At 73.9% G+C, this 56,051-nt stretch carries 52 protein-coding genes (2 of these 52 only partly in view); 25 read left to right on the top strand and 27 right to left on the bottom strand.

Features of this window, described 5'->3' with window-relative positions; translation table 11 throughout:
• A protein-coding gene (gene ftsR / locus BF93_RS02050; protein WP_038370241.1) for a transcriptional regulator FtsR crosses the window boundary here: on the top strand, window positions 1–567 show its 3' portion. 126 nt of this gene lie to the left of the window's left edge; 567 of the gene's 693 nt are visible here — the last part of the coding sequence; the start codon falls outside the window, past its left edge; its stop codon occupies window positions 565–567.
• Between the two features lie 125 nt (window positions 568–692).
• Window positions 693–1,277: a MerR family transcriptional regulator gene (locus BF93_RS02045; protein WP_038370240.1), complete on the top strand. Its 585-nt coding sequence runs from the start codon at window positions 693–695 to the stop codon at window positions 1,275–1,277.
• A 175-nt stretch (window positions 1,278–1,452) separates the two neighbouring features.
• Here the strand turns inward: BF93_RS02045 and BF93_RS02040 are convergent, their stop codons facing one another.
• Window positions 1,453–2,256 carry a ParA family protein gene (locus BF93_RS02040; RefSeq protein ID WP_038370239.1) on the bottom strand — a complete coding sequence of 268 codons (804 nt, stop codon included), beginning with the start codon at window positions 2,254–2,256 and terminating at the stop codon, window positions 1,453–1,455.
• Window positions 2,257–2,414: 158 nt separating this feature from the next.
• Between BF93_RS02040 and BF93_RS02035 the strand changes: the two genes are divergently transcribed.
• Window positions 2,415–3,455: a methyltransferase domain-containing protein gene (locus BF93_RS02035; RefSeq protein ID WP_038370238.1), complete on the top strand. Its 1,041-nt coding sequence runs from the start codon at window positions 2,415–2,417 to the stop codon at window positions 3,453–3,455.
• Window positions 3,456–3,507: 52 nt separating this feature from the next.
• Here the strand turns inward: BF93_RS02035 and BF93_RS02030 are convergent, their stop codons facing one another.
• From BF93_RS02030 to BF93_RS02010, 5 genes are all read right to left on the bottom strand, one after another.
• Complete coding sequence (locus BF93_RS02030) at window positions 3,508–4,176, bottom strand: TIGR03085 family metal-binding protein (RefSeq protein ID WP_051486406.1); 669 nt, start codon at window positions 4,174–4,176, stop codon at window positions 3,508–3,510.
• A gap of 50 nt (window positions 4,177–4,226) precedes the next feature.
• Window positions 4,227–5,228, bottom strand: a complete 1,002-nt coding sequence (locus tag BF93_RS02025) for a sugar phosphate isomerase/epimerase family protein (RefSeq protein ID WP_038370236.1) — start codon at window positions 5,226–5,228, stop codon at window positions 4,227–4,229.
• A 76-nt stretch (window positions 5,229–5,304) separates the two neighbouring features.
• A complete protein-coding gene (locus tag BF93_RS02020) occupies window positions 5,305–6,450 on the bottom strand; it encodes a Gfo/Idh/MocA family protein (protein ID WP_038370235.1) in 1,146 nt (381 codons plus the stop codon).
• Window positions 6,451–6,598: 148 nt separating this feature from the next.
• Window positions 6,599–7,723 carry a Gfo/Idh/MocA family protein gene (locus tag BF93_RS02015; protein WP_038370234.1) on the bottom strand — a complete coding sequence of 375 codons (1,125 nt, stop codon included), beginning with the start codon at window positions 7,721–7,723 and terminating at the stop codon, window positions 6,599–6,601.
• Window positions 7,724–7,730: 7 nt separating this feature from the next.
• A complete protein-coding gene (locus BF93_RS02010; protein ID WP_038370233.1) occupies window positions 7,731–8,477 on the bottom strand; it encodes a sugar phosphate isomerase/epimerase family protein in 747 nt (248 codons plus the stop codon).
• Window positions 8,478–8,603: 126 nt separating this feature from the next.
• Here BF93_RS02010 and BF93_RS02005 point away from each other — a divergent pair, with 126 nt between their 5' ends.
• On the top strand, window positions 8,604–9,431 hold the full coding sequence (locus BF93_RS02005; protein ID WP_051486405.1) for a transglutaminase-like domain-containing protein: 828 nt from the start codon (window positions 8,604–8,606) through the stop codon (window positions 9,429–9,431).
• Window positions 9,432–9,466: 35 nt separating this feature from the next.
• On the opposite strand, the gene BF93_RS02000 is transcribed toward BF93_RS02005, so the two are convergent.
• On the bottom strand, window positions 9,467–10,399 hold the full coding sequence (locus BF93_RS02000; RefSeq protein WP_051486404.1) for a PAC2 family protein: 933 nt from the start codon (window positions 10,397–10,399) through the stop codon (window positions 9,467–9,469).
• A gap of 169 nt (window positions 10,400–10,568) precedes the next feature.
• On the opposite strand from BF93_RS02000, the gene BF93_RS01995 reads away from it, so the two are divergent.
• A complete protein-coding gene (locus BF93_RS01995; protein WP_084148179.1) occupies window positions 10,569–10,916 on the top strand; it encodes a 4a-hydroxytetrahydrobiopterin dehydratase in 348 nt (115 codons plus the stop codon).
• Between the two features lie 49 nt (window positions 10,917–10,965).
• Here BF93_RS01995 and BF93_RS01990 read toward each other — a convergent pair whose 3' ends face one another.
• Window positions 10,966–11,760 carry a sulfite exporter TauE/SafE family protein gene (locus BF93_RS01990; RefSeq protein WP_038370232.1) on the bottom strand — a complete coding sequence of 265 codons (795 nt, stop codon included), beginning with the start codon at window positions 11,758–11,760 and terminating at the stop codon, window positions 10,966–10,968.
• Between the two features lie 75 nt (window positions 11,761–11,835).
• Here BF93_RS01990 and BF93_RS01985 point away from each other — a divergent pair, with 75 nt between their 5' ends.
• The 3 genes from BF93_RS01985 to BF93_RS01975 are packed head-to-tail and all read left to right on the top strand — an operon-like array spanning window position 11,836 to window position 14,569.
• Window positions 11,836–12,936, top strand: a complete 1,101-nt coding sequence (locus BF93_RS01985) for a winged helix DNA-binding domain-containing protein (RefSeq protein WP_038370231.1) — start codon at window positions 11,836–11,838, stop codon at window positions 12,934–12,936.
• Window positions 12,937–12,950: 14 nt separating this feature from the next.
• Entirely contained in the window at window positions 12,951–13,922 is a 972-nt protein-coding gene (locus BF93_RS01980; RefSeq protein ID WP_038370230.1) for a GNAT family N-acetyltransferase, read from the top strand.
• Between the two features lie 59 nt (window positions 13,923–13,981).
• On the top strand, window positions 13,982–14,569 hold the full coding sequence (locus BF93_RS01975) for a CG0192-related protein (protein WP_038370229.1): 588 nt from the start codon (window positions 13,982–13,984) through the stop codon (window positions 14,567–14,569).
• A gap of 205 nt (window positions 14,570–14,774) precedes the next feature.
• Here the strand turns inward: BF93_RS01975 and BF93_RS01970 are convergent, their stop codons facing one another.
• From BF93_RS01970 to BF93_RS01935, 8 genes are all read right to left on the bottom strand, one after another.
• Complete coding sequence (locus BF93_RS01970; RefSeq protein ID WP_038370228.1) at window positions 14,775–15,599, bottom strand: TrmH family RNA methyltransferase; 825 nt, start codon at window positions 15,597–15,599, stop codon at window positions 14,775–14,777.
• Between the two features lie 20 nt (window positions 15,600–15,619).
• Complete coding sequence (locus BF93_RS01965) at window positions 15,620–16,129, bottom strand: putative immunity protein (protein ID WP_038370227.1); 510 nt, start codon at window positions 16,127–16,129, stop codon at window positions 15,620–15,622.
• A gap of 1 nt (window position 16,130) precedes the next feature.
• On the bottom strand, window positions 16,131–16,544 hold the full coding sequence (locus BF93_RS01960) for a VOC family protein (RefSeq protein ID WP_038370226.1): 414 nt from the start codon (window positions 16,542–16,544) through the stop codon (window positions 16,131–16,133).
• Between the two features lie 16 nt (window positions 16,545–16,560).
• The gene (locus tag BF93_RS01955; protein WP_038370225.1) at window positions 16,561–17,391 is read right to left on the bottom strand and encodes a GH25 family lysozyme; all 831 of its coding nucleotides are present in this window, start codon (window positions 17,389–17,391) and stop codon (window positions 16,561–16,563) included.
• Between the two features lie 107 nt (window positions 17,392–17,498).
• Complete coding sequence (locus BF93_RS01950) at window positions 17,499–18,878, bottom strand: multidrug effflux MFS transporter (protein WP_051486402.1); 1,380 nt, start codon at window positions 18,876–18,878, stop codon at window positions 17,499–17,501.
• A gap of 87 nt (window positions 18,879–18,965) precedes the next feature.
• Window positions 18,966–19,994: a CPBP family intramembrane glutamic endopeptidase gene (locus BF93_RS01945; protein WP_269518558.1), complete on the bottom strand. Its 1,029-nt coding sequence runs from the start codon at window positions 19,992–19,994 to the stop codon at window positions 18,966–18,968.
• 92 nt (window positions 19,995–20,086) lie between these two features.
• Complete coding sequence (locus BF93_RS01940; protein WP_038370224.1) at window positions 20,087–20,866, bottom strand: queuosine precursor transporter; 780 nt, start codon at window positions 20,864–20,866, stop codon at window positions 20,087–20,089.
• A 19-nt stretch (window positions 20,867–20,885) separates the two neighbouring features.
• Entirely contained in the window at window positions 20,886–21,542 is a 657-nt protein-coding gene (locus BF93_RS01935) for a TetR/AcrR family transcriptional regulator (RefSeq protein WP_038370223.1), read from the bottom strand.
• A 357-nt stretch (window positions 21,543–21,899) separates the two neighbouring features.
• On the opposite strand from BF93_RS01935, the gene BF93_RS01930 reads away from it, so the two are divergent.
• From BF93_RS01930 to BF93_RS01920, 3 genes are all read left to right on the top strand, one after another.
• A complete protein-coding gene (locus tag BF93_RS01930; RefSeq protein WP_232226152.1) occupies window positions 21,900–24,527 on the top strand; it encodes an MMPL family transporter in 2,628 nt (875 codons plus the stop codon).
• Window positions 24,524–27,301 (top strand): YhgE/Pip domain-containing protein, encoded by a 2,778-nt coding sequence (locus BF93_RS01925; RefSeq protein WP_038370222.1) that lies wholly within the window; start codon window positions 24,524–24,526, stop codon window positions 27,299–27,301. Before BF93_RS01930 ends, BF93_RS01925 begins: the two co-directional genes overlap by 4 nt.
• A 415-nt stretch (window positions 27,302–27,716) precedes the next feature.
• Complete coding sequence (locus tag BF93_RS01920; RefSeq protein WP_038370221.1) at window positions 27,717–28,547, top strand: C40 family peptidase; 831 nt, start codon at window positions 27,717–27,719, stop codon at window positions 28,545–28,547.
• A 133-nt stretch (window positions 28,548–28,680) separates the two neighbouring features.
• Here the strand turns inward: BF93_RS01920 and BF93_RS18780 are convergent, their stop codons facing one another.
• The 4 genes from BF93_RS18780 to BF93_RS19720 form a co-directional block, all read right to left on the bottom strand.
• Entirely contained in the window at window positions 28,681–30,690 is a 2,010-nt protein-coding gene (locus BF93_RS18780) for an HNH endonuclease signature motif containing protein (protein WP_051486401.1), read from the bottom strand.
• Between the two features lie 377 nt (window positions 30,691–31,067).
• Entirely contained in the window at window positions 31,068–34,496 is a 3,429-nt protein-coding gene (locus BF93_RS01910) for an error-prone DNA polymerase (protein ID WP_038370220.1), read from the bottom strand.
• A gap of 36 nt (window positions 34,497–34,532) precedes the next feature.
• Entirely contained in the window at window positions 34,533–36,251 is a 1,719-nt protein-coding gene (locus BF93_RS01905) for a DNA polymerase Y family protein (protein ID WP_051486400.1), read from the bottom strand.
• A complete protein-coding gene (locus BF93_RS19720; protein WP_038370219.1) occupies window positions 36,251–37,195 on the bottom strand; it encodes a hypothetical protein in 945 nt (314 codons plus the stop codon). The genes BF93_RS01905 and BF93_RS19720 overlap by 1 nt, the downstream gene beginning before the upstream one ends.
• 341 nt (window positions 37,196–37,536) lie before the next feature.
• Between BF93_RS19720 and BF93_RS01895 the strand changes: the two genes are divergently transcribed.
• Window positions 37,537–38,568, top strand: coding sequence for an NAD(P)-dependent alcohol dehydrogenase (locus BF93_RS01895; protein ID WP_038370218.1), 1,032 nt, complete (start codon window positions 37,537–37,539; stop codon window positions 38,566–38,568).
• Between the two features lie 66 nt (window positions 38,569–38,634).
• Complete coding sequence (locus tag BF93_RS18775; protein ID WP_051486399.1) at window positions 38,635–39,717, top strand: GNAT family N-acetyltransferase; 1,083 nt, start codon at window positions 38,635–38,637, stop codon at window positions 39,715–39,717.
• Window positions 39,718–39,742: 25 nt separating this feature from the next.
• Here BF93_RS18775 and BF93_RS19715 read toward each other — a convergent pair whose 3' ends face one another.
• Window positions 39,743–40,084, bottom strand: coding sequence for a hypothetical protein (locus BF93_RS19715; protein ID WP_051486398.1), 342 nt, complete (start codon window positions 40,082–40,084; stop codon window positions 39,743–39,745).
• A 235-nt stretch (window positions 40,085–40,319) separates the two neighbouring features.
• Here BF93_RS19715 and BF93_RS19710 point away from each other — a divergent pair, with 235 nt between their 5' ends.
• The 6 genes from BF93_RS19710 (at window position 40,320) to BF93_RS01860 (ending at window position 43,814) form a co-directional block, all read left to right on the top strand.
• Entirely contained in the window at window positions 40,320–40,496 is a 177-nt protein-coding gene (locus BF93_RS19710) for a hypothetical protein (RefSeq protein ID WP_198025321.1), read from the top strand.
• A 221-nt stretch (window positions 40,497–40,717) separates the two neighbouring features.
• Complete coding sequence (locus tag BF93_RS19705) at window positions 40,718–41,320, top strand: GNAT family N-acetyltransferase (protein ID WP_051486397.1); 603 nt, start codon at window positions 40,718–40,720, stop codon at window positions 41,318–41,320.
• Between the two features lie 4 nt (window positions 41,321–41,324).
• Entirely contained in the window at window positions 41,325–42,275 is a 951-nt protein-coding gene (locus tag BF93_RS01875) for an AraC family transcriptional regulator (RefSeq protein ID WP_051486396.1), read from the top strand.
• Window positions 42,272–42,808: a 2'-5' RNA ligase family protein gene (locus tag BF93_RS01870; protein ID WP_051486395.1), complete on the top strand. Its 537-nt coding sequence runs from the start codon at window positions 42,272–42,274 to the stop codon at window positions 42,806–42,808. Before BF93_RS01875 ends, BF93_RS01870 begins: the two co-directional genes overlap by 4 nt.
• A complete protein-coding gene (locus tag BF93_RS19700; RefSeq protein ID WP_232226151.1) occupies window positions 42,805–43,281 on the top strand; it encodes a hypothetical protein in 477 nt (158 codons plus the stop codon). Before BF93_RS01870 ends, BF93_RS19700 begins: the two co-directional genes overlap by 4 nt.
• Entirely contained in the window at window positions 43,278–43,814 is a 537-nt protein-coding gene (locus tag BF93_RS01860; protein ID WP_198025320.1) for a histidine phosphatase family protein, read from the top strand. Before BF93_RS19700 ends, BF93_RS01860 begins: the two co-directional genes overlap by 4 nt.
• Before the next feature lie 109 nt (window positions 43,815–43,923).
• Here BF93_RS01860 and iscB read toward each other — a convergent pair whose 3' ends face one another.
• A complete protein-coding gene (gene iscB, locus BF93_RS01855) occupies window positions 43,924–45,270 on the bottom strand; it encodes an RNA-guided endonuclease IscB (protein WP_038370216.1) in 1,347 nt (448 codons plus the stop codon).
• A gap of 551 nt (window positions 45,271–45,821) precedes the next feature.
• On the opposite strand from iscB, the gene BF93_RS01850 reads away from it, so the two are divergent.
• Window positions 45,822–46,565: a class I SAM-dependent methyltransferase gene (locus tag BF93_RS01850; protein ID WP_038370215.1), complete on the top strand. Its 744-nt coding sequence runs from the start codon at window positions 45,822–45,824 to the stop codon at window positions 46,563–46,565.
• An 8-nt stretch (window positions 46,566–46,573) separates the two neighbouring features.
• Window positions 46,574–47,218, top strand: a complete 645-nt coding sequence (locus BF93_RS18760) for an HAD family hydrolase (RefSeq protein ID WP_051486394.1) — start codon at window positions 46,574–46,576, stop codon at window positions 47,216–47,218.
• Between the two features lie 12 nt (window positions 47,219–47,230).
• Here BF93_RS18760 and BF93_RS01840 read toward each other — a convergent pair whose 3' ends face one another.
• Entirely contained in the window at window positions 47,231–48,622 is a 1,392-nt protein-coding gene (locus BF93_RS01840) for a NupC/NupG family nucleoside CNT transporter (RefSeq protein WP_038370214.1), read from the bottom strand.
• A gap of 102 nt (window positions 48,623–48,724) precedes the next feature.
• On the bottom strand, window positions 48,725–49,606 hold the full coding sequence (locus BF93_RS01835; RefSeq protein WP_038370213.1) for a LysR family transcriptional regulator: 882 nt from the start codon (window positions 49,604–49,606) through the stop codon (window positions 48,725–48,727).
• A 78-nt stretch (window positions 49,607–49,684) separates the two neighbouring features.
• Here BF93_RS01835 and BF93_RS01830 point away from each other — a divergent pair, with 78 nt between their 5' ends.
• Together BF93_RS01830 and BF93_RS01825 are read left to right on the top strand one after the other, a co-directional pair.
• Complete coding sequence (locus BF93_RS01830; RefSeq protein WP_084148171.1) at window positions 49,685–50,662, top strand: DMT family transporter; 978 nt, start codon at window positions 49,685–49,687, stop codon at window positions 50,660–50,662.
• A gap of 32 nt (window positions 50,663–50,694) precedes the next feature.
• The gene (locus BF93_RS01825) at window positions 50,695–51,132 is read left to right on the top strand and encodes a VOC family protein (protein ID WP_038370212.1); all 438 of its coding nucleotides are present in this window, start codon (window positions 50,695–50,697) and stop codon (window positions 51,130–51,132) included.
• Window positions 51,133–51,150: 18 nt separating this feature from the next.
• On the opposite strand, the gene BF93_RS01820 is transcribed toward BF93_RS01825, so the two are convergent.
• Window positions 51,151–52,827, bottom strand: coding sequence for an MFS transporter (locus BF93_RS01820; RefSeq protein WP_084148170.1), 1,677 nt, complete (start codon window positions 52,825–52,827; stop codon window positions 51,151–51,153).
• Between the two features lie 201 nt (window positions 52,828–53,028).
• Between BF93_RS01820 and BF93_RS01815 the strand changes: the two genes are divergently transcribed.
• Complete coding sequence (locus BF93_RS01815; protein ID WP_038370211.1) at window positions 53,029–53,517, top strand: SRPBCC family protein; 489 nt, start codon at window positions 53,029–53,031, stop codon at window positions 53,515–53,517.
• A 69-nt stretch (window positions 53,518–53,586) separates the two neighbouring features.
• On the opposite strand, the gene BF93_RS01810 is transcribed toward BF93_RS01815, so the two are convergent.
• Window positions 53,587–54,405, bottom strand: coding sequence for a TrmH family RNA methyltransferase (locus BF93_RS01810; protein WP_038370210.1), 819 nt, complete (start codon window positions 54,403–54,405; stop codon window positions 53,587–53,589).
• A 7-nt stretch (window positions 54,406–54,412) separates the two neighbouring features.
• On the bottom strand, window positions 54,413–55,207 hold the full coding sequence (locus tag BF93_RS01805; protein ID WP_038370209.1) for an ABC transporter ATP-binding protein: 795 nt from the start codon (window positions 55,205–55,207) through the stop codon (window positions 54,413–54,415).
• 96 nt (window positions 55,208–55,303) lie between these two features.
• Between BF93_RS01805 and BF93_RS01800 the strand changes: the two genes are divergently transcribed.
• Window positions 55,304–56,051 carry the 5' portion of a ribonuclease catalytic domain-containing protein gene (locus BF93_RS01800; RefSeq protein ID WP_051486393.1) on the top strand. Its footprint extends 725 nt past the window's final position, so 748 of the gene's 1,473 nt are visible here — the first part of the coding sequence; its start codon is at window positions 55,304–55,306; its stop codon lies beyond the right edge, outside the window.

Genomic DNA, 56,051 nt, shown 5'->3' with positions numbered 1-56,051 from the left:
GAGGGGCTGATCAGCCCCGAGCGCACCCCGAGCGGCTACCGGAAGTACTCCCGCGCGGACATCGACACCCTCGTGTTCGTCCTGCGGGCGCAGCGGGACCGGTTCTGGCCCCTCAAGGTCATCAAGGAGCATCTGCTCGAGCACGGCGCGGAGGGCTCCGAGGTCACCTCCATCGCCACGCGGCCCGGCCCCTCGGCCCAGCTGCGCCCGGTGCGCCTGGATCGTCGCGGTCTGGCGCACGAGGCGCAGGTCGACGACGCCTTCCTCGAGGAGCTCGAGCAGTTCGGCATGCTCGAGGACGGCCTGCTGTTCTACGGTCCGGCCGAGCTCGAGATCGTCCGGGCCGCGCGGACCCTGGCCGATGTGGGCCTGCACCCCCGCCATCTGGTCATGCTGCGCACCTCGGCCGAGCGCGAGGCGCACATGATCGACTCGGTGGCACGTCCGCGCACCCGCCACGGCGACGCCGCCTCGCGCGGAGGCGCCGAGGACCTCGCCCGGGACCTCGGCGAATCGATGAACGCCCTGCACAACGCGCTGCTGCGGACGGCGCTGCGACGATCCTGACCGCGCGACCGATACCTGTTCGTGATGTGACCTCGGCGCGCCACGGGACCGGCGGGGCCGTTCGGGGTTAGGCTGTCCATGCGCTCTCATCCTTCCCCCCGGAGAGCCGACACCTGGAGGCCATCGTGACCCACGAATCCCGAGAGGACCGCACCGCGCAGTCCACCGTGCCCGCCGAACCGGCGCAGGGCGTGCTCTTCGACGACGTCGTCGACACCCCCGGCGAGTTCGGCTACCGCGGCCCGGCCGCATGCAAGGCCGCCGGGATCACCTACCGCCAGCTGGACTACTGGGCGCGCACCGGTCTGGTCGAGCCCAGCGTCCGCGGCGCCTCCGGCTCCGGCAGCCAGCGGCTGTACGGCTTCCGCGACGTGCTCGTGCTGAAGGTCGTCAAGCGCCTGCTCGACACCGGCGTCTCCCTCCAGCAGATCCGCGTGGCCGTCGGCGCGCTGCGCGACCGCGGCATCGACGATCTCGCCGAGATCACCCTCATGAGCGACGGCGCCTCCGTCTACGAGTGCACCAGCGCCCAGGACATGTTCGACCTCATCCAGGGCGGCCAGGGCGTCTTCGGCATCGCCGTCGGGCGCGTGTGGCGCGAGGTCGAGACGGAGCTGTCGGTGCTGCCCAGCGTCGACCCGGCCGACGAGCAGGCCCTGTCCCTGCACGACGAGCTGGCGGCGCGGCGCCGCTCCCGCCAGGCGGGCTGACCCGCCGCCCCGGCATCGACGGGGCCCCGAGACCGGACGAGGCGAGCACCTGGGGAAGGGTGCTCGCCTCGTTCTTCGTCATGCGCGGTGCATCGGGCCCGCGCCGATCAGGCCGGAAGCAGGCCCGGCCCGAAGCAGACCGGCAGGCCCGGCCCGATGCGGACGGGCAGCCGGATCAGGACTGCTCGGGAACCATCTCGCGCGAGTCCAGGACCACCTTCAGCAGGGCGTCGAAGTCCTCGGTGAGCCGCTTGCCGCTGGCCCCCTCGTAGCGGTGCAGCGGCACCGCGCCGCCCTGCGCCTGCTGCAGACCCACGCGCTCCTCGATGACCGGCTCCAGAACCTTGTCGCCGAACAGCTCCCGCAGCTCGGCGAGGCGGTACTGGTGCTCGACCGAGCGCGGCCGGTAGCGGTTGACGACCAGGCCCAGCGGCTGCAGCGTCGGGGCGAGCTTCTCCTCGCGCATCTCGTAGGCGAGCTTCAGGGCGCGATCGGCCGCGGTCACGGCGAAGAAGCCGGGCTCGGCGACCACGAGGGAGCGGTCAGATGCCGCGAGGGCCATCTGCGTGAGCCCGTTCAACGAGGGCGGGCAGTCGATGATGACGAGGTCCCACTGGTGGGTGCGCTTGTCCAGCGCCTCCCGCAGCCGGCGGATGTCCTTGGGGCCCGGGGCCGGGGTATCGACCAGCACCGAGCGGTGACCGCCCGGGATGATGTCGAGATGGGAGGCGGCGCCCTGCGACCACGGGGTCGGGATGATCGCCCGGTCCACCGTCTCGGTGCGGGGCGAGGAGAGGACATCGGCGATGTCCGTCGTCGTCGCCGGCTCGCCCAGCAGCCCGAGCGTGGTGTCGCCCTGCGGGTCGAGGTCGATCACCAGAGTGTTGACACCCTGGTGGAGGGCGGCCGAGGCGAGCCCAAGAGTCACGGACGTCTTGCCGACGCCGCCCTTCAGGGAACAGACACTCACAGTGAACACGCTCGTCAGTCTACCGATACGCGAGCCCGGATCTGTGCCGCGCCGGGGAGCGGCGCGCCACACCGGTATCCTGGGGCGTCGGACGCCGCCCTGCGGCGCCTCGCCGCGTCCCGCAGCCGCCGGCGACCACCGCCAGCCCGCCCCGGACCGGAGGACCTGTGCCCCCTGACGACCTCGTGCTCGAGACCCTCGACGGATGCGGTCCCTTCGCCTCGCGGGAGGCCGCGGAGCTGGGGGAGGTGCGCACGGTCTCGCCCACCGAGCTGCGCGTGCGCACGGACGACCTCGCCGGCGCACGGCGCCTGCGGCGCACGGTCGCCGCCTATGCCACGCTCGGGGTCCCGGCCCGGAGGCCGCGCGAGCTGCTGGAGACCTCGGTGATGCAGCGCGTGGACGCCCTGGTCGGCGAGATCCGCCGGGCGAGGCCGAAGGTCGCCTTCACCGGGCTGCGGCTGGCCGCCGCCGGCGCCGACAGCGCCGACATGCGCCGCATCGCCGCGCGGATCGCCGAGGGCGCCGGCGTTCCGGTGGACGAGGAGGGGGATCTCCTGGTGCGGGTGCGTCGCGGCACCGCGGCCGATGCGCCCGGGGCCGGCCCGGGCGCGGGCTGGGAGATCCTCGTGCGCATCACCCCGAGGCCCCTGTCGACCCGGGCATGGCGCACCGTGGACTATCCCGGCGCGGTGAACGCGACCATCGCCGCCAGCGTGATGGACCTGCTCGAGGTCGGTCCGCAGGACGCCCTGCTGGACATGACCTGCGGCTCCGGCACGCTGCTCATCGAGCAGCTGCACTCCGCGATCCCCGCCCGTGCGGTGGGCGTGGACCTGTCCGCCGCCGCGATCGAGGCGGCCCGTGCCCATCAGCGGGCGGCACGTCGCCGAGGCCGCATCGACTGGCTCCAGGGCGACGTGCGCGAGCTCCCCCTCGAGGGCGGGTTCACGCGGATCGTCACGAACCCGCCGTGGGGCACCCTCCACGGCGAGCACGCGTCCAACGAGGCGCTGCTCGAGGATCTGCTGGCCCGGGCCCACGCGCTCGGCGTCCCGGGCGCCCGCATGGGCGTGCTCACCCACGAGATCACCCGGATGCACGCGGTGCTGGAGCGGACCGCGCAGTGGCGGCCGCTGCAGGAGCACCGCTTCTTCCAGAAGGGGCATCACCCCCGGCTCTTCCTCCTCGAGCGCCGCGAGGGCTGAGGCCGCGGGACGGCCTCGGGCGGCCGACCGCGCACCGGCCCGTGCGAGGGCCTCAGAATCCGCGGTCGGCCTCGCGCAGGGCCAGCAGCGCATCTGCCTCGCCCTCGAGGCGCACCCGGGCGACGCGGTCGCGGCCGAACGCCCACAGCAGCAGCTCGGTCGGTGCACCGTGCACGCGCACCGAGCCGTGGGACTGCCCGCCCCGGGCGGGGACCCGCAGGCCGCCGGACGGCCCCACCAGCACCACGTCCACGCCCGCTCGGATCAGCAGGCGCGACATCAGGCCCAGATACTTCCAGACCGTGCGCTCATCGGCCTCCGGCAGGGCGCGGGGCTCCCAGCCGGGCCGGGCGCGGCGCAGGTCCTCGTGATGGACGAGGTACTCGACGGTGTTCAAGGCGCGATCGGCCGCGTGCAGCGGAGAGAACCGGCGGTGCCCGGCCCGGAAGATCGCCACCTGCTGCGCCCAGGTCAGCTCGCCGAAGGATGCCAGCGCCTCCTGACCGCGGCGGCGCAGCGGCGCGAGGGGCGATCGGGCCGCGGCGGCGGCGAGGACCCCGTGCTCGCGCACCAGCAGGTGCTCGAGGAGCTCCGCCGCGCTCCAGCCGTCGAGGATCGTCGGGGCATCGGGCCCGAAGCCGACGAGGTCATCGGCCAGGGCCTCGCGCTCGCGCCGGACGAAGGGAGCAGGGGCGTCGATGCCGGGGGCGGGGGAGTCCATGGGGACATCCTAGGGAGCGCCCCCGGCACGCCGCTGGGAGGATCCCGGGGTCAGTCGCCCGCGGAGAACGCCGCGTCGAAGGACGTCTCCGAGGCCGGGTAGTCGAAGCGGCGGAGCAGCTCGATGGCCTCCGCCGCGCCGTGGAGGCGGTCCATCCCCGCGTCCTCCCATTCGATGGAGATCGGACCCTCGTAGCCGATGGAGCGCAGGGCCCGGAAGGCGGCGTCCCAGGGGACGTCGCCCCGGCCGAAGGAGACGAAGTCCCAGCCGCGGCGCGGATCGCCCCACGGCAGGTGGGAGCCGAGCCGGGTGTTGCGGCCCGTGGTGCGGACCCGGATGTCCTTGCAGTCCACGTGGTAGATCCGGTCGGCGAAGTCGGTGATGAAGGAGACCGGATCGATCTCCTGCCACATGAAGTGCGACGGGTCCCAGTTCAGGCCGAAGGCCTCGCGGTGGCCGATGGCCTCGAGGGTGCGCTGGGTGGTCCAGTAGTCGTAGGCGATCTCGGAGGGGTGGACCTCGTGGGCGAAGCGCACCCCGCACTCGTCGAAGACGTCCAGGATGGGGTTCCAGCGGTCGGCGAAGTCCTGGTAGCCCTCGTCGATGACCTCCTGCGGCACCGGCGGGAACATCGCCACGTACTTCCAGATCTTCGAGCCGGTGAAGCCGATGACGGTCTCCACCCCGAGCTTCCGGGCCAGGCGGGCGGTGTTCTTCATGTCCTCGGCGGCGCGCTGCCGCACGCCCTCGGGGTCGCCGTCGCCCCACACCGCGGACCCGACGATGGCCTGGTGGCGGAAGTCGATGGGGTCGTCGCAGATGGCCTGGCCCTTGAGGTGGTTGGAGATGGCCCAGCACTTCAGGCCGTGCTTCTCCAGGATGCCGAGGCGCTCGGCGATGTACTCCTCGTCGTCCCAGCGGGCGGCGTCCAGGTGCTCGCCGGACACGGCGATCTCGAGGCCGTCGTAGCCCCAGCCGGCGGCGAGCTCGGCCACCTCCTCGAGCGTGAGATCGGCCCATTGTCCGGTGAACAGGGTGTGCGGGTGAGGCATCGTGCTCTCCTTGTCAGCTGCAGGGGATCGGTCGATGGTCGGAAGGTCTGCGGAGGGTCGGGGCGCGGACGACGGGTCAGAGCGCGACGGTGCGGCCGTCCTGGGCGTCCGAGGCGATCACGGCGTCCAGCACGCGCTGCAGGGCCAGCCCGTCCTCGAAGGCGGGGGAGAAGGCTCCGGGGTGCCCGGCGGCGACCGCCTGCAGGAGGTCGCGCGCCTGGTGGGTGAAGGTGTGCTCCCATCCCAGCACGTGGCCCTGCGGCCACCAGCCGGCGAGATAGGGGTGCTCGGGCTCGGTGACGAGGATCCGGGTGTAGCCCTGCTCGGCGATCGGAGCGGTCGCGTCGAGGAACCACAGCTCGTTGGGGCTCTCGAGGTCGAAGCGCAGCGCCCCGCGGTTCCCGAACAGCTCGATGCGCAGCTGGTTCTTGCAGCCGGTGGCCACGCGGCTGGCCTCCACCGAGGCGAAGGCGCCGCCCTCGAGCTCGAGGGTCGCCCAGGCGGCGTCGTCGACGGTGACCGGTTCGGGGCCGTCCTCGCCGGGACGCTCGGGCACGAGGGTCGCCAGGCGTCCGCGCACGGCAAGGGTCCGCGCACCGGTGAGGTACTGCACCTGGTCGATGGCGTGGGAGGCGATGTCGCCCAGCGCCCCGGATCCGGCGGTCTCGCGACGCAGGCGCCAGGTCATCGGCGCCTCCTCGTCGACCAGCCAGTCCTGGAGGTAGGAGGCGCGCACCTGCCGGATCGTGCCCAGGCGACCGGCGGCGACGAGGTCGCGGGCATGGGCCAGGGCCGGGACGCGCCGGTAGTTGAAGCCCAGCGCTGCGACCTGGCCGCGCTCGGCGGCGGCGCGGGCGGCGGCGACCATGGCCTCGGCCTCGGCCGGATCGTTCGCCAGGGGCTTCTCGCACAGCACGTGCTTGCCGGCCTCGAGAGCCGCGATCGCGATCTCGGCATGGAGGAAGCCGGGGGTGCAGATGTCGACGATGTCGATGTCGTCCCGGGCGATGACGTCTCGCCAGTCGGTGGCGGACTCCTCCCAGCCCAGGCGCTGCGCCGCGGCGCCGACCCGCTCCTGGTCCCGGCCGACGATGACGCGGCGGATGACCGGTGGGGTCTCGAAGGCGGCGTTGACGGTGCGCCAGGCCTGGGAATGGGCGCGGCCCATGAACTCGTAGCCGATCAGGGCGACGGCGAGGGGGCGGTCGGCGGGATGGGGCACGGGATCCTCCGGAGCAGGACGAGGTCAGGACACGGGACGGATGGGGACGAGGGGACGGGGGCGGAGCAGGGGAGCGGACGGATCTGGGGCGCGTGCTGCCGGGTGCCCGGCCCCGCGGGATGCAGGGCCGGGCACCCGGCGGGCGGTGTCAGAGCGTCGCGACCGCGGGGTCGAAGTCCGCCGGCAGCGGCTCGGGGACGGTCGCGGTCGAGGCGACCTCGACGACGGCGCCGGACTCGACGGCCTCGCCCACGGAGACCATGACGTCCAGCACGTGCGCGGCGAGCTCGCCGGTGAGGCGATGGGGGACGCCCGCGCGGATCGCCCGGCCCATCTCGAGCAGACCGAGACCGCGGCCGAAGACGGGGCCGGTGGCCTCCTGCTCGCTCCAGGCGGGCTCCTCGGTGTTCTCCCGCAGCGCGACCTTGCTGGGGCCGTCGAACACGTTGGGGTCGGGCAGGGCGATGGTGCCCCGGGATCCCTGCACCTCGAGCACGTGCGGGTAGTTGGTGCCCGCGTCGAAGGAGAGCAGCACGCTCGCGTTGGACCCGTTCTCGAACTGCAGCAGGGCGGAGACCTGCGTGGGGACCTCGACCTCGAAGACGGTGCCGGCCTTGGGGCCGGAGCCGATGGTCCGCTCGGGCACGGACTGGGAGCCGACCGCGGAGACCCGGGCGACCGGACCGTGCGCGAGCACCAGGCTGGTGAAGTAGTACGGGCCGATGTCGAACAGCGGTCCGGCGCCGACCTGGAACAGGAACTCGGGGCTGGGGTGCCAGGACTCCGGGCCCGGGGTGCGGAACAGCGCCAGGCCCGAGCGGACCTCGCCGATCTCGCCGGAGGCCACGGCGCGCAGACCGCTCTGGATGCCGGCGCCGAGCACGGTGTCGGGCGCTCCGCCCACGCGCAGCCCCTTCTCCTCGGCGTAGCGCAGCAGCTCCTGCGCGCTCTCGCGATCCGTGGTCAGCGGCTTCTCGCTCCACACGTGCTTGCCGGCGTCGAGGATGGCCTTGGAGACCTCGAAGTGCGCGACCGGGATCGTCAGGTTGACGACGATCTCGATCTCCGGGTGCTCGAGGACGACCTCGACCCCGCCGTGCGCGGGCACCCCGAACTCCTCGGCGCGCGCGGCCGCGGCCTCGGGGACGATGTCCCCGATCGCGAGGACGCGCACGTCCGGGAAGGAGGAGAGGTGCTCGAGGTACTGGGTGCTGATGACCCCCGCGCCGATGATGCCGACGCCGAGGGGGCCGGTGGTGGTGGACTGGTTCATGTGCTTCTTATTCTCCGTTCGACTGAAGTCGTCCTAATGCTTCCCGGGACTGCCGGATTCCCTCCAGCACGTCTCCGGCGTAGTCATCGAACTCGATGACTCCGATCTCGAGCCACGGTGCGGCCTCGAGGATCGCGGGCACGTCCATCTCACCCTGTCCGATCGGCTTCTGCTGCGATGTCTCGCGATTCAGAGGGCCGTCCTTGAGGTGCGCGAGCTGGACCTGCTGGCCGAGGCGGCGCAGCAGCTGCGCCGGGTCCTGGCCGCCGACGGCGGCCCAGAAGGTGTCGACCTCGAGCACCACGCGCGGGTCGAGGTCCTCGGAGAGGACCTCCAGCCCCGTGCGGCCCTCGAAGTCCGTCTCGAGCTCGAACTCATGGTTGTGGTAGCCCAGGCGCACGCCCTCCTCGGCCGCGGTGCCGGCGAGGCCGTTGAGCAGATCGGCCGTGCGCCGGATGTCGTCGACCGACGTCCAGTGCGACCGGTCGCGGTGCGGCTCGATGACGGTGCGCACCCCGAGGTTCGCGGCCACGCCGAACAGCCGGGCGGGATCCGCCTCGGCGAGCACGCCGGCGTGCGTGGACGGGGCGGAGAGCCCGAGCTCGGGCAGGGCGGTGCGCAGGGTGTCGGCCCAATCGAGGATTCCGAAGGGCTCGACGCTCTCGAAGCCCATGTCGCGCAGGGACGAGAGGGTCGCGATCGGGTCGGCGGCCAGGGCCTCCCGGACGCTGTACAGCTGGACCGATATGAGCATCAGGGCTCCTTGGGGACGACGTTGTCGCGGTGCACGCGCGGAGGCACCAGCCTATGCCAGAACCCGTGGCGGTGGTCACCTCGACCAGGCTGCGCGTCCCGGGGCCGCATGCCCCAGACTGGTCGCATGACAGCACCCTGTTCTTCGGCAGCGCCGCTGCGCCGTTCGGTCTCCGCCCGCCTGCGTGCGCGGGTCGCCCAGGGCACCGATGTGGCGCTGCTCGTGGCCGCCGCGGCGCCGGGCTCCGCCCCGGAGACCCTCGAGGTCCTCGCCGGCGGCGTCCCCTGGGAGGTGGAGACGGGCAGCGATCCCTTCGGCAGCCGGGTGCACGTCCTGCGGGACCTCCCCGAGGGCACCGTCGAGATCGTGTACGCCGCGCAGGGCGTCGGCCCGGCCGCCGAGCCGGAGGTCTCGCCGATGGACGCGGTGACCTATCTGCGGCCCTCCCGCTACTGCGAGGTGGACGAGTTCGGGCGCATCGCCGAGGACATCGTCGACGGGCGCACCGGGGGCGAGGCCGCGCACGGCATCATCGACTGGGTCGCCTCGCACCTGGAGTACGTGCTCGGGGCGAGCACGGTGCAGGATTCGGCGCGCTCGACCTTCGTCTCGCGCCGCGGGGTGTGCCGGGACTATGCGCATCTGGCGACGACGCTGCTGCGCGCGGCAGGGATCCCCGCCCGCTGCGTGTCGGTCTACGCCCCGGGGCTGCACCCGATGGACTTCCATCTGGTGGTCGAGGCCCTCGTCGAGGGCCGCTGGCTGGTGCTGGACGCCACCCGGCTCGCGCCGCGCCGGTCGATGCTGCGCATCGCCACCGGCATGGACGCGGCCGACACGGCGTTCATGACGACGCTGACCGGGGACGTCCGCCTGGAGACGATGCAGGTCGTCGCGACGGTCGACCCGGTGCTCCCCGCGGAGGTCTGGGCCGAGGACGTCGCCCTGCGCTGATCCCGGGAGCGACCGGCGCGGGGACGGACCGCGTCTCAGGCGGGCGGCTCCATGTCCGGGCCGTCCTCCTGGCCCGTGTCCTTGTCGTCCTCGTCGCCGAGCCCCGCGAGGTACTGCTCGACCTCGGCGGCGATGTCCTCCGCGGTGGGCACCTCGACGCCGCCGCCCCCGGTGATCATGCGGTCGTACTGCTGCTCGAAGCCGGTGACGATCTGTCCCAGCTGCGGGGAGGCGGCGACCTGCGCGGCGACCGAGTCGCGGATGGGCCCGGCCTGAGCCTCGAGCGCGTCCACCGGGAGCTCCGGCCCCTGCTCCTCCTGCACCGCGCGCAGCAGCGAGATCGCGGCATCGGGGTAGGTGATGTCATGCAGGTACTGCGGCACGTGCGCGACCAGCCCGACGACGTCGTGGCCGGACTCGGCCAGACGCAGGGTGAGCAGCGCCGTGAAGGGAGCCCGGAGGCGGAAGACGCCCGGCATCGGCCGGCGCACCGAGATCACGTCGGGATCTCCGGCGAAGCGCGTGACCGGCAGCTCCCGGGTATGGGGGACGGGCGCGGGAAAGCTCTGCAGCATGAGCGTGCGCTCGATGCCCAGCTGCTCGACCACGATCTTCAGCGCGGCGGTCACGCGCTCCCACTGGAAGGACGGCTCCGGACCGGTGAGCAGGAAGAACGGCTCCCCGTCGGGTCCGGTCACCTCGTGCAGGAGGATCTGGGGGCGCTGGTAGTCCTGGAAGTGGTCCAGCTCGAGGGTGACCTCGGGGCGCCGGCCGGCGTAGTCGTAGATCTGGTCCATGTCCAGCCGACCGACCACGCGGCTGGGCAGCGAGTTGAGCAGATGGTCGTCGATGGTGGCCTGGGCGGCCGCCGCATCGCTGAAGGATCCCAGCGTCACCAGGAGGACGCGCGCCGACAGCGAGCGCGAGTCCACGTGGCGTTCGTAGCTGAAGAGCGTCGTCGGGTCCATGACTCCTCCTGGTGCCGGGGCCGCGCGCGGAGCGGGCGGCGACATGCTGATATCCCGAGGAACGCCCCGTGTCGCAGCGCTATTCCTGCGCACGGCGCGATGGGGGAGGCGCGCATCACATCGTCGCCGGGGGTGGGCAGGAGAGCCCGGCTGTGCCAGGGTCGGGGCCATGAGCACACACGGAAGCACACCGACAGGCCCGTCGCCCCGGGAGGCGATCTCCGGGGAGGCGCTGCGCGCCGCCCTCGCCGAGGCGGGGGCAGAGCAGTGGCGTGCGCAGGAGGACGGGCTGCGCGCCCGCTTCGCGACCGGCGACTTCGCCACCGGGCTGGACCTGGTCGCGCGGATCGGCCGGCTCGCGGAGGAGGCCGATCACCACCCCGACGTCCTGCTGACCTATCCCGCGGTCGAGGTCACGCTGATCAGCCATGACGTCGCCGCCGTGACGGGCCGCGACGTGATGCTGGCGGGCCGGATCGGCGACGCGGCCCGTGAGATGGGCGTCGCCCTCGACTGACGGCGCGCACAGCGGGACGAGCATGTACAGCGGGAATCCGCTGTGTCGATCAGATCAGCAGCTGCAGCGTGTCCCAGGCCAGACGCAGCGACAGCCCGCCGGTGACCACCAGGAACACCACCCGCACGAAGGCGGAGCCGAAGCGCAGCGCGAGGCGTGCGCCGAGGTAGCCGCCGGCGATGTTCGCGAGCGCCATCACGGCGCCCAGCAGCCACCACACATGTCCCTGCACGCCGAACACGAGCAGGGCCCCGAGGTTGGTGGTGAGGTTCGCGAGCTTCGCATGGACGCTGGCCTCGAGGAACCCGTACCCCAGCAGCGCGACCATGAGGATGATGAAGAAGCTGCCGGTCCCCGGGCCCAGCACCCCGTCGTAGACGCCCACGCCCAGACCGATCCCAGCGGTGCGCAGCACATGCGGCGCGCCGTGGTGGCGCGGTGAGTGCTCCAGGCCCATCACCGGACGGCGCAGCGTGTGGACGCCCACCGCCAGCAGCGCGACCAGCACGATGGGGGACATCCACGGCCTGGGGATGAAGCTCGCGATCATGGCGCCCGCAGCGCTGCCGAGCGCCGCGCAGACCACGAGGGGCACCACGGTGGCCAGCACCGGACGCACCCGCCTCATGTAGGTGAGGGAGGAGATCGCCGTCCCGGCGGCGCTGGCGACCTTGTTCGTCCCCAGCACCGTGCCGGTGCTCGTGCCCGCCGGCAGTCCGGTCAGCAGAGCGGGCAGCTGCACCAGGCCGCCTCCGCCCACGACCGCATCGACCCAGCCCGCCACGAAGGCGGCGCCGAGCAGGAACAGGAGGATCCAGGGGGAGAGGTCGTCGAGGACGGGCACGGATCCAGAGCCTACGGTCCGCGCGGCCCGCACTTCGCGGACACCCGGTGGTCGGCGCGCCGATAGTCTTCCCGGGTGGTCGATCGCACACTCACCCGCGCCCGCCTGGTCGCCCAGGGGCTCGTCGCGGCCGGCGCCGCGGACCCGGCGGAGCTGGCCGCCCGGTTCCTCGCCCTGCAGGGCCAGGACCTCCCCGGCGCCCTGTCCTCGGTGGCCCTGCGCCTGCGCTCCGGCACCGATCCGATCGGCCGCGTCCAGGACGCCTTCGCCCGGGGGGAGCTGGTGCGCGGCTACCCGATGCGCGGCACGATCTTCGTCATGGCCGCGCAGGACGCGCGCTGGCTCACCGAGCTCTGCGCGCCGGCCCAGGTGCGGGCCTCCCTCACCCGTCATCGGGAGCTGGGCATCGCGCAGCATCATCTCGAGCGCGCCCGCGCCCTCGTGCTGGAGGAGGCCGATGCCCCCGGCGGGATCGGCAGGGCGGGGCTGCTCGCGCTCTGGGAGGCGCACGGCATCCCGGTGGCCGCCGGCGCGGGGTACGCGGTCCTGCGCCATCTCATCCAGACCGGGGTGCTGGTGCACGGGCCGCTGGAGGAGGGGGAGAACCGGATCGTCCTGGCGCGGCGCGCCCTGCCGGAGGGCAGCGGGCTCGCGGAGCGCTTCGACGGGGACGAGGACGCCGCGGTCGCGGAGCTCCTGCTGCGCTACCTGCGCAGCCGGGGACCGGCGACGGTCCGCGATGCCGGCTGGTTCAGCAAGCTCCCGCTCTCGCGCCTGCGCGCCGCCCTGCCGCGGATCCGGGACCGGCTCGAGGAGGCCGGGACCGATGCCGCCGGGGAGATGCGCTTCCAGCGCCCGGGCCTGGCGGCCGAGATCGAGGAGGCGGGCGCCGCGGTCGATGCGACCTTCCTGCTGCCCGGCTTCGACGAGCTCGTGCTGGGCTACCCCGACCGCCGCAGCCTCATCGCCGAGGCGGACCATCCCCGCCTGGTGCCCGGCAACAACGGCATGTTCCAGCGGGGCGTGGTGCGTCGGGGGACGATGATCGGCCTCTGGCGGCGCGCCGGCAGGCCCGGTGCCCGCCGGCTGGAGACCGAGGAGTTCGCGCCCTGGCCCGCGATCGCGCGCCGCCAGGCCCGGGGCGCCTTCGCGCGATTCCCGTTCCCCGCGCCATGAGGGAGGATGTGCTCATGACCTCCTCCGCCGAGCTCACCGTCGCCCCGCTGTCCCTCGAGGACGCACCGCAGATCGCCGCGCTGCTGACCCATCTGGAGGCTGTCGACGGCATCGTCGAGACCTTCGACGAGGTCGATGTGCGCGAGATCCTCTCGAGCCCGGGCATGGACCCGGCCGCCGACTCCCGGGGCGTGCGGATCGGCGGCGACCTGGTGGCGATCGTCTGGGTCGGCGTGGGCTCCGCGGCCGATGCCGAGGGCTTCCACCGCGCCGAGGTCTCCGGCGGGGTCCACGCCGAGCATCGGCGCCGAGGGATCGGGGCGCGCCTGCTCGCCTTCGCCGAGGACCGCGCCGCGGCCCTCATGCGGGAGCGTCACCCGGGAGCTCCCCATCACCTGCGGATCAGCGGCGGAGTGGAGACGTCCACCGTGCGCCATCTCCTGCGCCGCGAGGGGTATGCGCCGGCGCGATCCTGGCTGGACCTGGCCCGTGACCTGCCGGGGGAGAGCCTGCCCGAGACGCTGCCGCCCGGCGTGGAGCTGGCGCCCGTCCGCCCGGAGGACAGTCGCGAGGTGCGCCTCGCCCACCTCGAGGCCTTCCGCGACCACTGGGGCAGCGCCCCCATCGACGAGGAGCGCTGGGCGAGCATGTGGGACTCGGCGAAGTCCCGGCACGATCTCGGCACGGTGGCCCGCGACGCCGCCGGGAAGGTGGTCGGCTACGTGCTCGCCGCGCAGTACGAGCCCGACAGCCTGTACGTCGCGCTGGTCGGGACGGTGCCGGCGGCCCGCGGGCGCGGGATCGCCCGGGCGATGCTGGCCAGCACGATCCGACGTGCCGCCGAGGTCGCAGGTCTGCACGAGGTGACCCTCGAGGTGGATTCCGAGAGCCTCACGGGCGCGACCCGGCTGTACGAGGGGCTCGGCTTCCGTCGCCGGCGCGAGCGCGTCACCTTCCAGAAGGACGTCCCGGCCTCGTCGGTCTGACGCGCCGCCGGGTGGCGGGGGAGAGGCCCGCGCCCGGGCCGAGGCGATAGCGTGGTCGCATGGCGATCATCCACCAGGCCCAGCTGACCCCGTCCAAGCCGGAGCTGCTCCGGTCCTTCCTGGACGCCCGTCCGTGGGGAGAGCCGGGGGAGATGGAGGTGCTCGGGGCGTACCGCTTCGACGATCCGGCGGGCGAGGTCGGCGTCGAATGCCATGTGGTCCGGGTGGGCGAGGTCGTGCTCCATGTGCCGCTGGCGTACCGGGGTGCACCGGTCGACGGCGCCGAGGAGCACCTGGTCGGCACGATGCAGCATTCCGTGCTCGGCGAGCGGTTCGTCTACGACGGCGCGCACGACGAGGTGGCGCTGGACTGCTTCCGCCGCGCGCTGTGCGGCGAGCAGGAGCAGGCACCGCTGGAGATCGTCGACGCCGAGGGCCGGCGCGTCGCCGCGCGGGAGCAGTCCGTCGTCCTGAGCCTGGAGGTGGACACGGGCGCCGAGCTCCCGAGCGCCGAGCAGATCCTGGGCGGCGAGCCGTTCAGCATCGCGCGCACCGTCGACCAGCTCGACGGCACGGTGCGCCTGCGGGCGACGTGGCACGACGGCGACGGCGTGGTCGCCGCCTTCGGGGACGGCTCGGAGAGCTGACGCGCCCGCCGCAGGGGTCCGGGCGCTCCGACGCCTCCGGATCCCGCGGCGCATCCCAGGGGAGTCCGCACCAGCGGCTCCGCCCTACTGACTTTACATAACGTACATTATCGGCGCAGTGCCCAGAAGCGCCCGGAGTGCGTCGCCCGCCCGGACCCGTCGCCGGCCGGGATGCGCCGTCGGCCCGGACGCGTCGCCTAGACGCTCATGACCGCAGCCGCTGCCGGGTCGCCTCGTAGAGCACGATGCTGGCCGCGTTCGCCGCGTTCAGGGAGCTCGCGGAACCGGTCATCGGGATGCTCACCATGAGGTCGACGGCTTCGCGCCAGGTCGTGCTGAGGCCGCTGGTCTCGTTGCCGATCACCAGCAGGGTGGGTCCGGTGAGATCGGCGTCGAAGACCTCGGCCTGGCCGTTCTCGTCGGTGCCGAGGATCTGGATGGGGTCGCCGTCCTCGCGGCGGGCACGCACCCAGGCCAGCACGTCCTTCGGCGAGGAGACGCGCACCGTCGGCGTGGCGAACAGCGACCCGGTGCTCGCCCGCACGGCGGCGCTGTCGTAGGGATCGGCCGCGTGTCCGGTCACGATCACGCCGGCGGCGCCGAAGGCATCGGCCGAGCGGATGATCGAGCCGAGGTTCCCGGGGCTCGACGGGCGGTCGAAGGCGACGCCCAGGAAGTCCGGGCCGACGCGGATCCGCGAGAGGTCGTCGCGCGGCATCCGCATCTCCACGATGAGCTCGGGGACGTCCTCGGTCTTCTCCCCCAGCTCCGCCATGAGCTCGGCCGACAGCGCGTAGCGGGGTGCGCCGGCGTCCTCGAGCACCTGGCGGGCCCACGACGAGAGCTCGCGCTCGGCGTCGTAGAGGACCGCCTCGGCGTACCAGCCGTGCTCGAGGGCGATCGTGATGGGACGCACCCCCTGGACCAGGAAGCCCCCCAGGCGCTGGCGCTTGGTGCGGTTGGCGAGCATCGCCTGCCACTGCTGGAAGCGGGCGTTTCGCGTGGTGACGGAGCGGGGTGCGGGCGACATGGGACCAGCGTAGTGCCTGGTCAGTCGGAGAAGGCGTGCCAGCAGATCGCATCGCGCCGGGCCTGGTCCTCCAGCACCAGCGCCCGGATCGCCGCGGGCAGCAGCTCCCGCTGCCAGTCGCGCTCGGCGCGGCCGGCCGACCGGTCCTCGCCGTGCGCGGCACGGACGGCCCGGATCGCGTAGGCGGCGGCGCCGAGGTCGTGCTCGGCGACATGCCCCACGCAGGCGGCCTGCCCTGCCGCGTACGCCGCGAAGCGGGCCGGACCGCGCAGGGGCCGGGCGGCGCCCATGGCGTGGCCGCCGGCGGCGCGGGCCCGCATCATGGGCAGCTCTCCCCCGGCCCAGGCGCGGGCGGCGGCTATCGCCTCGCGCGGGCGCGGATCCTCGGGCCGCTCGTCCTCGAACAGCGCGAGCACGTGCTCGGCGCAGTCGGCCGCCCACAGGGCCAGCAGGCGGTGGTCCTCGTCGCGCAGCGTCCCGCCGCGGCGGATCGTGATCAGGCGCGGGTCGCGCACGGCGGGCAGGATCACCTCAGGCCTCGTCCTCCCCGGCGACGAAGATGCAGAACGGATGGCCGGCCGGATCCGCGAAGACGTACAGGGGCTCCTCCTCGTCCTCGAAGCGGTCCAGCAGGACGGCGGCGCCCAGCGACAGAGCCCGGTCCCGCTGCCGGATCAGGGACTCGGGGTCCGGGACGGTCATGTCCAGGTGCAGCTGCTGGGGCACGGCATGGTCGGGCCAGGTGGAGCGGGCCATGCCGACGGCCTCCTGGATCGCCAGGCGGCGCACCCCGTCCTCGTCGACCAGGACCAGCCAGTCGGGATCGGGGAGGTCCGCGTCGCCGGGACGGTACCGCAGGCCCAGCAGCTGCCGGTAGAACTCGGCGAGGCCGCGGACATCGGGCGTGTCCAGGACGGTCTGCAGCAGGCGGGGATGCTCGCTCATCGGCCTCTCCCCTGCCTCAGATGCCGTTGGCGCCGTAGTCGACCTCGGCGACGAACCGGGCGAAGTCGTCCTCGCCGCTGTACCAGACGTTGGAGTCCCCGGCGAAGGGGCCGCTGGGCGAGTACTGCCACAGCTCCCAGCCCCACCAGCGGCCCGGGAGGGAGGCGATGGGGTCGTAGGAGTAGTTGGCGATGTGCAGCGGGGAGTTGCGCGGGGTCCAGCTGCCGACGTTGTCGTTCCACCAGTGGGCGTTGGTGTAGATCACGGGGCGCCGGCCGGTGTTCTCTCGGTAGTGCGAGGAGAACTGGGAGATCCAGGAGCGCAGGTCGCTGCGGCTGAGCCCGTAGTTCGCCGGGCGTCCGGGGCTGGTCTCGAAGTCGACCATGCCGGGCAGAGTGCGGCCGTCGGGCGTCCACCCTCCCCCGCCGTCGAGGAAGGCGTCGCACTGGGTGATCGGGTCCCCGGTGTCGGGCCGGGCGAAGTGGTATCCGCCGCGGGGCATGCCGACCCGGTCGGCGCCGCGGTACTGGGAGGAGAAGGTCGGGCTCTTCCAGGTGTTGCCCTCGGTCGCCTTGACCCAGGCGAAGCGGGAGCCCAGCTCCCACTGGCGGCCCCAGTCGACGTCGCCCTGCCAGGAGGAGACGTCCTGGCCATGGATCTCCTGATGCACGACGCCCTCGGCCATGGCCGAGGGCGCGGCGGCGAGGGCGGGGATGCCGACGGCGGCGGAGGCGCCGAAGGCTCCGGCGCGCAGCAGGTGGCGGCGGGTATGACCGCCTCCGGGGGCGGTCGAGGAGGTCTGCGGGGGCTCGGGCGTGCGGCGGTGCCGGGGACGGTACGGGGACACGGGATGCTCCTGGAGGTGGGGAAGACGCGACCTGGGAGCCGGCCGCACCTGCGCACACGCTAGCCTCCGGTGAGGCCGGGGTCACGCAGGTGCGGCCGCGTGTCGTCTCAGACGGCCTGCGCCGCGGGGTGCGAGATGCTGCGTCCGCTCCCCCGCCCGGCGATGACGAAGAAGACCATGGAGATGGTGCAGCCGACCACCATCGTGATCGCCATCGGCAGCGAGGAGTGGGTCCCGGCCAGGCCCACCAGCGGCGCCGCGAGCGACGCCGCGAAGGAGAAGCCCAGGCCCAGCATGGCGGAGCCGGTGCCGGCGATCTCGCGGGCCTGCTGCGAGGCCAGTGCCCCGCAGTTGCCGAAGATCATGCCCTGGGGAGCCACGGCCAGGAAGAAGGCCGGCAGCACGATCCAGGCCGGGGTGTCCAGGAAGAGGGCGCCGATCAGCAGGGCCACGCTGGCGCAGCTGACGATGATCAGGGCGACGCGGATCAGCGAGCGGGGATGGAAGGTGCGGGTCAGGCGCGCCGAGAGGAAGGACGCGGACATCATCCCCGCCGAGTTGATGGCGAAGCTGATCGAGTACTGCGTCGAGGTGAAGTGGAGCATCTCCTGGACCACGAAGGTCGATGCGGAGACGTATGCCATGACCGCGAACGCCGAGAACGCGTTGACCAGCAGGTACGCGACGAAGAGACGCCGTGAGAGCAGGGTGCGGCAGTTGTGCAGGAAGGTCCGGAACCCGCCTGCGTGCCGTCTCGAGGGCGGCAGCGATTCCGGGATGAGGAAGATCGTCCCCAGCAGGGACACCAGGGACATGGCCGCGATCACGAGGAAGATCTCGCGCCACTGCCCGAACACCAGGATGATGCCGCCCATCAGCGGCGCGACGATCGGGGCGATCCCGCCGATGCCCTGCATGATGTTCATGATCCGGAACAGCTCGGGGCCGTCGGTCATGTCGATCAGCACCGCGCGGCCCAGCACCATGCCGAAGCCGCCGCCGATGCCCTGCAGCACGCGCAGCACCATGAGCATCTCGGCGCTGGAGGCGAAGGCGCAGCCCAGGGAGCCCAGCAGGCAGAGCACGATGCCCAGCAGCAGCGGGGCGCGCCGTCCGAGCCGGTCCGAGAGGGGGCCGGCGACGACCTGCCCGCTCGCCGTGCCCAGGAAGAACGCGGTGAGGCTGAGCTGCATGCGCGCCGCGGTGGTGCCCAGCTCTCCGGCGACCTCGGGGAAGGCCGGCACGTACATGTCGGTGGCCAGCGGGCCGATCGCCCCCAGGGTGGTCAGGACCACGATGACGAGGATCGTGACCTTGCTGCGGGTGCCGGCGAGCTCGCGCTGCGAGGGCAGATGGGCGAGATCGCGGTCGGCGGCGTCCTCGAGGACGGGGATCGCCCCGGTGATGGTGGGGATGGCACCGGTGGTGGTGGGGATGTCGTCGCGTCCGGGGTCGGAGCGGTGGGGGTCGTGGGCGGCGGGGGCCACGGAGGTCCTCTCTGGATCGGCGGGGAACGAGCCGGGCGGACCCGCAGTGGGTCCGCCCGGCTCGTGCATCCCATCCTAGGGAGTGCCTCAGGGGGTTTGGGAAGGGGACAGGTCCGATCTCTCCGGAGAGCTGGACCACGTCCGTGCCGGATCCGCGGCGCGGCGACGCCGCTCGAGGAGCCAGACGATGCCGACGGCGGCCAGGTCCATGCCGATGAACACGAGCATGAACGGTCCGCCCGCCCCGGCCGAGCGGTCGATCACCAGGCCGCCGCCGCCCGAGAGCAGCGCCGCCAGCACCATGCTGATGAGGTTGTTCGTGACGTGGAAGGCGATCGGCGCCTCGAGCCCGCGGCTGATCAGCGCCATCAGCGCCATGGAGAGGCCGAAGGCGATGTAGTACGCGATCAGCCAGGGGTCGCCCGCGCCGTGGGCGAGGCCGAACAGCACGCTCGAGGCCGCGATGCCCACCGGAAGGGCCACGGCCGCGGGGCGGATCCACGAGGCCACGGCCGCGGTGGTGACGCCGCGGAAGACGACCTCCTCCGCGGCGGCCTGCAGCGGGGTGGTCAGCAGGGCGACCGCGATCAGCCCGAGGGTCGTGGCGGTGATCATCGGCGCGTGCTCCCCCATCGGCACCCAGATCGCCGAGATGCCGTAGACCGCCCCGATGAGCAGGGCGAACAGGCCGAAGTAGCCGGCCATGCGACCCCATCGGAAGCTCCGGCCCACGCGCAGCACCGCCCGCCACGGCACCCCGCCGATCCGGACCGCGAGCAGCAGCGCCAGGGGTGCGAGGACCGCGAGGGAGATGTTGGTCGACAGCAGCAGCAGGGGGCTGAGGCTCATGTCCGAGGGATCGCGGCCGAAGGCGACGGTCTCGAACACCACCACGACGATGGTCAGGGCGATCTGCAGGCCGAACATGGCCACGGCGAGGATCGGGAGGATCACCAGCGGGCGCCACCAGCGCATCCGCAGGTGCGCTCCGAAGGGCCGCGAGGGATCCACGGGCTCGGGGCGGGCGGCGGGACCGGGGGCGGGACCGGCGACCCGGTGGGCGACCGGTTCGGCGACCGGGCCGGCGGCGGGGAGGGGGACGGGATGCTCGCTCATGCTCCCATCGTGGCCCGGCCCGCCGCCGGGCGCCTCGGCCCATCGCCGCTGCCGCCCTCGACGTTCGTCGGGGCGCGGGGCGACGGAGGTCGTCAGGCCTGTGCGGGCAGGTTCCCCCGGCTCGCGCGCAGGCGCTCCTGGTAGGAGGGGTCGGTCCGCTTGATCCATCGGATCACTGCGGAGGTCACGGGGATCGCGGCGTACTGGACGAGCACCTTGTAGAGGAAGCCGAGCACGGTGTACTGGGCCCACTGCTCGACGGTGGTGATGCCGATCGCGGCCGCGGCGATCGAGCAGAAGACGATCGTGTCCACCAGCTCGCCGAGCCCGCTGGAGGTGAGCAGGCGGCCCACCAGGCCGCGCTCGCCGAAGCGGCGCTTCATGCGGCTCATGACGAGGGTGTTCAGGCTCTGCCCGGCGAGGAACCCGAGCAGTCCCGCGAGGACCACGATCCACACCGGCCCCAGCGCGAGCTCGAGGGCCTGCTGCTTGGCGGTGCCGAAGTCATCGGTGAAGCCGGGCAGCTCGATGACGATCTGGTAGGTGATGACCGCGAGGATGTTCATCGCGAAGGCGGTGATCAGGGCGCGGCGGGCGGCGCGGACGCCGTAGATCTCGGTGATGACGTCGCCGAGGATGTAGGCCAGGGGGAAGAGGAAGAAACCGGCGTCGGTGATGATCTCGAAGCCGATGCCGGGCACGGTGCCGAAGAAGACGCCCTTGGAGGCGCCGATCCCCGAGAGGATGACCACCACGGCCATGAGGACCGCGAGGATGTCGTAGTGGGAAGCACCCCGGTCGGCGTAGACCGGGCCGACCGGGCTTCCAGAGGCGAGGGGGACGGATGCTGGGGGTGCGCTGTGCGTAGTCACCCCGGAACCTTACAAGGGCTCAGGCGTCGGGCTCGACGAAGGCCCGCATGGTCCGCAGGATCGTCACGGAGGCGAGGTTCGAGGTGTCCGTGCCCTCGAGATGCTCGATCACCATGAGGTCCACGAAGCTGCCCACGAGCATCTGCGCGAGGTCGCTCACGGCGATCACGCTGTGCTCGCCCTTCGCGCGCACGCCGCTCTCGAGGATCTCGGCGATCACCTCCCGCAGCCGGGTGCGCTGCTCGGTGAGCTGCTCGCGGGCCGTCTCGTTGCGCAGGGAGTAGGCGACCGCCTCGGAGTACAGCAGGTACCACTGCCGGCCGTGGGGGCGGATCGCCTCGAACACGCGCAGCATCATGCCGGCGTCGTCGAGCGCGGCGGCGTCCCCGGGCGCGGCGGCGATCTCCTCGAGCATCTCCCCCACCGAGGCGGTGATGATCGCGATCACCTGGTCGGTGACGTCGGCGAACAGCTCGCCGAAGACCTCGAGCTTGGTCGAGAAGTTGGAGTAGAACGCCCCGCGCGTGTACCCGGCGGCGCTGACGAGGTCGTCGATGGTCGCGCCGTCGATACCCTTGTCCACGAACACGCCGAGGGAGGCGCGCACGAGGCGCTGACGGGTGTTCTCCTTGCGGCGGGTCGTCGAGTCCGGGAGGGGATCGAACAGCTGCTGCATCTCGCCTCCAGGTGCGGGTGGTCGCGTCCGGGCACCCCGCTGCTGTCCAGGGTGCTCGGATATCATCGCGCTCGATACGTTCGTGTATTGAGACTACCGCATGCGGCGCCGTCCGGGGAGACCCGCGGATGTCGGCCGTCGCACATCCGAGGGGAGACCGCGTGTCCTCGTCCCTGTACCGACTCGGCCGCGCCATGGCGCGGGCGCGCTGGAGAGCCGTGGGAGCCTGGGCGCTCCTCATGATCGTGATCGGCGGCCTCGCCCTCGGCCTCGGCGGCGCCTTCTCGACGCAGTTCGAGATCCCCGGCACCCCCCTCGCAGGAGGGGCTGGACGAGCTCTCCACCCGCTTCCCGCAGATGAGCGGCACCTCGGGCCAGCTGGTCTTCGTCACCACCGACGGCAGCACCGTCGAGGCCCACCGCGAGGACATCGAGCAGGTGATGGAGCAGGCCGCCGAGGTCGACGGCGTCGAGGCCGCGCCCAGCCCCTTCGAGGACACCAGCCCCGGCACCCGCAACGACGAGGGCACCGCCCTCATCGGCACCGTGCAGATGGCCGGGGCCGTCGGCAGCTTCCCCGAGGGGTCGATCCAGACCCTGGAGCAGATCGCCGAGGATGCCTCCCACGGATCGCTCGAGGTGCACCTGGGCGGGCAGATCCTGCAGAGCTCGGAGGTGCCGATGGGCGCCTCCGAGGTGATCGGCGTCGTCGCCGCCCTGGTCATCCTGGCGCTCGCCTTCCGCTCGCTGATCCCCGCCTTCATCCCGATCGTCACGGCGATCATCGGCGTGGGCGTGTCCATGATGGCGGTGATGGCGCTCGCCGCCGGCATCGACATCCCCGAGGTGACGATCTCCCTGGGGGCGATGCTGGGCCTGGCGGTCGGCATCGACTACGCCCTGTTCATCCTGTCGCGGCATCGGGCGCAGCTGGCCCGCGGCGAGGACGTCGAGGAGTCCATCGGCGAGGCGATCGCGACCTCGGGCAGCGCCGTCATCTTCGCGGGCCTGACCGTCGTGATCGCCCTGGTGGGCCTGTTCGTCACCGGCATCCCCTTCCTGACCATGATGGGCCTGGCCTCGGCCGGGACCGTCGCGCTGGCCGTCGTGGTCGCGCTGACCCTGCTGCCGGCGATCATGGGGCTGCTGGGCGAGCGGCTGCGGCCCCGGAAGGTCCGCCGCGAGATGGCCCGCCACGGCGGCGTGCTGCCGCCCCCGGATCCGGACGCCCCGGTGCGCCGGCCCTTCGGGACCCGCTGGGTGCGCCTGGCCACCAGGGTCCCGGTGCTGACCGTCCTGGTGGTCGTGCTGGTGATGGGCGCCCTCGCCGTGCCGGTCAAGGACCTCCGCCTGGGACTGCCGGACCTCGGCACGGAGAAGCCCGACACCCTCGCCCGGCAGACCTACGACCTCGTCGCCCAGGAGTTCGGCCCCGGCTACAACGGCCCCCTGCTGGTGACCGCGGACATCATCAACAGCGACGATCCGCTCGGCGTGGTCGAGGATCTCGAGTCGCGGGTGGCCGGTCTCCAGGACGTCCAGGAGGTGCAGCTGGCGACTCCCAACGAGGGCGCGGACATGGCGGTGGTCGTGGTGATCCCCACCGGGGCGCAGACCGACGAGTCCACCGCCGACCTGGTCCGCCAGATGCGCTCCCTCGCCCCGGACTGGGAGTCCGAGCTGGGGATCTCCGACATCCGCGTCACCGGGCAGACGGCCGTGGCCATCGACATCACCGACCAGCTCTCGCGCGCGCTGCTGCCCTTCGCGATCTTCGTCGTCGGGCTCTCGCTGATCCTGCTGACGCTCGTCTTCCGCTCCCTGTGGGTGCCGCTCAAGGCCTCCCTGGGCTATCTCATCTCGGTGGGCGCCGCCTTCGGCGTGGTCGCCATGGTCTTCGAGTACGGCTGGGGCAACGCGGCGCTGAACGTGCACGTGGTCGGGCCGGTCATCTCGTTCATGCCGATCATGTGCATGGGCGTGCTGTTCGGGCTCGCGATGGACTACGAGGTCTTCCTCGTCTCGCGGATGCGCGAGGAGTACGTCCACTCCGGGCAGGCGCGGGCCTCCATCGAGCGCGGCTTCACCGGCAGCGCCCCCGTGGTGATCGCGGCGGCGCTGATCATGTTCGCGGTGTTCGCCTCCTTCATCCCCGAGGGCTCCTACATGCTGCAGCCGATCGCCGTCGCCCTCGCCGTCGGCGTGCTGGTGGACGCGTTCGTGGTGCGCATGACGCTGGTCCCGGCCGTGCTCGCGCTGCTCGGCGACCGGGCCTGGCGCCTGCCGGCCTGGCTGGACCGGATCCTCCCGCGCATCGACGTCGAGGGCGAGGGGCTGGTCCGCGTGCTCGAGCACCGCCGATGGACCCAGGCGCACGGACCGAGCGCGATCCGCCTCGAGGGCGCCGTGCTGCCGCTGCTGCCCACCGGCGCCGCCGGCGAGGACCTCGAGGGACGGCTGGGCCCGCTCACCGGCGCCGTCGCCCCCGGCACGCTGCTGCTGGTGCGCAGCGAGGACGCCCCGGCGCGTCGCGCCCTGCTCGCCGCCGTCGGCGGCCGCGCGCGCCCGCTCGCGGGCGTGCTCGCCGTCGGCGACCGCCTCTCCCCCGAGGACATCTCGGCCATCCAGTCCCGCACCCACTGGATCGGGCCCGATGCGGATGTCACCGCCCGGCTCGCCGGCATCTCCCCGCGCACCGCCCGCGGCCGCGTGATCGTGCTCGAGGACGCGACCGCCCTGCTGCGCGCCGGCGAGGACGCCGCGGCCCGGCTCGAGGAGCTGCTGGCATCCGGGGCCTGCGCCGTCGTCGGCGCCCCCGACCCCGATCCCTCGGCCGACCTCTCCGCCCGGCTCCGCGACCCCTCCGTGCTGCGGGCCCTGCGGGTCCACCGCACGCGCGGCGCCGAGGCGGCCCCGCCGGCGCAGCCCGACCGGCCCGACCCCCGCCCGTCGTCCGATCCCGCCCTGGAAGGAGCCCGGTCATGACGGCGCTTCGCAACATCCGATCCCTCCTCGTCGTCCTGCTGCTGCCCCTGCTCGTGGTGGGCGTGGGGATGTGGGCCCTCGCCGGCCGCGTCGACCGGCTGGACGCGGTGCCGGCCGCGGTCGTCAACCTCGACGAGGGCGCGACCATGGAGGTCGACGGCGAGGAGCAGACGGTGCCCTTCGGCCGCATGCTCGCCGGCGGCCTCACCCAGCCGACCACCGTCGCCGACGCCGAGCAGGATGCCACCGCCGGGCTCGACTGGCGCCTGACGGACCTCGAGGACGCGGAGTCCGGCCTGAAGGAGGGCACCTACGCGGCCGTGGTCGTCATCCCGGAGGACTTCTCCGCGAACCTGGTCACCCTCGGCACCCCCGAGGCGGCGCAGGCGCAGCTGACCGTGTACTCCGATGACGCCTCCGGCGCCCTGACCTCGCTGGTCTCCGCCTCGATCGCCGATGCCTCCGCGGCGACCATGAACACCGAGCTCACCCAGCAGTACCTCGACGGCATCTACGTCGGCTTCGGCGACATGAAGGACGGCTTCACCGAGGCCGCCGACGGCGCCGACGAGCTCGCCGACGGCACGGAGGAGCTCGCCGACGGCACCCGGCAGACCGCGGAGGGCGCCGGGCAGCTGGCCGAGGGCACGCAGCAGCTCTCCGGCGGCGCGGGCGAGCTGGCCGACGGCGCCGGGCAGCTCGCCGAGGGCACGGATGCGCTGGCCACGGGCACCGGAGACCTGGCCACCGGCCTCGATCAGCTGGCCACCGGCACCGAGGGCGTCGCCGGCGGCACCCAGGACCTCGCCACCGGCCTGGACCAGCTGGCCACCGGCACCGACGGGGTGGCCGGCGGCTCCCGCGACCTCGCCACGGGCCTGGACCAGCTGGCCACCGGCAGCGAGGGGGTCAGCAGCGGGATCATCGGCGTGCAGCAGGGTCTGCGCGGCACCGACGAGCAGCCCGGCCTCGTCGACGCCACCGGCGCGCTGCGCTCGGGCGTGGAGGGCGACGGCACGGCCGAGAACCCGGGCCTGGTCGCCGGCACCGAGCAGCTGGCGCAGGGCGCCGAGGACTATGCGGCCGGCATCGGCCAGGCGTCCCAGGCGGTCAGCGGCGACGGCACCGCGTCGAACCCGGGTCTCGTCACCGCCGCCGACCAGGTCGCCGGAGGGACGCAGCAGCTCAGCGACGCCCTCGAGGGATCGGGGACGATGGACGACCCGGGGATGCTCGCCCTCGCCCAGCAGATCGAGGACTACTGCGCCGGCAGCGGGGCGGCATCGGACGCGCAGGAGGAGCCCGCCGCCTCGGACGGCGGCGGTACCGCGGCATCGGACGGCGGCGGGCAGGAGGCTCCGGCCGCGGCCGGGCCCGATCCGCAGCTGTGCGCCATGGCCGGCGGCCTCTCCCAGTACGCCTACGGCGTGGACACCGCACTGCACGGCGACGAGGACTCCGGCCGGGCCGGCCTCGTCGAGGGGACGCAGGGCGTCTCCGCCTACGCCCACGGGGTCGAGACGGCCTTCACCGGCGACGGCACCGACCAGAACCCCGGCCTGGTCGCCGGGGCCGAGGACCTCGCCACCGGTGCCCGCACCCTCGCCGACGGCATCCCCGCCCTCGCCGAGGGCATCGCCCAGGTCGACGACGGGACGGTGGCCCTGGCCGGGGGCGTGGACCAGCTCGCCGACGGCTCCGGACAGCTCTCGACCGGGTTGCGGCAGAGCGCCGACGGCGCCGGGTCCCTCGCCGACGGCACCGGCCAGCTCGCCGACGGCGCACGACAGAGCGCCGACGGGGCAGGACTCCTCGCCGACGGCACGGGCGAGCTGGCCACGGGCACCCGCCAGAGCGCGGACGGCGCGGGGCAGCTGGCCGAGGGCGCCGACGAGCTCGCCACCGGCACCGACGGGCTCGCCACCGGCGCCGGGTCCCTCGCCGACGGCACCGAGGAGCTCGCCACCGGCGCCGGGGACCTCGCCGACGGCACCGACCAGCTGGCCGACGGCGCGGGCGAGCTGGCCGACGGCACCGACGAGCTCGCCTCCGGGCTGCGCGACGGCGCCGAGGACGTCCCCCGGTACACCGAGGCCGAGCGCACCCGCATGGCGCAGATGGCCGCGGAGCCGATCACGACCGTCGCCGAGCGGGAGAACGCGGCCGACGGTGCGGCGACGGCCACGTTCCCCTTCGTGGTGGGCCTGGCGCTGTGGCTCGGCGCGTTCAGCGTCTTCCTGCTGCTGCCCGCCCTCTCGCGCCGGCTGCTGGACGCGGCGATGCCCATGTGGCAGGTGGTGCTGCGCAGCCTGCTCCCGGCGTTCGCGGTCGGCATCGTGCAGGCCGTCGCGGTCCTGTCGATCGTGACGTTCCTGGGGGTCTCCCCGGTCTCGCCCCTCGCGGTGGGGGTGATCTCCCTGGCCGCGGCGCTCATGTTCGCCGCCTTCCATCAGGGGCTGCTGACGGTGCTCGGGGAGCGCGTCGGCCGGATCGTGTCGATCGTGGTGATGGTGCTGCAGGTGGTGGCACTGGTCGGGGTGCTGCCGCTGGAGACCGCTCCCCCGCTGCTGCAGTCGATCAGCGCGCTGATGCCGCTGTCGATCGTCTCGCAGGGGCTGGTGCACGCCTCCCTCGGCGGTTCGCTCGTATCGACGTCCAGCACGCTGCTCGGCATCGGCGCCTGGCTCGCGGCCTCGCTCGCGGCGACGCTGATCGCCTCCCGCGGGGCGCGCCTGGCCGATCCGCCGTCGATGCTGCGGCCGCTTCCCGCCTGACCGGCCGCCGGTCCCCCGTCGGAGGACCCGCCCGTGCCCTGTGCGCACGGCGCGGGTCCTTCGGCGTTCCGGGCCGGCTCCCGCGGCGTTCCGGACCGGCTCCCGCGGCGTTCCGGACCGGCTCCCGCGGCGTTCCGGACCGGCTCCCGCGGCGTGAGGTGCGAGTCGCGGGATGCGTCCGAAAAGGTCAATTCGGGTTCAGATCCGTTCCCGTGCGGGTCAAGGACGCCGTGGGCGACAAACCGTCGGTCAAGGTCCCTGCCCTGTGTGTTCAGGCCCCTGGGATCCGCCCTCGGCGCCTCCTAGCGTGGTGGTCGTGAGCGGATCCCGGACCTCCCCGGATCGCGGATCCGCATCGGACCAGACATCGCAGCACCGCCCGCTCCTGCGGACGGAACGGAAGGAATCACCGAGAATGGCGAAGCACAGCACCCACCGCGTCCCCGGCCGAGCAACCTACGGCGCGACCCGTCTCGCATTCCGCGGCCTGGGCGGCGCGGCGATGCTCGGCACGGTCGTGATCGGCTCGGCCTTCGCGGCGCAGAGCGCGACGGCGGCGCCCGCTGCCGAGACGGCCGCTCCCGCCGAGATCAGCGCCGTCGCCCCGGCCCATCCGGTCGCGACCGCGAACCAGCTCACGGCGGACGGCGGGACGCTCTACGAGGGCGTGCGCGGCGATCGGGTGGCGACCCTGCAGACCATGCTGAACACCCATGGCGCCGATCTCGAGGTCGACGGCAGCTTCGGCCCGCTGACCCTCGCCGCGGTCCTGGACTATCAGGAGAGCAACGGCCTTCAGGTCGACGGCCGGGTCGGCCCGGAGACGCGCGGCTCCCTCAACGGCGGCTCCGCCGAGGTCAGCGCCTCCGCCGGCACCGCGGTCGCGACGAGCTCCGAGGAGTCCTCGTCCTCGAGCGGCCAGGCGATCCTGGATGCCGCCCGCTCGCAGATCGGCGTGCACTACTCCTGGGGCGGCGAGTCCGCGAGCACGGGCTTCGACTGCTCCGGCCTGACCCAGTACGCGTACGCGCAGGCCGGGATCGATCTGCCGCGCACCTCGAGCGCGCAGGCCTCCGCCGGCACGCAGATCTCGCAGTCGGAGGCCCAGGTCGGCGATCTGGTCGTGTGGCCGGGCCACATCGGCATCTACGCCGGGGACAACACGGTCGTGGACGCGGGCTCCTCGAAGGGCTCCGTCTCCGAGCGCACCATCTGGGGCGACCCCACCTTCGTCACCTACCGCTGATGCTCGGCACCTGATCGTCCCCTGACCCGCGGCGCCGCCGCACCGGGGTCGACGTCGCGCAGGGCACCATCCTCCCGGGGATGGTGCCCTGCGCGTCGTCTGATGTCCTGGAGCCCGATGAGGTCCGCGGGCCTCAGGCGGTCCGAGCTGCGCGGCCCCGGGTCGCCGAGCCTCGGGCCGCTGAGCCCCGGGCGGCCGAGCCCCGGGCAGCACGCCGCCGGGCGGCGCGGGTGCGGCCGACGACGGCACGCTCCTTCGCCCGGGCGGAGAGGCGCTCGCGGCGTCGGGCGGTGCGGCGCTCGGCCCGATTGAGGGTCGGCGGCCGCTGCGAGGGCGGGGTGGGCGAGGAGCCGACCGCACCGTAGGGGCTGACCCAGACGACCCGGGTCGCGCCGGGCCGCTGCGCATCGGCGACCACCTCGACGCGCCAGCGCCCCGTCTCCTTGTCGTAGTTGCCTGCCGCGCACAGGCCCTGCCCGTTCGAGAAGGCCGTGGCCCCGCCCTGGGCGTGGGCGTGGATGTGGTCCAGGTGCCGCGGGCCCGCGTTGCAGTACGGGACGCGGCAGACCCGGTCGCGGCTCAGCAGCATCCTCCGGGTGTTCACGGGGAAGGCGCGCGAGGTCGAGTCCATGGCGACGAGCTCGCCGCTGGCGGGGTGGGTGTACAGCCGGCGGTACACCATGCGGGCCGCGAGCGCCTCGGCCCGGGCGTCGGCCTCGGCGTCGCTCGCGCCGAAGTCCCCGTAGGGCGAGCCGGCGAGGGCGTTGGTCACCGCGCGCGAGGGCGCGAGCCCGTACCCGGACAGGGCCGCGTGCTCGGTTCCGTCGTCGAGGTGGAACAGGGCACGGTCGGTGATGGTGACGAGCAGCTCGATCCGGGGTCCCCTCGGCGGCGCCGCCGGCCGGGCGATCCGGGACCGCCCCGGAGGGAACAGGCTGTCGGGCATCGGCCCGCCGCGCGGCGGGAGGGGACCCGGCGGCGCGGCCCCGAGGGGCGCCGGCGAGGAGAGCTGCGGCCCGCAGGCGGAGCCGAGCGGGCCCGGCGGCCAGGACGGCTCGCCGCGGGGCGCGTCCTGCCGGGATGCCGCGGGAGCGCCGACGACGGGCGCGATGATCTCGCCGGTGCCGAGGTCGAGGAGGGGGCTGTCCTCCTCGATCCATTCCGGCATGCAGGGGGCGACCTCCACGGGAGGATCCCCGCTCAGCGCGTCGCAGTAGTAGTTCACGGCCTCGACCAGCACGTCGACCCGCGCCGCGCCGACCGGGGCGCTGCCTCCGGCGGCGCGCGCGGATTCCGCCGCGGCCTGGACGACGGCTTCGATCTGCACCGCGCCGAGCGCAGGGAGCACCGCGGTCAGCCGCGCCATGCCGTGGCGCTGGGGCGTGATCTTCAGGTACCGCCTCCGGGCGGCGCGGACGGCGCGCTCACGGGAGGCGATCGGGTCGGACCGCTTCTGCACGATCTCCTCGACGTGCTCGCGCACCGCGGTGATCCCGAGGCCGTCCAGCTGGGCGAGGTCGCGGCCGATCTCGGCGTCGACGGCCTCGCACACGGCGGGCGGCTCGTCGGCGAGCACGGCGCTCACCGCGGCGACGGTCGCCTCGGGGAGGCGGGCCGTGGACTTCGCCTCCTGCAGCACCGGCATCGAGGTGCTGAGCCGGCGGGCGGCCGTGAGGGCGGCGGAGGCGGAATGGCGGCTGGTGCGGCGGGCGACGGCGATGTTCGCGGTGACGCCGGCGTCCAGCCGGCGCCCCGACGCCCCCGCGGTCCCGTTCTCCCGGCGGATCCTCGCGGCCGCCTCCAGCATCCACGCGTCCTCGACCGCGCCCAGGCTCGTGCGGGTCTGGGACAGCATGGCCAGCATCGCCAGCGCCTCGTCCGGCGTGCCCGGCTCGACGTCGACCACGGCCCGCTGCGTCGACCGGGAGAGCCCTGCGGCCCTCGCCGCACCGCCGACCAGGTCCACCACCGCCGACAGCGCCGGCGTCCCCGCCAGCGGCTCCAGCGCCGCACGGATCACGGCGACCGCGCCGTCGAGACCCGCGGGCGATGCCGCGTCCTGCTGCTCCGGAGCGGTGCGCTGCGGCACGGCCGGGACGGCGGCGCCGTCCTGGCCGATATGCTGCGGGACCCCTTCATCCATAGCCCATATCCTACCCCGGAAAACGGACATATGGGGGCTCCCGCCGGAGGTTCGGCGGATTCTGTGGATGATTCCGCCTTGGGGAGGAGAAGCAGGTCCGGGTGCAGTCCTCGGCCCGCTCCCTCGGACGTAGGACCTCGTCCCCCGAGCGTCTCCCGAGGTCTGCTCCGACCGTGCGCCGCTTGCAGGAGAGACGTGATGACCTGCCGCGACACATCGACGATGCTCGCCGCTCTCCCGGTGCCATGCGCGCGCCGCCGCGGCGGGGCACCGCCGGACCGGCATGGCGGGCAGGGGCGGGACATCGGCCGCAGACGTCCCGCAAAATTCCCGTCATCGGCCCGGGGATAGCCCGACCCGCATTTCCATGCCGCGCGTCATTGGAAATCCCGTGATCTCCCGGCGGCCGGCAGGGCGATCTGCCGGACACCGTCGGCGACCAGGTTGACCGCCCCGGTGCGGTTCTCGACCACGCCCCGCAGGACGACCGCCCGGCTGGTGCGCAGCACGGCGCGGTGGCGCATCCAGAACCCCTTCGAGCAGACGACGTTGAGGATCCCCGTCTCGTCCTCCACCCCGAGGAAGGTGATGCCGGTGGCCGTCGCCGGCCGCTGCCGATGGGTGATGACGCCGGCGACGTGCACGCGGGAGCAGTCCTCGGCGGTGCGCATCGAGGCGATCGTGCCGATCCCCTGCGCGGCGAGCTCCTCGCGCACCAGCGCCATCGGGTGCTCGCCCGGCGTGATGCCGGTGGCCCAGGAGTCCGCGGCGGCGAGCTCCGCATCGCTCATCCCCGGGAGCATCGGCGCATCGGCCCCGACGGCCAGGTGCGGCAGGGTGTCCGGGGACTCCTGGGCGGCGGCGCCCGCCGCCCACAGCGCCTGGCGCCGGGAGGAGGCGAGGCCGTCCAGCGCCCCGGCGGTCGCGAGGGCCTCGAGCTGGCGCGCGCTCAGCCGCACCCGCCGGGCGAGGTCCGGGATCGAGGCGAAGGGGCCCTCGCGCTCCCGGGTCTCGACGATCTTCTCCGCGACCTTGTCGCCGATGCCGCGCACCTGCGTCAGCCCCAGGCGGATCGCCGGGCCGGCGGCGGCCCGCTCCCCCTGCACCTGCGCCCCGGGCCGGTCGCCGATGCGGTAGGGCCGATGCTCCTCGTCGAGCTCGAGGGTGGTCTCCACGTCGCTCACGGCCACGTCGACCCCGCGGGTGAGGACGCCGTGGCGGCGGGCGTCGGCCACCAGGGACTGCGGCGAGTAGAAGCCCATCGGCTGGGAGCGCAGCAGGGCGGCGGTGAAGGCCGCCGGGTAGTGGCACTTGAGGTAGGAGCTCGCGTAGACGAGGTAGGCGAAGGAGTAGGCGTGGGACTCGGGGAAGCCGTAGTTGGCGAAGGCGAGCAGCTTGCGGTGGATGGCCTCGGCGTCCTCCCCCACGATCCCGTGGCGGGCCATGCCGGCGAAGAGGTCGTCGGACAGCGCCATCATCCGCTCGGTCGAGCGCTTGGCGCCCATGGCGCGGCGCAGCTGATCGGCCTGGGCGGGGGTGAAGTCGGCGACGTCCACGACCATCTGCATCAGCTGCTCCTGGAACAGCGGCACGCCGAGGGTGCGGTCCAGGGACTTCTCCAGCAGCGGGTGGATGTAGGTGACCTCCTCCTCCCCGTTGCGGCGGCGGATGTACGGGTGGACGGAGCCGCCCTGGATGGGGCCGGGGCGGATCAGGGCGACCTCGACGACGAGGTCGTAGAACTCGCGCGGCCGCAGCCGCGGAAGGGTGGAGATCTGGGCGCGGGACTCGACCTGGAAGACGCCCACGCTGTCGCCGGCGCACAGCATGTCGTAGACGGCGGGGTCCTCCTGCGGGAGGGTGCGCAGCTCGAAGTCCTCGCCGTGGTACTCGGCGACCAGGCGCAGGCAGTGGTCAAGGGCGGTGAGCATGCCCAGGCCCAGCAGGTCGAACTTCACCAGGCCCGCATCGGCGCAGTCCTCCTTGTCCCACTGCAGGACGGTGCGGTCCTCCATGGCGGCCCACTGCACGGGGCACAGCTCGATCACGGGCCGATCGGCCAGCACCATGCCGCCGGAGTGGATGCCCAGGTGGCGCGGGGCGTCGCGCAGCTGCATCGCGAGGTCGACGACGTCGGCGGGGATGTCGGTGCCCTGCAGGGAGGTGAAGGAGCGCTCGATCTGCTTGGACCAGGCGTCCTGGCGGCCCACGTCATGGCCCAGCGCCCGGGCGGCGTCACGCACGGCGAGCTTGGCGCGGTAGGTGATGACGTTGGCGACCTGCGCCGCGTTCTCACGGCCGTAGCGCTGGTAGACGTGCTGGATGACCTCCTCGCGGCGGTCGGAGGCGATGTCGAGGTCGATGTCCGGCGGGCCGTCCCGCTCCGGGGCGAGGAAGCGCTCGAACAGCAGGCCGTGCTGCACGGCGTCGACGGCGGTGATCCCCAGGGCGTAGCAGACGGCGCTGTTGGCGGCGGAGCCGCGGCCCTGGCACAGGATCCCCTCGCGGCGGCAGAAGTCGACGATCTCGTGGACGATGAGGAAGTAGCCCGGGAAGTGCAGGTCGATGATGACCTTCAGCTCGTGGTCGATCTGCGCCCAGGCGCCGGGCACCCGCTCGGGACGGCCCGGCGCGGGGCGGGGGCCGTAGCGCTCGCGCCCCTCGACCTCGACGAGCTCGACCAGCCAGCTCGCCTCGTCATGGCCGCCGGGCACCGGGAAGGGCGGCAGGTCGGGGGCGAGCAGCTGCAGGTCCAGGGCGCAGTCGCGGCCCAGGCGCGCGGCCTCGGCCACGGCGCGGGGGTAGCGCGGCAGCAGGCGCGCCATCTCCTCGCCGCTGCGCAGATGCGCCAGGCGAGCGGCGAGATGCGGATCGGCCTCCTCGAGGCTCACCCCGGCGCGCAGGGCGGCGTGGGCATCGGCCAGGCGCTTGTGGCCGGGATGGGCGTAATGGGCACCCGTGGTCGCCACCACCGGCAGGGTGATCTCGTCCAGGCCCGTCTCCTCGCGGACGATCCGCGCACCCTGGACCAGGGCGTCGTGCAGCTCGTCGTCCAGCGGCCCCTCCCCCGCGCCGAGCTCGACGGCGACGTTCCCGGCGCCGAACAGCTCGATCAGACGGCCGATGCCGGCTGCCGCGGCATGGGCGGCCTGCTCGAGATCGCCCTCCTCGAGCAGGGGGCGCACGGCGCGCTGCACGGCGCCCTTGCGGCAGCCGGTGAGGATCAGCCAGCGGCCCTCGCGGGCGATCCGCGAGAGCTCGGCGAGGCGGTAGCGGGGGGCGCCCTTGGTCCTCCCCTCGAGGTGGGCGCGGGCGATCGCGGCGGACAGCTCCCGGTAGCCGGTCTCGTCGCGCACGAGGACCAGCAGGTGCTCTCCCGCCGGATCGGGGACGCCGGTGCGGGCGGGGGTGAGCACGGGCGTCGCGCTCGCGATGTCGGCGCCGGGCTCGAGGCCCAGCGTGAGCTCGGCCCCGAAGACGGTGCCGATGCCGTGCTCGCGGGCGGCGCGGGAGAAGCGCACCGCCCCGGGCAGCCCGTCGTGGTCGACGATCGCGAGGGCCTGCAGGCCCAGCCGGGCGGCGGTGGCGACCATCTCCTCGGGGCTCGAGGCGCCGTCCAGGAAGCTGAAATGGGAATGAGAGTGCAGCTCCGCATAGGGGACCTCGGCGCGGGGGCGGTAGCCGTCCGTGGCGCGGCGGCCCGTGCGCACCACCTCGATGGGCGGGTCCACGAGCGCCGCGGGACGGTCCGACAGCACCGCCTCGAGGTCCTTCCAGGCCGGGGGACCCAGGAACCAGCGGCTCATGGCGCGGCACCTCCGGCCGCTCCGGGCATGCTCGCCTCAGTCATAGATCCCCTCCACCTCCCAGCGGCCCTCGCGGGACAGCGCCAGCAGCGCGATGTGATCGCCGCCCGCCGCGTCCTCCTCCCCGATCACCAGCTGCAGCCGGGCGGCGCGGCGGCCGTCGGGGCGCCACCAGCGCTCGTCCAGCAGCACGGGAGCGCCGTGCCCGAGCACCCGATGGCGCGACCCGGCCCGCAGCCCGCGCGCGACGAGCCCCTGCGCCCCCTCGGCGGGCACGCGCAGGAGCGCGGGGGCCTCGCTGAGCAGGCCGCGCGCGGTGACGACGACGGCCTCGCCGCGCGCGTCCTCGAGCAGCACCGGCGGCGGGGTGCGGAAGACGGTCGCGGGCAGGGGCCGGGGAAGGCTGCCGGGCCAGGGACCGGGGCGGGACGCGGGCTTCTCCGCGCGCCAGGGCACCAGGCGCACCTGATCGGCCAGCAGGCGCCCGCCCACGGGGGCGGGGACCAGCACCGCGCCCTCCCCCGCCAGGCCCTGGGCCCGGGCGAAGGCGCGCCCGGCGCGCTGGGCGGCCTCCCCGGCGCTGCCCCACAGGGCGGCGGCACCCTCCCCCGCGGGCATGAGCTGCAGCGGCTGCAGCAGCAGCTGGGTGATCGCGCCGGTCTCCCCGCGGCCCAGCCGTGCCCGGGTGAGCCAGCCGTCGCACTGCCAGCGCACGCGGTCCACGACATCGGCGGGCGTGAGCTCCCCGTCGTGGCGCCAGGTGCGCTCCATCTCCTCGCCCTGCTCGGTGCGGCCGATGATCCGCAGCCGGGTGCAGATCAGCCCGCGTGCGACGAGCATGCCGTGCAGCTCCTCGGCCATCGGCCGGGCGGCGAAGGCGGCCTGGTCCGAGCGCACCAGCGGAGGATCCAGGACGCGCAGCACCTCCACGGGCTGCTCGGGATGGTGCATGGCCGGCGGGGTGGACTCCCCGCCGCGGGCCAGCAGGTGCAGCTGGGCGACGTCGGGGCCGAAGCGGTCCTGCACGGAGGTCGCCGGCAGCGCGGCGAGCTCCCCGAGGGTCCGCACGCCCAGACGGGTGAGCAGGTCGATCACCTCGGCGAGATCGAGGCGGCCCGAGCCGACGGCGGCCGGGCGGTCGCGGTGCCCCCAGCCGGGGCCGACGGGCGCCTCGCGCAGGGCGGCGATGTCGTGGGGGGCTAGGTACTCGGCGCTGCGGCCGGGCCGCACGATCCGCCCGGCGCGGGCGGCCAGCAGGGCGGCGAAGGGGCCGTCGGCGATGCCGACCTGGGCCTCCCAGCCGGTGAGGTCGGCGACGGCGTCGAGGATCCGCTCGGCCAGGCGCTCCTCCCCGCCCTGGTGCCGGGCGGGACCGCGGGCGGCCATCAGCACCACGCCGGGGCGCAGCACGTCCACGCCCGCGGCGACGGTGTCCACCGCGGCGGAGACCAGCTCGAACAGCCCGGCCTCGTGCTCGCGGTCGGTCTCGAGCACGAGGGCGTCGGGGCAGGCGGCCTGGGCGGAGCGGCGGCGCATCCCCACGGCCACCCCGGCCGCGGCGGCCGCCGCATCGGCATGGACCACCCGATGGCGCTCGAGGAGGATCACGGCCGGGGCGTCCTGCGCGTCGTCGCGGCGGTCCAGCGCGGCCAGCAGGCTCCACCGCGGCACGAGCACCGCGGCGGTGCGGGTGGCCGCCGGGACCTCCTCCCCCGGCGGCAGCAGCGCCTGCGCGGGCATCGTCCCCGCGGCCATCAGACGGCCCTGCGCAGCGTGGGGAGGACGGACGCCTCGCGGGCGCCGCGGGCGGCCGGCGTCGTGGCGAGGGCGCCGCGCACGTCGGGCAGCAGCACCTCGACCTCGCGCCGCCCCGCGATGCCGCGGCCGGCGGAGCTCACCCGCACCCGCCGCCCGCGCAGGCGGCCCGAGCCGGCGCCGAGGCCGTGCCAGCGGGCGCCGTGCGCCTCCAGGCGCAGGTCCGCACGGTCCGGCGGGGAGGCGGCCAGCACCAGCGCGTCCCGGGTGCGGGCGCGACCGGTCAGGGTGCGCCACAGGGCCGGGGTCAGCCGCAGGTCCGGGCCGATGACCACCACTCCCACGCCGTCGACCAGGGCGGAGAGCACCTGCGGAAGCTGCGGGAGATCCTCGACGTCGGTGCCCGGGACGATCGCGAGGCGGCTCGGATCCGCCCCGGCGTCCAGCAGGCCGCGCAGGCCCAGGTCCGGCATGCCGGCCACGGCGCACCAGGAGTCCTCCCCCATGGCGGCGACGGCGAGGGCCAGCAGCAGGGAGGAGCTCGCCTCGCCGGTGACCGCGACGCTGCTGCCGGCGCGCAGCGTGCCGGAGGGGATCAGCGGGGCGAGGGCGGGCGGGACCGGGAGGCGGCCGGGGGCCTGCGCCGGGGCGACCTCGACGGGGTCGTCGGCCGGGGGCGCGGGGGCCCTCCCGGGAGCATCGGGCCGCCCGGGCGGCGGGAGCAGGCGCATCGGGGCCCGCACGGCGGCGCCCTCGGGCCCGGCGGCGCCCTCGGGCCCGGTGGGGCTCTCGGACGCGGTGGGGCTCTCCCGCAGGGCGGTGCGGTCGATCCGCCCGCCCCAGCGCGCGGCCGAGAGCTCTGCCGCGCCGAGCGCGCGGCGGGCGCGCGCGAGCCTGTCGGCCTTCTCCTCGCGCTTCTCCTCGAGCTGCACCGCGGTGCCCATGGTCCCCTCCGCCTCCTTCCGCGACCTCACCGCCGGGACCCCACGGACCCGAACCGTCGTCGAACGCGTGTTCGACTGTACGCCTGGATCCGGTGAGTCCGTCAAGCGGGCAGGTCACCGCTTCGAACATCTTTGCGAATCCTGTCGGAGGGGTCCGACAGATCTCCGGGGGATGCCGGGCGGGCGCGGCGTGCCGATCCCAGGCGATGCATGGAAGTATCAGAAAGTCGGACCGGGGAGGCTGGATCACGCCGTGGGGTTCCGGGCAGACTCGAGCCACCGTCGCCCCCGATCGTCGTCGCGTCGCAGAGGACGCGCCCGTACAGAAGGAGAAGCACCGCATGCGAGCACTCGTGCTGCAGGAGAAGGGTCGGATGTCCATCGAGGAGATCCCGGACCTGGGCTCCCCCGGCCCCGGCGAGGTGAGGATCGCGATGCACACCGTGGGCATCTGCGCCTCGGACGTGCACTACTACACCGACGGGAAGATCGGCCCCTTCGTCGTGAACGCCCCCATGGTGCTGGGCCACGAGGGCGCCGGCACCGTGGTCGAAGTCGGCGAGGGCGTCACGCACCTGGCTCCCGGGGACCGCGTGGCCATGGAGCCGGGCGTGCCGAACCCGGCCTCCCGCGCGGTGAAGGAGGGCAACTACAACGTCGACCCCGACGTGCGGTTCTGGGCGCCCCCGCCGGTGCACGGCTGCCTGGCCGACGAGGTCATCCATCCCGCCGCGTACACCTATGCGCTGCCGGAGTCGCTGAGCTTCGCCGAGGGCGCGCTCATCGAGCCCTTCTCCGTGGGCATGTACGCCGCGACCACGGCGCAGATCTCCCCCGGCGACGTCGCCGCCGTGATCGGCAGCGGGACCATCGGCATCATGATCGCCCTCGCCGCCCGCGCCGGCGGGGCGAGCCGCGTCTACGTGAGCGACGTGCTGCCGCAGAAGCTGGGCCTGCTGGAGGGGCTCGAGGGGATCATCCCCGTGGACGCCACCCAGGAGGATCTGGGCGAGCGCGTGCGCGCCGAGACCGACGGCTGGGGTCCCCAGGTCGTCTTCGAGGCCTCCGGCGCCGCCCCCGCCTACAAGGGCCTGTGGTCGCTGCCCGCCCCCGGCGGGCGCATCGTCCTGGTGGGCATGCCCACCTCCGACGTGCCCTTCGACGTGTCCACCGCCGCCGCCCGGGGCCTCAGCATCGAGACGGTGTTCCGGTACAAGAACGTCTACCAGAAGGCCATCGACCTGGCCGCGACCGACGCCGTGGACCTGGGCCGCTTCGTCACCGACACCTTCGCCTTCGACGACTCCATCCAGGCCTTCGAGCGCTTCCTCGAGGGACGCCCGACGGATGTGAAGCTCCAGATCACGCTCTGAGCCGGACGGGCCTGCCGGCCCCGGAGCTCCCTGGTCTCCTGGGCCGGCGCCGTCTACCGTCGAGCCATGCGCGTCACCCTGCAGCCGCTGCGTCCCTCCGACGCGGCCGCCGTCGTCGCCGCCGAGGACGAGGCGACGGTGCGCTGGCTCAGCGGCGGCCGGAGCACCGTGGAGGGGACCGCCGACTTCGTGCGGCGCCTGGACCGGGAGGCGGAGCAGGGAGCCGCCAAGCGGGCGTTCGGGATCTGGCTCGACGGCGCATGCGTCGGGACCGTCGACTACGACCCCGATGTGACCGACGGCCTGGAGCCGGGGGACGTCAACATCGCCTACGGCGTCGCCCCGCGGGTCCGCGGGCGCGGGATCGCCGTCCGGGCGGTCGAGCTCCTCTGCGAGGTCGTCCGCGAGCGTGGGATCGGGGGCCGCGCGGTGATCCGGGCCGACGTCCGGAATCCTGCCTCGACCCGGGTCGCGGAGAAGGCCGGATTCACGTACCTGCGCGACGTGACGAGCTCGACGGAGCGGCAGGACGACGGGGCTCCCGTGACCCTGCGGGTCTACGGCCGAGAGCTGGTGCACGGGTCGCGGCCCGGCGGCGGTGCCACGGATCCCGAGGGCGTGTCATGTCGCCTCGCCGCCCCGGGCGATGACGAGATATTGAGGCGCGCGCTGCATATGGCATGGCGCTGGGACAGGGAGTGGGACGAGGCCGACTTCCGGCACCATGTGTCGCGAGATGCTCCCGATCTGTACGTGGATCATTTCGGGATGCGGGCCGGGGACACGGGCATCCTCGCCATGGCCACCGGCCCGGACGAACGCCCGATCGGAGCGGCCTGGTACCGCTACTTCTCGAACGACCGGCACCGTGAAGGGTTCGTGGACGAATGCACTCCCGAGATCGTCCTGGCGGTCGGGCCGGAGCATCGAGGACAGGGAATCGGCGGTCTGCTGCTCGAGCGCCTGCTCGACCTGGCTCGCCGACGCGGAGTCGCTCGCCTCAGTCTTCACGTCGATCTGGGCAACGACCGGGCGCTGTCCCTCTACCGATCCCGAGGCTTCGCTCCCGTATCGCAGACGAGGAAAGGACTCGTGATGAGTCTTCAGATGCAGCTCGACAGCGACGCGGGTGCGCACGACTCGGCGTAGCAGCCGCCCCGAGGACGAGCCCAGCCTAGGCATCCCCGTCCTCGCGCGCGTTGAACCCGAAGATCGCCTCCCCCACCACGGCCCACACCGAGAACAGGGCGACGCCCACACCGAACGCCCCCAGGTCCGCACGCTCCGGGGCGCCGCGGCGCCCCCGGCGTCCGATGATCAGGAGGCCGGCGGCGAGATTGGTCGCGCCCCAGAGGGCGTTGATCGTCGGGGGCGACTGGCGTCCCGCGAGCGGGGTGAGCATCCGCCGTCCTGCGGCTGCGGCGGCGAGATGGGGAAGGCTGTTCGCGCACAGCACCCCGGCCGCGACGGCGATCGCGATCGGGCCCGTCTCTCGGGTCTTCTCGGGCTCGGACATGGGGACCTCCTGGGGTCGAGGGGGACGGTCGCGGGCGACAGCGCCATCGAACCTGCGGCGCCGCGAGATCGGGAGAGACCTTCGTCGATCGGAAGGTCGGGGCCCGTCCGACCCCTGGGGACGACGCGTCCGGAGGCGTATCCTGAAAGGCGGGAGCGGCCCGGTGACGTGGTCGCGATCGGCGGGCCTGCTTCTGGTGCGCTCCACCTCGCGACCTCGACCTCGGAGGTCTGTCATGAAGGTTCTCGGAATCATCCTTCTCGTCGTGGCCGGGATCCTGCTGTTCCTCACGCTCAGCTCGTTCTACTCGACGACCATGACCGCGTACCGCAGCCATATCGCGCGATGGGCCCTCGTGATCGGCGCGGTCGCGGTGGGCCTCGGCATCGTCGGGATCGTGCTCCTGGTCTGAGCACCGGCCCGCGCCCGCATCCGCACGCGGCGCGCCACCCTCGCCCACGGCCAGCAGATAATCCGTGTTCCACCACGAACAGCATTCTTCTGCTGTCCGGCCAGCCGGGGCGGAGGCCTGCGGCGTCCGCCGCGCTGGTACCGTTCTTCGCGCGCGGAGCATGCCGAGCTCCCGCAGGGACATCGGCGGCGATCTGCGGATCGCGCGGTGAGGAGATGGGCATGAGGCCTCTCCCGGGAGCACCCCCGGAGGACCTGGGCGACGGCGTGGTGACGCTGCGCCTGCGCCGCGAGAGCGACGCCCCGCAGATCACGCGGGGGCGCCGCGACCAGGAGGCGCGGCGATGGCTCGGGGATGCCGGAGCCGTCGACGCCTCCCCGGCGGCCGCCGTCGAGAGGGCCCGGATGCAGTGGAGCACCGGCCGGAGCGCCCCGTTCGTGATCGCCGACGCCCGCACCGACGAGCCGCTCGGTCAGATCCGGCTCATGATCCACGACGATGCCGCGCGCCTGGTCTACATCGTCTATCCCGAGATCCGCGGGCTGGGGGTCGCGACCCGTGCGGTCCGGCTCATCACCCGCTGGGCGCTCCAGGAGCTGGGGCTGCGCACCATCGTGCTCGAGGCCGATGTCCGCAATGCCGCCTCGATCCGCGTCGCGGAGAAGGCGGGCTACCGGCGCCGCGCCGATCGTCCCGAGCCCCATGACCGGGACCGGGACGGGGACCGGTCGCCGGAGGCCGGCAGGTCCCCGGCCCCGGGGGATGCCCCCGTGGTGGCGGTCTTCGAGTCCGGGCCCGAGCCCTCGCTCGAACCGGAGGAGTGAGCGGATGAGACGCGCACGGCCGGGCTCCGGCGCAGGGGTGCCCGAGCCGGTGCGGGAGCACATCGTCCCGGATCACGCCAGCGCGATCCGCTGGTTCGAGCACGACTACCCGCATCCGCTGGCGCGCTGGCACCACCATCCCGAGATCGAGATCCATCGGATCCGCGCCTCGAGCGGCACCGCCCTGCTCGGCGGCGCCGCGCGGGCGTTCGGCCCGGGCGATCTCGCCTGGATCGGACCGGATGTGCCGCACGACTGGGTCAGCGTCCTGGACCCCGGGGAGACCGTCCCCGGCCGCGATGTGCTCATCCAGGTCGGTGCCGCGTCCCTGGACGGCCTGGTCTCCGCGCTCCCGGATCTCGCGGGGCTGGCCGGGCTGCTCGAGGACGGCCGCGGGGCGATCGTCTTCCACGGCCGCACTGCCGAGGCGGGCGGGGAGATGATCGAGCAGCTGGGGGCCCTGCACGGGACCCGGCGGGCGATCGGCGTGCTGCAGCTGCTGGAGGTCCTGGCCGCAGCCCCGCCGCACGAGGCGGAGCGCATCGACACCACCTCCGTGCAGCTGCCCGCGGAGGACGCGGACCGGTTCGCGGCCGTGCTCGCCCACATCCACGACCACCTCGCCGCGCGTCTCACCCTGGGCGACGTGGCCGCCGCCATCGACGTCTCCCCGTCCACGGCCTCGCGGCTGTTCACCCGCGCCACCGGGGCGGGGTTCTCCCGCACCCTGAACCGCCTGAGGATCTCGGAGGCGACCCGGCTGCTGCTGACCACGGAGCTGCGGGTCGCGGACATCGCCTGGCAGGTCGGCTACACCAACCTCTCGAGCTTCAACCGGCGCTTCCTCGAGGAGGTCGGCACCACTCCCCTGCGCTACCGGCGCACCCGGACGCGGCCGGGGCATGATGGGCGGCACGAGCACCCCCGGTCCCCGGCGCAGGAGGCACGATCATGACGGTCGACGAGGAGCAGAGCGTCCTGCTGCTGCGCGTCCCGGCGGCGGAGGCCGCCGTCGGAGAGCATCGGCGCCGCCTCGACGCCGCCGCGCAGGACGGCATCCCGGCGCACGTGACGATCCTGTTCCCGCTGCCCGCCCCGTCGCGGCTGCGGGAGGAGGACGAGGAGTCCCTGCGCACGATCTTCCGGCGCACGCCGCCGTTCGACCTCGCCGGGACGTCGACGGCCTGGTTCGCGCAGCGCGTCCTGTATGTCGCCCTCGAGGACGACGCGCCGGTCCGCGCTCTCACCGCCGAGGTCGCCGCGGCGTTCCCCGAGCATCCTCCCTACGCCGGGGCGGTCCCGCTGGCGGACGTCGTCCCGCACCTGACCATCGGCCATGACGCGCCGGCGCCGCAGCTGCGCGCCGCCGAGGCGGCGGTGCGCGAGCGGCTCCCGTTCTCCCAGAGGATCGATCACGCGGAGCTGTGGGCCGGGGCCGACGGGCCCTGGCGACACTGCCGCTCGTACCCTCTCGGCGGGAGCCGATGATGGCTTGCGCCGTCCGGGCCGTCCGGGCCGCTCGGGTCGTCGCGTCGTGCGCCGCGAGCGCCGTGCTCGTCGCCCTGCCGGCGTGCTCGATGCCCGCCGAGGAGCGCACCGTCGCGGCATGCCCCGGGTATGTCGCCTACGACTCGCCGGCCGACAGGGCTGCGGCCTCGGACCTGGTCGCCCGCGCGACCGTGCGCGCTCCGGGCAGCCCCTCCGAGGACGGCGAGCTCATCGCGCACGTCGAGGAGGTCGTGCGGGGTGAGGCGGAGCTCCTCGGCGCCGAGCTGGAGATCGATCTCAACGGCGAATGCGGCGACACCCCCAGCAGCGTGCTGCCCGCGGACTTCGACCCGGAGGATCCGATGATCGTCTTCCTCGTCGGCTCGCAGGAGACCGCCTGGCGCCTGCTCACCCCGGTCGACGGCGTCATGCCCTACGACCCGGCGATCGCGGACGAGCTCGAGCAGCCGTGACCGGCGGGCCCTCCTCCCGGCGCATCCACCTGCTGCGACATGCGATGCCTCTGACGGATCCGACCGTCGAGCCCTCACGGTGGGAGCTCAGCGGGCCGGGAAGGCAGGCGGCGCGCCGCATCGCGGGAGAGATCCCCGTCCACGCCCGGCTCCTCAGCAGCTCCGAGACGAAGGCGATCCAGACAGCTCGCCTCGCCGCGGCGCGGGAGCCGGTCATCGACGGCCGGTTCGACGAGGTCCGGCGGCCCGGCGAGCCGTTCGACGATCGTGCCCGAGAACGCCGACGGGCCTGGGTCCTGGGCGAGCTCGATGCCCGGCACACGGGATGGGAGAGCGTCACGGAGGCCGGTGCTCGGTTCGACAGCGCCGTCCGGGAGCACGACGCCGACGATCTGGTGATCGCCACCCACGGCATGGTCATCACCGCCTGGCTCATCACCACGAGGCGTCTGAGGAGCGGGGCCGAGGCTGCCGACTTCTGGGCCCGCCTCCCGTTCCCTGCGCTGATCAGCATCGACCCGAACGGCAGCTGAGCGCGCCGTCACGCTGCTCGGGCCCGGCAACTCCACGCCTGGCACGTTCTGCCACCGGCGCACGAGGTCGGATCGACCCCATCAGCTCGCAGCTCCGGCGAGAGAGCGCTCAGGCGGCCAGCGCCACCGGCGCGCGGAGATGCCGGTACCCGTCCCCGCGCTGGAGGACGGTGATGTGGCGGTGCCCGATGTGCTGGACGGTGCTGCGGGCGGTGGTGATGTTGCAGGAGCCGCTCGCCCGAACGGCGACGCGGCCCACGTGGGTCCCCGCTCTCCTGCCGCTGGGGACCACGGCGCGCACCAGGTCGCCGGTGATCAGCCCGTGGTGCATCTTGCGCCGGGTCAGGCGGAGCCGGGGGAAGCCGTACCGGTCCATGCGGGTGCGGGAATAGGAGCCGCGCCCCATGGAGACGGCGACATGCTGCAGCGCCGGCAGGGACGCGATCGCGTCGACGCGGCCCACGCACAGCGCATCGGTCACGTGGTCCCAGGGCAGGCCGGCCCGGGAGCGGTTCCACTTGGTGCGCCCTCCCGAGTGGGTGCGCACCTCGGGGCCGACGGACTGCAGCGCGCGGCAGAGGGCGCTGCGGGAGACGGACACCGAGAGGTCCTGCTGCACCACGGAGGCGAGGCTGCGGCGCACCCGGGCGAGCACGGCGGGCCGGCGGGCGAGGTACTCCTCCACCTCGCGGTCGCCCTTGTCGCGGTTGCAGGGGACGCAGGCGGCGACGAGGTTCGCCGGCGCGTCCGGCCCGCCGTGCGCCCGGGCACGCACATGGTCCAGCGTGAGCGGGACGGAGGCGGCGCCCAGGCCGCTCGCACCGCAGTACACGCAGGTCCGGCCGTCGCGCTCCAGGACGTATTCGCGCACCTCGGTGCCGTGCAGGGTGCCCTGGCCGCGGTCGCCCACGGCGGCGTCGGCCCGGTGCAGGGCACGGGCGTCGAAGCGCGGGACCTCGAGGTCGATCCGCGTCACGGGGGCCCAGGCGGCCAGGCGGCGCGCCCAGGTCACGGTGGTCTCCGCCCGATGGCGGATCGACGGGGCGAGCCAGCCCGCGGCACGGGCGCGGTTGTCGAAGCGCGGCGCCCGGTAGCGGAGCTTGCGCGAGCGCCGGCCGCGGCGCAGGGCGGAGCGTGCCGAGAGGCGGTCGCGGATCACGGCGCCGCGATGGTCCACCCGCAGGAGGAAGAGGCCGTGTCGGATCGTCGTCGCCCGGCCGCTGCGGGGGTCGGGGACCTCCTGCTCGCGCGCCAGGGCGACGCCGGTATGTCGGAATCCCGGGTCGATGCCCAGGACGAGGGGCTCTGTCTCCGAGTCCTCGACCCTGCGGTCGACGATCCGGAGGACGAAGGGCTGCACCCGATGCACTCGGGCGCGGCCGGAACGAAGCAGCTGACGCGCACGACGCGGAGTCGTGGGCATGAGCGGCTTCCCGCGCCGATCCAGGACGAGCACCCGTGCCTCGGCGCGGCGAGGCGCATCCGAGGTCCCACCCTCGGATGCCGGTTGCTCGTGGGTGACGGGATCACTCCCGCCGTCCGGGGGCGGGAACGAGCCCTTCCCCGGTGACGCCGCGGACGGAGCCGCGGTCTCCCCTCGCCCACGGTGCACACCCGTGTCCTGGATGGTCCCAGGCTCGACGCCCCGTTTCGTCCCTGCCCCGGGGTTGTCTGCTGACGTCGATTCCAGAGCAGGCCGCTGAGGAAGCACGGCCTGGTGGGTCTTCTCGCGTGTGTGCAACGTAGTCACCTCCCTCTGAGCGGTGTCTCGAGCTGGTCAGACTCGACATCCACCGATGTGCCCTGGGGCCCGTCGATGTCTGTGGTGGGGCGCCTGACTCACCACCATCAAGAGAACGCACCGGCCCGATCCTCGGATCGATGCGTTCGCCGCCCGCGGTTCTCCCGCGCGGACGGGCATGACGATTCGGTCAGACGTCCACGATATGACGTCAGCCTGGGGAAATCGCTGGACACGCCGCCCGGCGCGCGGGCTACTGTCGCGGGATGAGCACGCACGAGCACACCCGGCAGGCCTGGGACGAGGCCTCCCGCAAGCACGTCGACGAGTACGCGGAGCTGCGGGACGAGGCGCGCACGGCACGTCTGCTCCCCATCGAGGAGGAGCTGCTCGCGCCGCTGCTGCCGGGGGCGCGGGTGGTGCACCCGCAGAGCGGCCACGGGATCGACGACCACGCCCTCGTGCGTCTGGGCGCCGCCTCGGTGCACGGCCTGGACTACAGCCCGACGGCCGTCGATGCGGCGGCGCGCCGGGCCCGGGATCTCGCCGTCCCCTGCACCTACGAGGTCGCCGAGCTGCCGCACACGCCGGCGCCCGCGGGCATGGCGGATCTCGTCTACACCGGCAAGGGCGCGCTGATCTGGATGGAGGACCTCGACGCCTGGGCCGCGGAGATGCACCGCCTGCTGCGGCCCGGCGGGCACCTGTTCGTCTACGAGGCCCATCCGCTGGTCCCGCTGTGGACCTGGGACGCGGATGCGCCGCGCGTGCGCGAGGACCGCAGCTACTTCGGCGCCTCCCATGTCAACGACACCTTCCCCGCCCGGGGCGCCGTCGAGCACCAGAGCACGCTCGCGGGTCTGGTGATGACCGTGCTCGGGGCCGGGTTCGAGCTGCTGCACCTGGCCGAGCATCCCGAGCCGTTCTGGCGCCCCGAGGGCGAGGCCCCGGCCGCCGCCTGGGACGGACGGCTGCCCAACGCCCTCAGCCTGCTGGCCCGGCGCGGCTGAGCGCGCCCGTGCGCCTGCTCCTGGACCTCGACAACACCCTCGTCGACAGGGATGCCGCGTTCTCCCGCTGGGCGGCCGCGGCGATCGCGGCGGCCGGCGGCGGCGATGCGCAGCTGCAGCGGCTGCTGGCCGCCGATGCCCACGGCTATGCACCGCGGGCGCAGGTCCTGCCGGTTCTGCGGGAGGTCCTGCGGGCCGAGGAGCTCGACGATGCGGCGCTGCGGGAGATGCTGATGATGGATCACGTCGCCCAGGTGCGCCCGGCGCCGGGCGTGCTCGAGCAGCTCGACCGGGCGCGCCGCCGCGGCATCGGCCTCATCGCGGTCACCAACGGGACCTCCGCCCAGCAGCGGGCCAAGATCGCGCGCACCGGGCTGGAGCCGCTGCTGGACCGGGTCGTGATCTCCGAGGAGGTCGGGGTCGCCAAGCCCGACGAGGCGATCTTCCGCATCGCCCTGGAGGGGCCGGTGCCCGATGCCGCGACGTGGATGCTCGGCGACCATGCCCGCTCGGACATCGGCGGCGGTCGCGGCGCGGGGCTGCGCACGGGCTGGGTCGCGCACGGACGCCCCTGGGACCCGGCCGACGGGCCCGTGCCCGATGCGGTCGCACCGAGCTGCGCGGAGCTGCTGGCGCAGGTGATCGACGCCTGAGCGCCGGGCGGGTCAGCCGATGAGCATCCCGGCGATCGCGGCGCTCATGAGGTTGGCGAGGGTGCCGCCGAGGATGGCGCGCATGCCCAGCTCGGCGATCTCGGAGCGCCGCGAGGGGGCCATCCCGCCCAGCCCGCCCAGCAGGATGCCGAAGGAGCTGAGGTTCGCGAACCCGGTCAGGGCGAAGGTGATGATCGCGGCGGTCTTGGGGCTGAACGCCTCGACCTGGGGCCCGAAGTTCGCGAAGGCCACGAACTCGTTGAGCACGATCTTCTGGCCGATGAAGCTCCCGGCGGAGACGGCCTCGCTCGGCGGCACGCCCACCAGCATCATGAACGGCGCGAACACCCAGCCCAGGATCGCCTCGAAGGTGAGCCCGTCGGCGCCGAACCAGCCGCCGACCGTGCCGATCAGCAGGTTCAGCAGGGCGATGAGGGAGATGAAGGCCAGCAGCATCGCGCCGACGGTGACCGCCAGGCGCATGCCGTCGGCCGCGCCGGAGGCGGCGGCGTCCACGACGTTGCGGTGACGGGGCACGTCGGGATCCTCCGGGGCGGCGTCCCCGGAGGCGGCGTCCCCGGAGGCGTCGGCCGCGGGAGCATCGGCCGAGGTGGCATCGGCCGCGGCGGCATCGGCTCCCGAGCCGCCGCCGGCCATGCGCCGGAAGCGCTCGGCCAGAGGCAGGGACTCCCCCGCCCGGCGGTGCGCGGAGGCGTCCACCCGCTCGCGCTCGCGGGCGACCGCCTCCGGGTCGTCCTCGGGGACGAGGATCTTCGCCATCAGCAGCGCTCCGGGGGCCGCCATGAAGCTGGCGGCGATGAGGTACTCCAGCGGCACCCCCAGCAGCGAGTAGCCCACCAGCACGGAGCCGGCCACGGTCGACAGACCCCCGACCATCACCGCGAACAGGCCCGATCGGGACATGCCGCGGATGTAGGGGCGGATCACCAGGGGCGCCTCGGTCTGTCCGACGAAGATGTTCGCGGCCGCGTTGACCGATTCGGCGTGGCCCGTGCCGAGCACCTTCCCGAGGATGCCGCCCAGCAGCGCGACGACGCGCTGGAGGATGCCCCAGTGGTAGAGCACCGCGGTGAGGGAGGCGAAGAAGACGATCACCGGCAGCACCTGCAGCGCGAAGACGCTGCCGTCCTCGGGGATCAGCGGGCCGAACAGGAAGGAGATGCCGGCGCCCGAGGTGTCGATGACGGCCTGGAACGCGGCGGAGAGCTTCTGCAGCAGCCATCGGCCGGGGGCCCAGTACAGGACCAGCACCCCCAGGCCCAGCTGCAGGGCCAGCGCCCCGAGCACGGTGCGCAGGCGGATCGCCCGCCGGTCGCTGGACAGGGCCACGGCGATGACCAGGAGACCGAGGATCCCGCCGATCCCCCAGAGCACGTCGATCATCGCGCTCACCTCGCAGACGTTCTCGATTCCAGGGCGTGATCGCCGGTCAGTGTACGGGGCGCGGCCCGTGACCGGTCCGCCGCCCCGCCGCCGCCCAGAACGTCAAGAGCGGGCGTCCGGGACCTCCAGGATCTCCAGGAGCGCCCGTGCGGCGGGCGGGACGTGGAACGCGCTCCATGCCAGGTGCACGACCCGGGCCGGGCCGTCGCGGACCGGGATCGTGCGCAGCTCCTCGTCCGCGGGGACCACGGCGGGCGGCAGCAGCACGACGCCGAGGCCGTGCCGGACCAGCGCGAGCATGGTCTCCGGGCTCATCACCTCGAACGCGACCTCCCGGGAGATCCCGGCGGCGCGGAACGCCAGGTCCGAGGGCGCCCGGCCCGGCGCCCCCGCGGGGAAGTCGATGACGGCGGCCTCGGCCAGGTCCTCGAGGTCGAGCAGGCTCCGGCCGGCGAGCGGGTGGTCGGCGCGCATCACGGCGACCAGGTGCTCCCGTGCCAGGACCCGGGAGCGCACGCCGCGGGGAGGCGCCGTCTCCGGGAGGCCGAGGACCGCCACGTCCATCCCGCCCTGGCCGATGGCGGTCATGAACTCGTCGCTGCCGCCGCTGCGCAGCCGGATGCGCACCGCCGGGTGGGCCCGCCGGAGTGCCCCGAGCGCGGCCGGGAGGTCGATCGCGGTCACCGTGGGGATCATGCCGAGGGTCAGGACGCCGCGGATCTCCCCGTCCGCGGAGGCGGCATCGGCCGCGGCTCGATCGGCGGCCGCGAGGCTCTCCCGGGCGGCGACGAGGAAGGCCTCCCCCGCGGCCGTGATCTCGACGCGGCGGCTGCTGCGGGCGAACAGGGCAGTGCCCAGCTCCCGCTCCAGCGCCTTGATCTGGTGGCTGAGCGCGGACTGCACGACATGGCACCGCCGGGCGGCGCGCGTGAAGCTGCGCTCCTCGGCGACGGCCACGGCGTACCGCATCTGCTGGAGCTCCATGGATCCATGATCGCTGTGCATGCATGGGATGACAACGATGTGTTGGACTCATGAACGCGGGCCGATGAGGATCGGGCCATGACCACGACCACCATTCCGGGGACCGCCCCCGCCGCTCCGTCGCCGGTTCCCGCCGGGCCCGCGCGCTGGGGCCTGACGGCCCTGACCGCGATCGCCCCGGCCGTCTGGGGGACGACCTACGCCGTGACCACCCTGCTGCTCCCCGAGGGCCACCCCCTGTTCGCGGCGATGGTGCGTGCCCTGCCCGCCGGGCTGATCGCCCTGCTCATCGCCCGCCGCCTGCCGCGCGGGGCGTGGTGGTGGCGGAGCCTGGTGCTGGGCACGCTGAACATCGGCGCCTTCTTCCCGCTGCTGTTCCTCGCCGCCCAGAATCTGCCCGGCGGGGTCGCGGCGACGCTGGGGGCCTCGCAGCCGATCCTCGTCGCCCTGCTGGCCGTCGCGATCCTCCACGAGCGGCTGTCCGCCTGGCGGGTCGGCTGGGGAACGGTCGGCCTGCTGGGCGTCGCCCTGGTGGTGCTGGGCCCGGACGCCGCGCTCGACCCGATCGGCCTGCTCGCCGGCCTGGCCGGCGCCGCGTCGGTCGGCGCCGGCATCGTGCTCACCAGGAGATGGGGCCGACCCCCAGGGGTCTCCGCCATCGGCTTCGCCGGATGGCAGCTGACCGCCGCCGGCCTGGTGCTGCTGCCGCCGGCCCTGCTCCTGGACGGCGTGCCGGCGGGCATCGACGCAGCGGCCGTCGTCGGGTTCCTGTGGCTGGGGCTGGCCGGGGCGCTGCTGGCCTATGCCCTGTGGTTCTCCGGGGTGACCCGCCTGCCCGTGACCGCGACCGCGCCGCTGGTGCTGCTGTCGCCGCTGGTGGCCGCGGGCCTCGGGGCGGTCGTCGCCGACGAGGTCCTGGGCCCGGTGCAGCTGGCCGGCTTCGCCCTCGCCCTCGCGGCGATGGTCAGCGCGCAGCTGCCCGCACCGGCGCGCCGCACCCCGCCCGGCCGCCGCATGCACGCCGTCCCGTCCGCCGGGGCAGGCCGGGAGCGGTGACGCCGGCCACACCGACGGCGTAGGGTCTGCCCATGGCCATCGCACTCGAGAACGTCGGCATCGCGGTCCGTGACATCGACGCCGCCATCGCCTTCTTCACCGACCTGGGCCTGTCCCTCGTCGGCCGGGACACCGTCAGCGGGGAGTGGGCCGACACCGCCGTCGGCCTGGACGGCAACCACGCCCGCATCGCCGTGCTGCAGACGCCCGACGGGAACGGCCAGCTCGAGCTGTTCGAGTACATCCATCCGGAGGCGATCGAGACCGAGCCGACGCTCCCCCACGAGATCGGCATGCACCGGGTCGCCTTCTCCGTCGACGACCTGGACGCCGCCCTGGAGATCGCGGCCCGGCACGGCTGCCACCCGCTGCGCGGCGTCGCGACCTACGAGGACATCTACCGCCTGACGTACCTCCGCGGCCCCAGCGGGATCCTGGTGATGCTCGCGCAGGACCTGCGCACCCCCTGACGGGGGACGCTCCCCCGGTCAGCGCGGGGCGCGGCGGGTCCTCGGGCGGGGCCGCCGTCGTCGCGGGGCGTCCGGGGAATCCGCCGGCGAGGCCGCCATGGTCGGCGGGATCAGGTGGCGCCCCTGCGGCGGCCGGGAGACGAAGGCCTGGACGGCCGCCTCGATGCGCTGGTCCGCGGCGGTGAGACGGTCGCGGTGCTGGGCCTGGTGCTCCTCCCAGGTGTCGACCATGAAGGACTCGACGAAGACCTCCGGGGTCTCGGCGACGCGGTAGAGCTCCCACCGGCTGGCGCCGTTGCGCAGCCGGGAGCGGCGCAGATCGGCGGTGGTCGCGAGGAACGCGGCATCGTCGGCCGCGGGCACCCGGTACTCGACGCTGACCACGATCGGCCCGTGCGTGGGCTGGATCTCGATCGGGACGTTCACATCGCCCCAGAACGGCATGCTGCGCGGATCGGCGTCGCGGACGTCCGGCATCCGCAGCAGCACGCCGGAGACGGAGGTCAGCGCCAGCAGCACCCCGGCGGTGAGGAACGCGGCGACGACCCCGGTCCACGCGGCGAGCTGACCCCAGAGGATCGAGGCGATCGCCTGCGATCCCGTGAAGGTGACCAGGTAGACCGAGAGGCCGCGGGCCCGCACCCAGGACGGCAGCACGAACTGGAGCTCCGCGTTGAGCGTGGAGATCACGGCGGTCCAGGCGGCGCCGGCGAGGATCAGCGCGGCGAGGGCGACGACGAACACCGGCACCAGCACCAGGATCGCGAGCACCACGGCGTACAGCAGACCGGACAGGACCAGGAGTGTCCCGGTGGCCATCACCCCGCGCAGCCGGCCGACGGTCAGCGCCGCGAGGATCGCCCCGAGCCCGAGCGCCCCGAACAGCGCGCCGTAGGCTCCCGCGTCCACGCCCAGGCGCTCCGTCGCCACCAGCGGGATCAGCGCCCACAGGATCGTCGCCGGGGCGATGAACAGCACCGCGCGCAGCAGGATGCGACGGACCATCGCATCGTGCCGGACGTAGCGGACCCCGGCGCGCAGCGCCGGCAGGAACCGCTCCCGCGCCGGCGGGGCGAGGGTCCGCGCCGGGCGCCGCCAGGTCAGCAGGGTGCCGGCGAGGATCAGGGCCGTGGCCGCGGTGAGCACGAACACCCACGGGACCCCGGCCGCGCCGATGAGCACGCCGGCGATCGCCGGTCCTGCGGCCCGGCCGAAGTTGACCCCGACCATGTCCAGGCGCGTCGCCGCCCCGAGCTCGTCGCGCGGGACGATGTCCGGCAGCGAGGACTGCCAGGCGGGGATCTGGAACGCCGTGCCGATGGCGAGCAGGAAGGTGAAGGCGAGCACCACCGGCGGGGAGGCGAGACCCAGCGCCGTGACCACGGCCAGGCTGAACGCCCCCACCGCCATGTACGTCTGCACCACCACGATGATCCAGCGCTGGTCGAAGCGATCGGCGACCACCCCGCCGGGCAGGGTGAACAGCATCATCGGCAGCGTCGCGGCGGTCTGGATCAGGGCGACCGTGACGCTCGCGTTCGGGCCGTTGACCAGCAGCCACTGGGCGCCGACGGTCTGCCCCCAGAAGCCCACGTAGCTCACGACGATCGCGGGCCACAGCCAGCGGAATCCGGAACGGCGCAGCGGCGCGAAGGCGCCCGGCTCCCCCGATCCCGGGGATGGGTCCGTCGTCATGGTTCGGGTCGCCTCGGTCTCTCTCGGGCGCCGCGTCGGCGCGGCCGCCGATGGTCTGCTCCATCGTGAGCTGCAGGATAGGGCGCGACAGGGCCCGGTGGAAGCGGGCGCGACCGCTCCGCCCCCCGCACGTCGCGGCGCGGTGGGACAATCACCCTCGTATCCGCCTGACGATGCTCGCCTCCCCGGGGAAGGGGTCCGATGAGATTCACCGTCCGCCTCGAGATCGCTCTGCCCCGCGAAAAAGTCCTCGACCTGCTCACCGACCCGGCGCAGCGGCCGAAGTGGCTGCGCGGCCTGGTGCGGCACGAGCCGGTGCACGGGCGCGAGGGGCAGGTCGGGACGGTCTCCACGGTCGAGCTCCGCTCCGGGAAGGGGACCATGCAGTGCACCGAGACCATCACCCGTCGTGAGCCGGAGGACCTGGGCCAGGCCCGTCCGGAGCAGGTCGTCCGGTACGAGCGCGAGATCCTCGCCCCCGGCATGTGGAGCGCCGCCCGGGAGCGGCTGAGCGTGGCCGGGCCGGAGCGCACGCTGTGGGAGAGCGAGAACGAGTACCGGTTCACGGGAGCGATGCGATGGTTCGCGCCGTTCCTGCGCCGGGCCTTCATCGCGCAGACGCGCTCGCACATGGAGGACTTCCGGGCCTTCGCCGAGCACGGGACGGACGTCCGCGCCCAGGACCGCTGACCCTCGCCCCGGGGGACGGTCGGGTCGCGTGGGCCGGGCGCGCCGAGCGGGGCGATCCCGCCGACGCCGTCAGGTCCGGGGCTGCGCTCGCGTGGCGTAGAACGCGACGGCCGAGCTCGCGGCGACGTTCAGGGAGTCGACGCCGTGCATCATCGGGATCGTCACCCGCCGGTCCAGCAGGCGGTCCGCCGCCGGGGTGAGGCCGTGCCCCTCCGTCCCGAAGACGAGGGCGAGCTTCTCGGGGCACTCCGCGACGAGCTCGTCCAGGGCGATCGAGCCCTCGCCGAGGGTCATCCCGGCGACCACGTACCCGGCCTCCTGGAGCGCGGCGATCCCGCCCGGCCACGGGTCGATCCGCGTCCACGGCACCTGGAACACCGTGCCCATCGACACGCGGATCGCGCGACGGTACAGCGGATCGGCGCAGCGCGGCGTCACCAGCACCGCATCGACGCCGAGCGCCGCCGCGGAGCGGAAGATCGCGCCCACGTTGGTGTGGTCCACGATGTCCTCGATGATCGCCACCCGCGACCGCTCCCGGCTCGCCAGCAGCTCCGGCACCGTCCGCAGCACCGGCCGCTGCATGGCCGCCAGCGCTCCGCGGTGCAGGTGGAAGCCGGTGAGCTGCTCCAGCAGCGCCGCCTCGCCCACGAACACGGGGACGTCCGGCCACGGCTCGAACAGCGGCGCGAAGCGCGGCAGCCACTTCTCGCTCATGAGGAAGGACCGCGGGGCGTGGCCGGCGTCCAGCGCCCGCGAGATGACCTCGTAGCTCTCGGCCATGAACAGGCCGCGCTCCGGCTCGATCCGGGACCGCAGGCGCACATCGGTCATGCGCAGGTAGTCGTCCAGCCGCGGGTCCTCGGCGGAGTCGATCCGCTCGATCATCGGCCGCTCAGCCGAGCTGGACGGCGCGCGCGGAGAACCGCTCGCCGTGGTTCTGGACCACCAGCGGCAGCCCGAAGGTGCGGGTGAGGTTCTGCGAGGTGAGGGTCCCCTCGATCGGCCCGGCGGCGACCACGCCGCCCGCGCGCAGCAGCAGGGCATGGGTGTACCCCGGCGGGATCTCCTCGACATGGTGGGTGACCAGCACCGTCACCGGGGTCTGCGGATCCTTCGCCAGGCGTCCCAGGTTGCGCACGAGCTCCTCGCGTCCGCCCAGGTCCAGGCCGGAGGCCGGCTCGTCCAGCAGCAGCAGCTCGGGGTCGGTCATCAGGGCGCGGGCGGACAGCACGCGCTTGCGCTCGCCGGTGGACAGGGTGCCGAACATCCGGTCGGCCAGCTCCGCCACGCCGAAGGCGCCCAGCAGGCCGCGGGCGCGGTCGAGGTCCTCCTCGTCGTACTGCTCCCGCCACCGGCCCACGATCGAGTAGCCGGCGGTGACCACGACGTCCAGCGCCGTCTCCTCCACCGGGACGGTCTCGGCGAGCTCCTGGGAGGCCAGGCCGATCAGCGGGCGGATCTCGAAGATGTCGGTGCGGCCCAGCCGCTCCCCGAACAGGTCGACGGTGCCGGAGGTGGGGTGCAGGCGCGCGGCGAGCAGGCGCACCAGGGTGGACTTGCCGGCGCCGTTGGGCCCCAGCACCACCCAGCGCTGCCCCTCGTCGATGCGCAGGGACACGGAGTCCAGGAGGTGGCGTCCGCCGCGACGGACGACGACATCGGTGAGTTCAGCTGCAGCATCGGGCATGGTCCAGAGCCTATCGGCTCCGCGCCCGCCTCCCTGCCGTGCGACGCGCCCGCACCTAGACTGTGCCCAGTCCCCCAGCCGACCCCAGGAGGTCCCGTGGCGCACCGAGCCGTCTCGCTCCATGTCCCGCGCGGATCGGTCGCGCGGGCCGCCCTCGAGGAGGGCATCGACGCCCTGGTCGCCGAGGCCGGGAAGGACCTGCCGCGGGAGTTCCCGCCGGAGGTCCTCGCCGCCGCCCGGGCCGCCGCCGACTGGTCCTCCCGGGCCGGGGACCGGACGGATCTGCGGGAGGTCCCCTTCGTCACCCTCGACCCGGCCTCCTCCACCGACCTCGACCAGGCCATGCATCTGTCCCGCGACGGGGACGGATTCCACGTCCTCTACGCCATCGCGGACGTGCCGCTGTTCGTCGAGCTCGACGGGGTGATCGACGCGGAGGCCCGCCGCCGCGGCGCCACCGTCTACCTCCCGGACCGGCGCATCCCGCTGCATCCCGAGGTGATCTCCGAGGGCGCCGCCTCCCTGCTGCCCGGGCAGGACGCCCCGGCCTTCGTGTGGGACATGCATCTGGACGGACGCGGGGAGCTGGAGACCGTCGCCCTCGAGCGGGCCGTGGTCCGCTCCCGGGAGAAGCTCGGCTACGACGCCGTGCAGGACGAGCTGGACGCCGGCCGCGGCCACCCGATGATGCGGCTGCTGCTCGAGATCGGCGCGCTGCGCGCCGGGATCGAGGCCGAGCGCGGCGGGGCCAGCCTGAACGTCCCCGAGCAGGAGGTCGAGGAGGACGGAGAGCTGCTGCGCATCTCCTGGCGGCGCCCGCGGGAGATCGAGGACGCCAACGCGC

This window comes from Brachybacterium phenoliresistens, from assembly GCF_000576425.1.
In the GTDB taxonomy this organism is placed as follows: domain Bacteria; phylum Actinomycetota; class Actinomycetes; order Actinomycetales; family Dermabacteraceae; genus Brachybacterium; species Brachybacterium phenoliresistens.
This window is presented reverse-complemented; position numbering and strand designations above follow the sequence as displayed.

What these genes read in the sequence shown, in the direction of transcription:
- BF93_RS19720 (WP_038370219.1), bottom strand. Translation starts at nt 37,195, where the DNA reads ATGGGCACCGCGGTGCAGCTCGAGGAGAAGCGCGAGGAGAAGGCCGAC.
- BF93_RS02000 (WP_051486404.1), bottom strand. Translation starts at nt 10,399, where the DNA reads ATGGACCCGACGACGCTCTTCAGCTACGAACGCCACGTGGACTCGCGC.
- BF93_RS01870 (WP_051486395.1), top strand. Translation starts at nt 42,272, where the DNA reads ATGACGGTCGACGAGGAGCAGAGCGTCCTGCTGCTGCGCGTCCCGGCG.
- BF93_RS01945 (WP_269518558.1), bottom strand. Translation starts at nt 19,994, where the DNA reads ATGAGCGAGCATCCCGTCCCCCTCCCCGCCGCCGGCCCGGTCGCCGAA.
- BF93_RS02015 (WP_038370234.1), bottom strand. Translation starts at nt 7,723, where the DNA reads ATGAACCAGTCCACCACCACCGGCCCCCTCGGCGTCGGCATCATCGGC.
- BF93_RS18780 (WP_051486401.1), bottom strand. Translation starts at nt 30,690, where the DNA reads ATGGATGAAGGGGTCCCGCAGCATATCGGCCAGGACGGCGCCGCCGTC.
- BF93_RS19710 (WP_198025321.1), top strand. Translation starts at nt 40,320, where the DNA reads ATGAAGGTTCTCGGAATCATCCTTCTCGTCGTGGCCGGGATCCTGCTG.
- BF93_RS01905 (WP_051486400.1), bottom strand. Translation starts at nt 36,251, where the DNA reads ATGGCCGCGGGGACGATGCCCGCGCAGGCGCTGCTGCCGCCGGGGGAG.
- BF93_RS01995 (WP_084148179.1), top strand. Translation starts at nt 10,569, where the DNA reads ATGAGCACACACGGAAGCACACCGACAGGCCCGTCGCCCCGGGAGGCG.
- BF93_RS01835 (WP_038370213.1), bottom strand. Translation starts at nt 49,606, where the DNA reads ATGGAGCTCCAGCAGATGCGGTACGCCGTGGCCGTCGCCGAGGAGCGC.
- BF93_RS01935 (WP_038370223.1), bottom strand. Translation starts at nt 21,542, where the DNA reads ATGCAGCAGCTGTTCGATCCCCTCCCGGACTCGACGACCCGCCGCAAG.
- BF93_RS19700 (WP_232226151.1), top strand. Translation starts at nt 42,805, where the DNA reads ATGATGGCTTGCGCCGTCCGGGCCGTCCGGGCCGCTCGGGTCGTCGCG.
- BF93_RS19705 (WP_051486397.1), top strand. Translation starts at nt 40,718, where the DNA reads ATGAGGCCTCTCCCGGGAGCACCCCCGGAGGACCTGGGCGACGGCGTG.
- BF93_RS01920 (WP_038370221.1), top strand. Translation starts at nt 27,717, where the DNA reads ATGGCGAAGCACAGCACCCACCGCGTCCCCGGCCGAGCAACCTACGGC.
- BF93_RS01810 (WP_038370210.1), bottom strand. Translation starts at nt 54,405, where the DNA reads ATGATCGAGCGGATCGACTCCGCCGAGGACCCGCGGCTGGACGACTAC.
- BF93_RS19715 (WP_051486398.1), bottom strand. Translation starts at nt 40,084, where the DNA reads ATGTCCGAGCCCGAGAAGACCCGAGAGACGGGCCCGATCGCGATCGCC.
- BF93_RS01895 (WP_038370218.1), top strand. Translation starts at nt 37,537, where the DNA reads ATGCGAGCACTCGTGCTGCAGGAGAAGGGTCGGATGTCCATCGAGGAG.
- BF93_RS01925 (WP_038370222.1), top strand. Translation starts at nt 24,524, where the DNA reads ATGACGGCGCTTCGCAACATCCGATCCCTCCTCGTCGTCCTGCTGCTG.
- BF93_RS18775 (WP_051486399.1), top strand. Translation starts at nt 38,635, where the DNA reads ATGCGCGTCACCCTGCAGCCGCTGCGTCCCTCCGACGCGGCCGCCGTC.
- BF93_RS01805 (WP_038370209.1), bottom strand. Translation starts at nt 55,207, where the DNA reads ATGCCCGATGCTGCAGCTGAACTCACCGATGTCGTCGTCCGTCGCGGC.
- BF93_RS01840 (WP_038370214.1), bottom strand. Translation starts at nt 48,622, where the DNA reads ATGATCGACGTGCTCTGGGGGATCGGCGGGATCCTCGGTCTCCTGGTC.
- BF93_RS01910 (WP_038370220.1), bottom strand. Translation starts at nt 34,496, where the DNA reads ATGAGCCGCTGGTTCCTGGGTCCCCCGGCCTGGAAGGACCTCGAGGCG.
- BF93_RS01820 (WP_084148170.1), bottom strand. Translation starts at nt 52,827, where the DNA reads ATGACGACGGACCCATCCCCGGGATCGGGGGAGCCGGGCGCCTTCGCG.
- BF93_RS01815 (WP_038370211.1), top strand. Translation starts at nt 53,029, where the DNA reads ATGAGATTCACCGTCCGCCTCGAGATCGCTCTGCCCCGCGAAAAAGTC.
- BF93_RS01975 (WP_038370229.1), top strand. Translation starts at nt 13,982, where the DNA reads ATGGCGATCATCCACCAGGCCCAGCTGACCCCGTCCAAGCCGGAGCTG.
- BF93_RS01875 (WP_051486396.1), top strand. Translation starts at nt 41,325, where the DNA reads ATGAGACGCGCACGGCCGGGCTCCGGCGCAGGGGTGCCCGAGCCGGTG.
- BF93_RS01980 (WP_038370230.1), top strand. Translation starts at nt 12,951, where the DNA reads ATGACCTCCTCCGCCGAGCTCACCGTCGCCCCGCTGTCCCTCGAGGAC.
- BF93_RS01930 (WP_232226152.1), top strand. Translation starts at nt 21,900, where the DNA reads ATGAGCGGCACCTCGGGCCAGCTGGTCTTCGTCACCACCGACGGCAGC.
- BF93_RS02030 (WP_051486406.1), bottom strand. Translation starts at nt 4,176, where the DNA reads ATGGACTCCCCCGCCCCCGGCATCGACGCCCCTGCTCCCTTCGTCCGG.
- BF93_RS01825 (WP_038370212.1), top strand. Translation starts at nt 50,695, where the DNA reads ATGGCCATCGCACTCGAGAACGTCGGCATCGCGGTCCGTGACATCGAC.
- BF93_RS01830 (WP_084148171.1), top strand. Translation starts at nt 49,685, where the DNA reads ATGACCACGACCACCATTCCGGGGACCGCCCCCGCCGCTCCGTCGCCG.
- BF93_RS01970 (WP_038370228.1), bottom strand. Translation starts at nt 15,599, where the DNA reads ATGTCGCCCGCACCCCGCTCCGTCACCACGCGAAACGCCCGCTTCCAG.
- BF93_RS02025 (WP_038370236.1), bottom strand. Translation starts at nt 5,228, where the DNA reads ATGCCTCACCCGCACACCCTGTTCACCGGACAATGGGCCGATCTCACG.
- BF93_RS01960 (WP_038370226.1), bottom strand. Translation starts at nt 16,544, where the DNA reads ATGAGCGAGCATCCCCGCCTGCTGCAGACCGTCCTGGACACGCCCGAT.
- BF93_RS02010 (WP_038370233.1), bottom strand. Translation starts at nt 8,477, where the DNA reads ATGCTCATATCGGTCCAGCTGTACAGCGTCCGGGAGGCCCTGGCCGCC.
- BF93_RS01850 (WP_038370215.1), top strand. Translation starts at nt 45,822, where the DNA reads ATGAGCACGCACGAGCACACCCGGCAGGCCTGGGACGAGGCCTCCCGC.
- BF93_RS02005 (WP_051486405.1), top strand. Translation starts at nt 8,604, where the DNA reads ATGACAGCACCCTGTTCTTCGGCAGCGCCGCTGCGCCGTTCGGTCTCC.